Here is a 57,671-nt window from a genome sequence, read left to right as displayed (position 1 = left end):
ACAACTTCGATTTCTATTGTTCTAGCGGCAGTTATCATCCTCCAGCAATCGAAGAATACTTTAATAAAACGGTACAACCCTATGTGGAAAATAAAATCTCTTTCCGATCATGGGCACATGTGGAATGGGCAACCCTGGAAGAGCCGCTGCACATCATAGAAGAATTTGAGAGAACAGTAGATGAAGCTGTAAATCAGCTTTCTTTCCCATTAATTTGTGCGTACAAAAGTGAGAGAATGCCAGACTATCTCAAAACCATATTGTTGGAAACACATCCTTATGTCCTAAAAGACGATGATATCATCATCTGTGAACAATACTTGCCACCTAGTTTGAAATAATAATGAACAACACGCTTAGGAATCCTCCTAAGCGTGTTGTTTTCCGTTACATTATTGAAAATTTTTGGGTTAGTTACTCTTTGAGTTTTGTGCTTTACTTGTGAGTTTCGGCGTTTTACTCGTGAGTTTTGAGCATTTACTCGTGAGTTTCGGCGTTTTACTCGTGAGTTTCCACCATTTACTCGTGAAATTTAACGTTTTACTCGTGAGTACACATTTCACATCACACAAAAAAAGAAGCACCATAATGGCACTTCCTTTTTTTGCAATTAAGGCAATACCGATGCGCCCATCAAGTAGCGGTCCACTTCTCGCGCTACTTCACGGCCTTCATTGATTGCCCAAACGATGAGGCTTTGCCCTCTCCTTGCATCTCCGGCAGCGAAAACTCCTTCGACATTGGTTCTGTAATCGCCATAAACGGCATCAATTTTTTGATTTACTGTCTCTACGCCAAATTGAGCTAATAGCGGCATTTCCGTTCCTTCAAATCCGATTGCGATGAAAACGAATTGTGCAGGCCATACTTTTTCAGTTCCTGGAACTTCCCTGAAAATGTACATTCCGTCATCGCCTTTGATTTTTTCCATTGAGATTGTGTGCAATTCTTTAACGTTGCCATTTTCATCGGCTACAATCTTCTTTGTTTGGATTGAGTATTGACGCGGATCTGCACCGAATTTCGCTTCCGCTTCTTCATATGCATAATCAAGGGAAAACACATTCGGGTAGGCTGGCCACATATTATCAGATGTACGGGCCGTCGGAAGGATTGGATGCTTCCCGAATTGTACGACGCTCTTACATTCCTGACGAAGGGCAGTTGCAACACAGTCAGCTCCTGTATCCCCGCCGCCGATGACGATGACGTCCTTCCCCTTTGTGTCTATGAACTTGCCGTCTTCAAAATTGGAGTCCAACAGGCTTTTAGTCGAAGTCGTCAAGTAATCCATTGCAAGGTGAATGCCTTCTGCCCTGCGGCCTTCAATTACCAGGTCACGCTGCTTTTGGGCACCTGTGCAAAGGATGACTGCATCATATTGATCTTGCAGTTCTTCGGCTGTTATATCTTTGCCCACTTCTGTATTGGTAATGAAATCGATGCCTTCCTGGGTCAATAATTTGATTCGGCGTGCAACGACATCTTTTTCAAGTTTCATGTTCGGGATACCGTATGTCAACAGCCCGCCTGCACGGTCTGAGCGCTCATAAACCGTGACCGAATGACCTGCTTGATTCAACTGGTCTGCACTCGCCAATCCTGCCGGGCCTGAACCGATGATAGCAATTTTCTTGCCGGTCCTGCTTTCAGGGATGCGAGGCGTTATCCAGCCATTTTCAAATCCTTTATCGATGATGGTCCGTTCAATGTTTTTGATGGTAACGGCAGGATCGCTTATCGCCACCGTACAAGACCCTTCACAAGGAGCCGGGCAGACGCGCCCGGTGAATTCAGGGAAATTATTCGTTTTCGATAAACGGTCCAATGCTTCTTTCCATCTGCCGCGGTACACCAAATCATTCCACTCCGGAATCAGATTATGAATCGGACAGCCCGTTGTGACTCGGTTCAATTCCATGCCCATATGGCAGAAAGGGGTGGCGCAGTCCATACACCGCGCTCCCTGTGTACTTAACTTTTCATCAGAGAAAGGAGCTGTATACTCTCTCCAGTCGTTTAAACGAGTGAGAGGATTCCGGTCTTTTGGTTTTTCTCGCGGATAATCCATAAATCCTGTTGCTTTTCCCATCTTTCTCTCCCCTTCCTTACTGCATCACAGCTTGTTTAGTGATTTTTTTATCTTGAACGGCATTTGCTTGAAATGCACTCATGATCGCTTCTTCATCCGTCAGCCCTGCACGCTTCTGCTCATTGATGCTTTTGATCATCCGTTTGTAATCTTTCGGAATGACTTTTACAAATTTCTTAGCGAAATCCTCCCAGTTCTCCAGTACATACGATGCTTTGGCACTTTCTGTATAATGAAGGTGGCTGTAAAGCATTTCTTTTACCTCGTTTGCATCATCCATATTATCAAGCGTCTCGAATTCTATCATTTCACCATTGCATAATGCCTTGAATCCTTCCGCATCATCAGCAAGTACATAAGCGATGCCGCCTGACATGCCTGCCGCAAAGTTTTTGCCGACGTCGCCCAGAATGACCACGCGTCCGCCTGTCATATACTCACAGCCATGGTCTCCAATTCCTTCAACGACGACATTGACTCCACTGTTCCGTACAGCAAATCGTTCTCCCGCACGGCCATTAATGTAGGCCTCACCGCTTGTTGCACCGTATAAGGCGATATTTCCGGCAATTACATTGTCCCCGGCCTCGATTTGATTGTCAGAAGGTGCCGTGACAATGATTTTTCCGCCAGATAAGCCTTTCCCAACATAGTCATTGACATCACCTGTCAAATACATCGACATCCCTTTTGGAATGAACGCACCGAAGCTCTGGCCCGCCGATCCTGTAAAACGAAGTGTGATCGTATCTTCAGGCAACCCTTCTTCACCATAGCGTTTGGATACTTCACTGCCGACAATCGTTCCGACCACACGGTTCACGTTTGTAATCGGGAAGCTGGCATCCACCTGGGTTTGATCATTTAAAGCAGGCTCCACAACAGGTAAAATCTCACAGATATCCAAGGATTCTTCTATTTTATGGTTTTGAGGAAGTTGATACGTACGTATCCCCTCCGGTTGGAAAAGTAGTGTCGTCAAGTCCAGATGTTTCGCTTTCCAATGGTTTTGTGCCCGCTCGCTCACTTGTAAAACGTCAGTGCGGCCGACCATTTCTTCCAGTGTTCTAAAACCAAGCTCAGCCATCGTTTCCCGAACTTCCTCAGCGATGAAGCGCATGAAATTAACGACATGATCCGGATCTCCAGTGAATTTGCTGCGAAGCTCAGGGTTTTGAGTAGCTACCCCGACAGGACATGTATCCAAATGGCAAGCACGCATCATCACACAGCCAAGGACCACAAGCGGTGCTGTAGCAAAGCCGAATTCTTCCGCTCCAAGGATAGCTGCCATGACCACATCGCGTCCCGTCATTAATTTTCCATCCGTTTCAAGGACTACACGGCTGCGCAGGCCATTCAGCATCAATGTTTGGTGTGCTTCGGCAAGTCCCAGCTCCCAAGGAAGACCAGTATGTTTGATACTCGTTTTTGGTGATGCACCCGTACCGCCATCATACCCGCTGATAACGATGACATCTGCGGCTCCTTTGGCCACACCGGCTGCAATCGTGCCTACGCCTGCTTTTGACACAAGCTTGACGCTGATTCTGGCATCACGGTTCGCATTTTTCAAATCATGGATCAGCTGTGCCAGATCTTCAATCGAATAGATATCATGATGCGGAGGCGGTGAAATCAGGCCGACACCCGGTGTGGAACCACGGACCTCTGCGACCCAAGGGTATACTTTGTTTCCAGGCAGCTGGCCGCCTTCACCCGGCTTTGCACCTTGCGCCATTTTGATTTGAAGTTCATCGGCATTAACAAGGTAATGGCTTTTCACTCCAAAACGACCGGACGCAATTTGTTTAATACCGCTGCGGCGGTCATCGCCGTTTTCATCCAGTTGGTAACGGCTAGGGTGTTCCCCGCCTTCACCGCTATTGCTTTTTCCGCCTAAACGGTTCATCGCAATCGCTAATGTTTCATGTGCTTCCTGACTCAAAGAACCGAATGACATCGCACCGGTTTTGAATCGGCTGACGATGGATTCCACGGATTCCACTTCATCTATTGAAATGCTTTGGCGTTTTTGATCGAACGAGAATAAATTCCGTAAAAACCCGAGTCTCTCTTCATTCGCCAAGTTGGAATATTGCTTAAATAAATTATAATCGCCTTTCCGGCAGGCCCATTGCAGTGTATGGATCGTTTTCGGATTGAAAGCATGATGTTCCCCTGTTTTTCTCCATTGAAAATCACTTCCGCTTTCAAGAGTTTGGTCAAGTGAATCGGCAGCAGCTTTTCTATGACGAATCAACGCTTCATCTGCGATTGTTTTCAAATCGATCCCACTAAGCTGCGATGCCGTACCGCTGAAATAGCGTTCAATCACATCAGCACCGATTCCGACCGCTTCGAAAATTTGCGCTCCGCGATAACTTTGAATCGTTGAAATCCCCATTTTCGACATCACTTTTACGATGCCTTCCGTCAACGAGCGTACATATTTCCTCACCGTTTCTTCGTAGCTGATGGGCAAACTGCCTTCCAATACCGCCTGCTTATATGTTTCATAAGCAAGGTACGGGTAAATCGCATCCACTCCATACCCGATCAGGGACGCATAATGATGGACTTCCCTTGCTTCTCCCGATTCAACGATAATGCTCACTTTCGTACGGTTCCCATGACGAATCAGCTCTTGATGAAGGGCGCTCGCAGCCAGCAGGGAAGGAATCGCAGCCTTTTCCTTACTCATATCCTTGTCAGATAAAATCAAAAGGCTGATACCATCAGCGATTGCTTGTTCCGCTTCACGGCAGATGCGATCAAGTTCGCTCTCTAAATCTTCTGAAAATAAAGTGTGAATGACTTTGCTCCTGAATTCAGGATAGGCGTTTTCTTTCAACTGCTGCATTTGACCTGGCGTCAAAACAGGTGAATCCAATTGAATGCGGCGGCTGTTCGTTTCATCCGGTTTCAGCAAATCTCCTTCCGCACCGAGGAATGTCATCGTTGACGTGACGATCTGTTCACGAAGCGAATCGATTGGCGGGTTGGTTACCTGTGCAAAGGATTGCTTGAAATAGTTGAATAGCGATTGCGGGCGATCTGATAAGACCGCTAACGGAATGTCATTCCCCATGCTGCCCAGTGGATCTTTTCCTTCGTTAATGACCGGCAGTAAATACTTTTGGACATCTTCATACGTGTATCCAAACGCTTTTTGCCTGAATAACAAATCACTCAATGGCTCCCCTTCGAGCACAGGTTCTTCGTCACTTAATTGTACAAGCTGTTCGTCCAGCCATTGCTGGTATGGATTTTCCTGAGCCATTTCCGACTTGATCTCTTCATCGGAAACAATACGGCCTTCCTCTAAATCTATTAAAAGCATTCTGCCAGGGCTTAAACGATCTTTATATAATACATTCTCCGGCTCCACATCGATCACGCCGACTTCAGAGGAGAAAATGATGTAATCATCTTTTGTCACATAATACCTTGCCGGCCTTAAACCATTTCGATCCAGGATGGCACCGATTTGCTTGCCATTCGTAAAGGATATGGCCGTCGGACCATCCCATGGCTCCATGAGCATGCTATGATATTCGTAAAATGCCTTCTTTTCTTTCGTCATATGCGGATTTTCCGTCCACGGTTCGGGGATGAGCATCATCGCCGCATGTGCCGGTTTACGCCCGGCAAGCACGAAGAATTCAAGTGCATTATCAAGAATCGAGGAATCACTGCCGTCTATATCCAGAATAGGCAGTACCTTTTGCAGGTCATCCCCGAATGCTTCCGAAACAAACTGCTGCTCACGCGCTTTCATCCAATTCACATTACCTCTAAGCGTATTGATTTCGCCATTATGGATCAGGTAACGGTTTGGATGTGCCCGTTCCCAACTAGGAAAAGTATTCGTGCTGAAGCGGGAATGCACTAAAGCGAAAGCCGAAACGAAGGACTCCTGTTGAAGGTCAAGATAAAAAGCATCCACCTGCTCAGGCGTCAACAATCCTTTGTAAACGATCGTAGCACTTGAAAGGCTGGCAAAATAAAAACGATTGCCGCGTTCACGAGCCCAGTTTTCAGCTTGTTTTCTGATAATGAACAATTTACGCTCAAAAGCTAAATCATCAGTCATCCCTTCGCTTGCCCCGATGAATACTTGGCGAATCGTCGGACATGTCTCCTTGCCGACCTCCCCGATTTTCGTTGCATCAACAGGAACCGTTCTCCAGCCTAATAACGTTTGGCCTTCTTGTTCGATAAATGCATTCAAACGAGCTTCGATTTCATTCCGTTCATCATCATTGTTAGAGAAAAAGAGCATGCCTACACCATAGCGTCCTTTTGCCGGCAAGTTCATTTCCGGGCATGCCAGCCTGAAATATTCATCAGGAATCTGTACCATTAATCCTGCGCCATCTCCTGTAAGGGGATCGCTGCCTTGTCCGCCGCGATGATCTAATTGGCACAGCATATTCAGTCCTTGTTTGACGATGTCATGTGTAGCAAGCCCTTTTAAATGAGCGTATAAACCGATCCCACATGCATCATGTTCAAATTCAGGATGGTAGAGCCCTTGTGCTTTTGGTATTTGATTGTATGTCATATTAATCGCCCCCATCGTATTCTTACACCGTTATGTCACTTACATTTATTCTAGGTTTTCAAATCGATATAAACAATATATAATTCTAGTAGAATCCATCTCAATTTGAGATGAATGGCAGGAGGATGAATAAATGGAACTACGACAATTACGTTATTTTGTTGAAGTCGCCGAGAGAGAACACGTCTCAGAAGCCGCAGAGCACCTGCATATCGCACAATCAGCAATCAGCCGGCAAATATCCAGATTGGAAGATGAACTTGGCGTTCTTTTGTTCGAGAAAATCGGCCGGAATATCCAATTAACTCCAATTGGTAAAATTTTCTTGATTCATGCCAAAACGGCGATACAGGCGATTGAATATGCCAAATATCAAATTGAGGAGTTTTTGGACCCTGAACACGGAAGCATTAAAATCGGGTTCCCGACCAGCCTTTCCACCCATTTACTGCCTACCGTCATTTCCGCTTTTAAAGATGAGCAGCCAAATATCGGCTTCCACTTAAGACAGGGATCTTATTCCTCTTTAAAGGAAGCTGTCAAAAATCGCGAAATCGGATTAGCCTTCCTTGGACCGATTCCGACAAACGATCCAGATATCGAAGGTCATATCCTGTTCACGGAAAACATATCCGCTTTACTGCCAATAACTCACCCATTGGCTGAAAGAAAGAGTCTGCGCCTAAGTGATTTACGAAATGATCCCTTCGTCTTGTTTCCCAAAGGATACATCTTTCACACTATCGCACTCGAAGCGTGCAAAGCAGCCGGTTTCGCACCGAATATCGCCTCGGAAGGTGAAGACATGGATTCCATAAAAGGGCTCGTTTCTGCCGGAATCGGAGTCAGTCTGCTCCCTGACAGTACTTTTTATGAAGTCATTCCAAGACTGACTGTCAAGATCCCGATCGATACACCCGAAGTCAAACGGACTGTCGGCATCATCACTCCTAAAAACAGGGACTTGGCTCCATCAGAAAAACTTTTTTACCAATTTGCCAAAAAGTTCTTCTCTGTTCTCGAGCAATATCAATAAAACATGGCCTTCTAAACTGTTAATGTGAATCGTAGATGGGACAGCTCTTCCCATAAGTATTTCACTAAACAACTTGCCTATAGCCCACTGAACGAATAATGTATCAAGATTATTCGTTCAGGAGGAATTTAAATGCAACCCACCCATTCACATCTTGCTTGGCATGAAACACTCGAGCTTCATGAGTTGGTCGCCGCCCAGTCCAATGCCCTTATGAAATTTAAAAAAGCTTATCCAAAAATAAAAGACCCAATTCTAAAAACGATTTATAAGCAAACGATCCATACCCTTACCCAAAACATTATGGAGCTGCTGCAATTTTACCCATTGACGCCTAAAACGCACCGAGATGACGATGTATCAAGGGATGACGCATCGGCAGCTGCTGCCGGGGAATTGCTGGGCTTTGCCAAATCATCGATCAAAAATTACGCACTGGCGATTACGGAAACAGCCACCCCTTCCCTTCGAAAAGTATTTAAGAAACATTTAAATGGAGCCATAGATACCCATGCCAAGATTTTCAACTACCTTTATGAAAGAAGCCTCTATCCTGCTTACGACTTGAACCAATTGCTGCAAAATGACGTCGATGTTGCCAATAAGGAACTTTCCCAGCCATTCTAAATGCAAAAAAAGGCAAGCATACCGATTGCTTGCCTTTTTGCCTCGTTCCGATTCCGTTTTTTATTATAATGTTATAATATATAAGAATTGGTTTAAATTAGGTGAATATTATTCAAGAGGTGAAATTCATGAAAAAGACCTTTTTATCCATCATCCTTTCCCTGCTCTCATTTTCTTTAGTTGCCTGTAAGGCTGATGATTCAAAATCCGAGAATAACCTTTCAGTTCCTGAGCTGACAGCAAGGGAAAAGGCCATCCTCGAGAATTCAAGTGAACATTCCTTTCTTATCGATTTCAATGTTGATGATACATACAAGGAGATGTCCGTCTGGGTCGAAAAATATAAATTTGGTAAACTTGTCGAATCTGAAATGGGACGCATGACAACTGGGGTTGAAAAGAATGGGACGATCATCTTCACCACATCCAAAACGGATGATGATCAAAAACAATCGATGTTCAACATCAGCATTCAAAACGATAATGGTACGGATACAGTTACTTATCCTGAAACCATTGATGAAATGGATTCCAGCGTATGGGGCAGTGCTGGCAAACTCAAAATAAACAGCACAAACAAGCTTGCATTGGCGAGTATATGTTACTCAAGCGGAAATGAAGGCATACGTTCACTTTCCACTGATTTTTATGGTGATAGTGATGGCCATATGGACGAGTTGAAGGAATACGATGTTGTCTACCTCCTGAGAAGTGAATTCACTAAATGAGCTGACAAATGCAGAGGCAGGTTGAACCGAACTTGCCCCTGCATAGTTTGTTTTAGCACTCCTACAAAATTCTATGATTTCATGAGGCATTTGAAGATTCAAATAAGGGTTGGCGATCAAATTGATGAAGTGAAATTCCCAAGCAATGATTTTCTCATTGGATATATGAGCAAGTCCAAAATATGGGGTATGGAAAGTTTTAATGAAGTAAATTTTTCTACATTTTAAAAAGGGGTTGAAGGAAGAGGTATTTGGGTGTAATCTTTAAAAATAATAAAACGGAAAGAAGATCATTAATTTGAAGAAAATCATCCTCCTCTTTGCAGCAGTAGTCATTGCGAGCTCTCTCGGACATCAAATAACCGGCGGATATATGGACCCTCGAAAATCCCGCCCTCGGTATATACATTTGAAATAAGGAATCAGTTATAAAAGATTGATTCTTATAATGCATAAAACAGTTAATGTTAACATTTATAGCACATAGTAAGAGATTTGGATTTAAGTAGGAAGTTTCCCCAAACGATCATACCCAACCTCAACTGAAAGCGTTCCTAAACCAATTAAGCAAGCTAACATTGCACCTAATGTTATCACTCTTCCTTTTTTCATTTATTTCCTCCTGAATTTAGGTATTACTGCACTTTAACTTTTATTCTCTCTCTTCTCCTTTTCTCTAATAAAGATTTATAGTACAAGAAAAAGGCGAAGGTTTTATTTCAGAATTAAAACGCGAAACTCCATATCTGACATCATGCAATGACAACGCACAGGTGAATACTCTTAAATAAAGCTTGCCAAAAGACATGCTCATAGCAAAAACACCGGGCATCATCGAGCGGTGTTTTCATTCGTTTCCACACAAAAAAAGGCCGTTTAACATGTAGTTAAACGGCCTTCACCTACTATTTATTTAGATTTTTTAACGGTTACTTTTGCTGCTTTTCCTGTATTGCCCGCTTTGTCTTTTGCTGAGACATATAATGCGGACCCTGCTTTTTTCTTGCTGATTTTGATGGAGAAGTTCCCCTTACCATCAGCTTTTGCCGTTCCGATGTTTTTATTGCTGTACTTCACGGTAACGGTTGAACCGATTTCCGCTTTACCTGTTACTTTTGTTGCTTTATCGTTTACTTCATTCACTTTCGGTGCACCTGGAGCCGTTTTATCTTTAACCGTTACTTTTGCTGCTTTTCCTGTATTGCCCGCTTTGTCTTTTGCTGAGACGTATAATGCGGAGCCTGCTTTTTTCTTGCTGATTTTAATGGAGAAGTTCCCCTTACTATCAGCGGTTGCTGTTCCGATGTTTTTATTGCTGTGCTTCACGGTAACGGTTGAACCGATTTCCGCTTTACCAGTTACTGAAGTAGCTTTGTCGCTTACTTCATTCACTTTCGGTGCATCTGGAGCGGTTTTATCGAGAACAGTCACGGTTGCCGCCTTGCTTTCACGTTTTGCTAAGTCTGTAGCTGTGACTGAAAGTTTAGTGCCGGCCTTTTGCTTGCTGATTTTCACTTTGAAATTCCCTTTGCTGTCCGTGTTACCTGAACCAATCACTTTTTTTGCGCTATTTTTGATCGAGATTTTCATGTCTGCTTGCGATTGACCCGTTACATACGTATCTTTGTCACTTAAAGCTTTAACAGTTGGCTTGTTAGGGGTTGCACCCTTATTCACGAATACTTTGATTGAAGATACTGCTAGTTTTGAAGAATCAGAGATATTCACAGTAAGCTGCTGCGCAGCTTTTTGAACCGGAATAGTAACGGTGAACGTTCCGTTAGCTGCCGCCGTTCCTTTACCGAGCGTTTTGTTTCCGCTTTTCACTTCGATTACTGATCCTTTTTTAGCTGAACCAGTAAGTTTTGTTTGCGTATCCATCACAAGATTGACTTTAGCTTGTAAATCCACTGCACTAAGTGCACTGTACGCATTCAATCTTCCGTATCCTGATACTAAATCTTTTCCGACAGGAAGTTCTTCTTCCGGTATGATGATTTCTCCATCCTCCGGTTCATAGTCCTCATAAGGGTCTACATTATCTTCTTCTTCAAAAGTGACATATTCCGATGTCTCATGAAGGATTTCCCTTACTTCATTCACTTTCAACCCAGGGTTTCCGGATAATAATAAAGCTGTAGCTGCCGCAACATGGGGAGCTGCCATTGATGTACCATCCATATAAGTAACATTCCCATTAGGCACAAGGCTCGGGATGGCTGTTCCTGGAGCGACCATGTCTAACTTCGATCCATAATTGGAATAATCGGATACTAAATCAAGGGCATTGGTTGCACCGACTGATATAGCGTATTTTGATGATGCAGGATAAGAAAGACCTTCCATCCCATCATTACCGCTTGCTACGACAACCATTACATTCTTGGCAGCGGCATGTTTCAAGGCATATTCAATCGTCCTGCTATATTCTCCGCCCAAGCTAAGGTTTATGACCTTTGCACCATGATCCACGGCATATTTAATGCCTAGTGCAATCTTCTCATTGTCTCCAAACCCTGAAGAGTCCAAGACCTTCACAGGCATGATTTTAGCTACTGGATTGATTCCTTGCATAGAATAACCATTATCGGCTTTGGCAGCGATGATTCCGGATACATGTGTACCATGGCCATTGTCATCGATTGCTTTTTCTTTCTTATCGATGAAATTCTTACCTGACTCCATTTCAACGACACTCTGTAGATCCGCCAGTGAATCATCGACACCTGTGTCGATAACCGCTACCAACGTATCCTTTAAATTACGTTTCTTAATAAGGTTCTGCAGTTTTTCGTTATCGATGTCCGCTCCCTTAATGCCTTCTTCCCCGCCGGCGTTATCTAAAGACCATTGATACGGAGATTGAATGTCGGCAGAAAGTGCTTTGTACGTTTTTACCGCTTCGATATATTCCACTTCCGGAAGCTTTTCGATACCGGATAGAGCTGCTGTACTCATTTTAGATTGGTTCTTTAACTCTAAAACATACATATCATCATACAGAACCTCTTGTTGCTTAGGTGCTGATAATGTTCCATATCCTTTTCCGCTTATCTTTGATTGGACAGCGCTTAATGACTTCCCAGGTTTAAGTTTGACGATATATTTGTTCTTTACATTTTTCGAAGCAGGAAGTTCGATTCCCGCTTTGCTTGCGATATCGATGATTCTCTCACCTGCAAGCTTATCAAGATTGATTTTCTTTGCAATGGCGTCCATATCCTTTTTCAATCCGGCCGGAGCGACGTCTGCCGACTTATTGAATAAGGCCTTAATCGCCTCTTGCTGCTTGTTGCTAATGACTGCCGTACTGCTTGCTCCATTTTCATTAAGATCCTCAATAAGGGGCTTAATCTCCACTAAGTGATTATAAACGGCTTCCCTTGCCGTTTTATTACCAGCAAGATGAAGAGCCAGGAATGGCGAAGCTTTATAGTATAAAGAGGAAAGGGTGCGTCCCTCAGACGACTTCGTGAGAACTTCATCTCTAAACACGCGGAGTGTTTTCAACATGGATTCTCCCGTTTTCTTATCTTTTACACTCAGTTCAACCGGGCAAGATTCAAGCTCTTCCCCTTCGTCCCCGGCAGATGGCGGCAATGTCACTGAATGAGCATTGATGGAGTATTCAGCTACATTTTCCGCATCCGGGATGGGATTTCCCTCATCATCCGTATCGCCGAAATATTCAACTTTAACATAATATGTTCCTTCCCAAGCATATGGGAAATCGACTACAGCTTTTTCATCAGGATAAGAAGAGACAATATAATTGCTCTCATCCTTTTCTGCTTTTTCTTTATCTTGATATACGGAGATATTCAAGATTTTGTCCGAATTGACTTCGAACTCAATATGGGAGAACTTTTGTACTTCTTCTGTTGTGGGACTGATTTGGTACCATTGGACATCCGGTTTTTCAAACTTTCCGTCCAGAGTGTCCCCATTTTTAATCGTTTTTACATTTTCAATAGGCGTTGCAGCTGCAGCTTGAGAATTTAGCGGAACCATCAAGCTGAATATCAGTGCAAAAATAAGTACACACGCCGTAATTCGACTCACATTCTTAAATTTCACGGTTTTCCCTCCAATAATTGGTTAAAAAATAACAGTACTATACCAAACTATCACACTGTAAAATTTTATCAACCAATTTTTTCCCTTTTTTATGTCAAATGCTTGATTTATTTGGCCATAGAGCTGAAAAAATGATTCTCATGAACCAATTAAGCAAGATATTTGCGTTCCGATGGTCCTCTCATGACGATAGTAGCCTAATTGGTAGATTGATCGCTAATAGATTTAAATCGGTGAGAATCCTAACATGACCTAATCCCTATGTTCTGCCTGCCCACGAAAAAAAAGCTGCCCCAGCAGTAAAAATATGCGGGACAGCTTCCAATCGATTTATTTAGTTTGCGACGATATTGACTAATTTGCCTGGTACGGCAATCACTTTACGAATGGTTTTTCCATCGATTTGTTCTTTGATGGAATCATCACCCATCGCGATTTCTTCCAGTTTTTCTCTCGTAGTGTCAGTCGGCACCATTAATTTCGCTTTGACTTTTCCGTTGATTTGGATGACGATTTCGACTTCGTTATCCACTAACTTAGCTTCGTCGAACGCCGGCCATGTACCGTACGTGATGCTCTCGGAATGGCCCAGTTTAGACCAAAGTTCCTCAGCAATGTGAGGCGCAACTGGTGCAAGCAGCTTTACGAAGCCTTCGATATATACTTTAGGAAGCGAATCCGCTTTATAAGCATCATTAATGAATACCATCAATTGTGATATCGCCGTATTGAATTTCAATTCCTCATAGTTCTCGGTCACTTTTTTAACCGTTTGATGATAGACTTTTTCAAGCTTGCCCGTGTCATCCGTTTCGGTCATCTTATCTGTGATCGTACCGTCATCGCTGACTAATAAACGCCAGATACGGTCAAGGAATCGGCGGGAACCGTCCAATCCGTTTGTGGACCAGGCAATCGAAGCATCCAATGGCCCCATGAACATTTCGTACATACGAAGTGTATCGGCACCATGGCTTTCAACGATATCATCCGGGTTCACGACATTCCCTTTTGATTTACTCATTTTTTCATTATTCTCGCCAAGGATCATTCCTTGGTTAAATAGGTTTTGGAATGGCTCCTTCGTTGGCACGACACCGATATCGTACAGGAATTTATGCCAGAAACGAGCGTAAAGCAAGTGAAGCACCGCATGCTCAGCGCCGCCAATATAAATGTCGACCGGCATCCATTCTTTTAATTTTTCAGGATCTGCAAGTGCTTCCTTGTTGTCCGGATCGATATAACGAAGGAAGTACCAGCTGCTGCCTGCCCATTGTGGCATCGTGTTTGTCTCACGGCGCCCTTTTCTTCCATTTTCATCCGTTACATTCACCCATTCCGATATGTTTGCAAGTGGTGATTCGCCTGTACCTGAAGGCTTGATGTCCGTAGCTTTCGGTAAAATCAATGGAAGATCTTCTTCCTTCACTGCAGACATCGTGCCATCTTCCCAATGAATGATTGGAATCGGTTCACCCCAGTAACGCTGACGGCTGAATAACCAGTCGCGAAGACGGTATGTTATTTTCTTCGTACCGATTTCTTTTTCTTCCAGCCATTTGATCATGGTTGAAATGCCTTCTTCTTTATTCAATCCATCAAGGAATTCCGAATTCACATGAAGACCATCGCCTGTATATGCTTCACTTGTCACATCTCCGCCAGCTACCACTTCCTTGATCGGCAAGTTGAACTTGACTGCAAATTCATAATCACGCTCATCATGGGCAGGAACGGCCATGATCGCACCTGTTCCATAGCTGATCAACACGTAATCGGCAATCCAGATCGGCATTTTTTCGCCATTTACCGGGTTAATGGCATAAGCCCCTGTGAATACGCCTGATTTATCCTTGGCCAAGTCTGTTCTTTCCAAGTCGCTTTTATGTTTCACCTCATCTAAATAGGCTTCAACCGCCGCTCTTTGATCAGTCGACGTAATCTTATCGACAAACTGATGTTCAGGTGCCAATACGGCATATGTTGCACCGAATAACGTATCCGGACGAGTCGTGAACACCGTGAATGTTTCTTCAAAGCCATCGATATTGAATGTAACCTCCGCTCCCTCGGAACGGCCAATCCAGTTACGCTGCATATCCTTGATGTTTTCCGGCCAATCCACATCGTTCAAATCGTCGATCAAGCGGTCTGCATACGCAGTGATACGAAGCATCCACTGTTTCATCGGGCGGCGCTCAACCGGATGGCCCCCACGCTCACTTTTCCCATCGATGACTTCTTCATTAGCCAATACCGTGCCAAGTGCCGGACACCAGTTAACGGCAACTTCATCAATATATGCAAGGCCCTTTTCATATAATTTCAAGAAGATCCACTGCGTCCATTTGTAATAGTCGGGATCTGTCGTGTTTATTTCGCGATCCCAGTCATAAGAAAAACCTAGGGCTTTGATTTGGCGGCGGAACGTGTTGATGTTGTGCTCCGTGAATTCGGCTGGATCATTTCCCGTATCGATCGCATATTGCTCTGCCGGAAGTCCAAAAGCGTCCCAGCCGATCGGATGCAATACATTATACCCCTGCGCCCGTTTCATCCGTGCCAGGATATCGCTTGCCGTATAACCTTCCGGGTGCCCCACATGAAGACCTGCCCCTGAAGGATATGGGAACATATCCAGCGCGTAGAATTTGCGTTTGCCGCTTTCTTCACCCGTCTTGAATGTCTTATTGCCTTCCCAATACTTTTGCCATTTCGTTTCTATGCTCCTATGGTCAAAACTCATATGATTTCCTCCTAATTTCCGTATAAAAAAACAATAAAAAACCCCTCATCCCAAAATAGGGACGAGAGGATTATGTATATCTTCCCGCGGTACCACCCACATTGGCGATAGCTAAAATCCGCCCAGCTTAAAATATCCGTAACATGGATTAAAACGCCAGGCATTACTTTTCACCTTCACACCCGGGACTCCAAGGCGAGTTCACGACCATCCCAGGTTGACTTGCACCACCCGTCAACTCTCTTTACTGGTTTAAACCGCTACTATTCCTCATCATAGTCTTTATGAGAATATTGGATTTTATTACATTCTAGTCAATTTCAACGATAATTGCAATAGCCGTACATAAACATTATCGACAGGTTTTTCATTATATATGCGAATTCAAGAAAAATCGTGCAAAAAAGGGAGCTATTCATTCATAGCTCCCTTGCTTCCATTTAATGTCGCAGTAAAGTCATTTCATTCCTCAATTGATTCAACTGCTGCTTCATCCGCGAAAGCATTTCCCGTTGCTGGTCATTCGAACTGGCATACAATCGTTCCATATCCGTCAAAGCCTCTTCGATATACCTTTGCGAATTTTGAAATTGTTCATCATCATAATGCTCCTGCCGTGAGGCCTCGTTAAATTCAAACTCTGCAAAATGGAGAGCACCTTCACATTGCTCTAAAAAATGATCGACGGATTGTCTGGTTGCCATTCAAACCCTCTCCTTCGCATCTCATTTGGATGATTCGGAATCATCTTGTCTAGTTTGAGCAAATAACGGGTGGATTATCATTTTTTTTGAGCAATCAACCTTTATCCCAAAACTTCTCACCTTGATGGGAAATGAATTGCTCGATCCATTCGGCAAAACCCATGTGGAGTTTCTCGCCTTCTTCAAAATCATCGATATGGCCTTTTACCATTAAATACTCCTTATCACCTTTGGCGACAGCTTCCCCATCGATGACGATATTATCTTGATAAATGCAGGCCACTTTATAGCATCCCTCGTAGGAATTTTCATATGTGTAATTAATAATATCATCCAGGCTGTATAAATCATTTTCCCCGCCCGATTCCACATTATCGAACAGACGGCATCCATTGGTTATTTTTAAAAACTCCTTATAATCCTCGGGCAGAAGCAGTCCGGTTTTCTTTTCAAAGGAATGAATTTGTTCATCCGAAGCAGGTGAATTGAAGGTGCAAGTGGCTTTGTATATGAATCCATCTTCATTTACTTCGATCACCTGATTATTTTCGGCTAATTTCTTTTTCATTTGATTAATCGCTTCTTCAACTTGACCGGTCATGTCCATCAGCTCCCGATTGGATATAGTCATTCAAAGATATACTGGAAATAGCAGCAAAATGTTTAGCCCTCAAGTATACAGTATACGCTTATTTTTCAAAAAAAGACCTAGCTGCGAGAATGTTGTATAATATATGTTGCGATTTAATTTATTTAGGAGGTTGCTGATTTGAATCAGGCAAACCCGTTTATATATGCAACGGATAACAAACGATATCATACATGGAATTACCACCTGAGGGAACATTTTGGACATAAGGTTTTTAAAGTTGCCCTGGATGGCGGTTTTGACTGCCCGAACCGTGATGGCACCGTCGCGCATGGCGGCTGTACCTTCTGCAGTGCCTCAGGCTCTGGTGACTTTGCGGGCAGCAGGGTTGAACCCCTCGACGTTCAGTTTAAGAAAATCAGCGAACGGATGCATCATAAATGGAAAGATGGAAAATATATGGCCTATTTCCAAGCGTTCACGAATACGCATGCCCCAGTGGAAGAACTTCGCGAGAAATATGAAAGTGTATTGACCCAGGAGGGTGTCGTCGGGCTCTCCATTGCGACACGTCCGGATTGCCTTCCAGATGATGTAGTCGAGTATTTAGCGGAATTGAACGAACGGACCTACCTTTGGGTGGAGTTGGGTCTCCAGACGGTTCATGAAAAGACCGCGACGATGATCAACCGTGCCCATGACTTCGATTGCTACAAAGAAGGCGTCGATAAACTGCGGAAACACGGCATCCGCATATGCTCCCATATCATCAATGGCCTTCCTCAGGAAGATTACGGTATGATGCTGGAAACAGCCCGGGAAGTTGCCAAACTCGATGTGCAGGGGATAAAGATCCATTTACTTCATTTATTAAAAGGGACACCGATGGTCAAACAATACGAAAAAGGCCTGCTCGAGTTTCTTGACCGTGACGATTATGTCAGCCTGGTATGTGACCAGCTGGAAATAATCCCTCCAGAAATGATCGTTCACCGCATTACGGGCGACGGTCCCATCGATTTGATGATCGGTCCAATGTGGAGCGTCAATAAATGGGATGTCTTGAATGCCATTGATGCCGAATTGAAACGCCGTAACAGCTGGCAAGGAAAAAATCATCATACAGAGGTACAATCATGAAGCTTGACCGAATTTTGCCATTCGCCAGGATTCTGCTGGAAAAAGCGGTCCATCCCGGGGATATAACCATTGATTGCACGATGGGCAACGGTTTTGATACGGTCTTTCTTGCAGGACTTACAGGTGAAAATGGGCATGTCTATAGTTTTGATATTCAGAAAGAAGCGATCCAAACCACAGCGGCGAAACTAAAGGCCGAGAATTTACAAGAGTGCTGCACCCTTATTCACGATGGGCATCAACATTTGAGCAAATACATCAGGAAAGAGCATTCCGGAAAGGTCACGGGTGCCATATTCAACCTAGGCTACCTTCCTGGCGGTGACAAATCAATTATCACCCAAGCCGATACGACGATATCAGCCATTGAACAGCTATTCGAACTGCTGGCACCTGAAGGCATCATCATCCTCGTCATTTACCATGGTCATCCAGGGGGATCGGCAGAACGGGATGCATTGATGGATTATGTACAGAACTTCCCTCAACAGAAAGCCCATATCCTAAAATACGGGTTCATAAACCAATCAAACAATCCGCCATTCATTGTCGCGATTGAGAAGAGATGATGACTTTTGACACCGTTCGATACGAACGGTGTTTTTTCAATCCCAACTCGCAGAAGCAGAATTACCAATCACAACATTTTGAATTTTTCGTCTATAATGATTATAATGATAGAAAATAGATAAGAGGGTGCAGAAAATGGAACATTTGCCTACTTCATTACTGACGGATATATTGACTGAAAAAATCAAAAGGGATTCAAGTGAACAATACGGGGAGTTTGTCTGCTCGCTTAACTCGTTGACAGAAAACCAAAAAACCATGGAGGACCTCAAACAATTCGATCACCATTTTGATAGGTTCCTGCCACAGCTCGATTTAATGATTTCCACTCAAAACCATGAAGCGATCATGAATATGAAAGCGACGCTTTTGGACCTATTCGCCAATGACTTAACCTTCAAATCCATTTATCTTCTATCCACCGCATTATCCAATAAAAAAGAACTTACACACTTGAACCAATTTATGTACCCGGTTACTTTCTGGGCACCGGTGATCAAGTCAAACAAGTTGCTTAAAAACGCAGGCTGATTCAAATTAAAAAACTGCCGAAGGTCTAACCTCGGCAGTTTTTTATTTATCCTGAAGTATGTACTGATCAAACGACATACCCTAATATTTTTAAACGGTTTTCAACAAAACTCAGCGCATATTGAAATACATCATCACGTTCTGGTTCATTGAAGATTTCATGATATAGCTTCGGCCATTCCTTATATTGCTTTTCACTGGCCAAGTTATAATTAAACCACTCACGAACCGCCTTCTTGTTTACGACTCGGTCATCTCCGCCCTGCATGACCAAAAGCGGCACATCCTGAAATTCAGGAATCTCTTCAAAAGCATCCTTCATAGCCTGTGCAAGCTCGCGATACCAGCGAACCGAAACCTTTGTGATATATAATGTATCGTTTCTATCGGATTCACGGATTTCCGCACTTCTCGTCGCCATTTCAGGTGTCAATCCAGATTCAACCCTGAACTTAGGCATCACGATGTTCAAACCATGCGAGATGGTTGTCAGGAACTTCGGCGGCTTCGTCACGAGGCCCAAGCATGGAGAGGAAAGAATAACCCCTGCAATGTCCCATTCCTCTTCCTGAAGAAGGCGTATCGAAATCAAACCGCCCATGCTGTGTCCAAGTAAAAAGACCGGCAACGAATATTCGTAAGCCTCTTCTATCCAGCTTTTCACTTCGTCCAAATACTCATCAAAGGAATCGATATGTCCCCGGTAGGCGCGAGTTGTCATACCCTGCCCAGGAAGGTCGCCCATGACGACATGGTATCCAGCTGAAAGCCACATTTGTGTTACCCACTTATAACGCCCGTGATGTTCCATTGCCCCATGAATGATGACAATGACGCCCTTTGCGTCTCCTTCTGTCTCCCATTTCCACATTCGAAATCCCCCTTTCACTTTTCACTTGTTGTGTACGATCCATGATAGTTAAAATAATATATATAAATTATAACCATATTTGTGATTTTCGACAAAAAAGAAATCTAACAAGTTGTACATTGCTATTATAAATAGCCAAGTGTATTTGCATACGGTATATTAAAATAATACATAAAAACATTCTCTTCGGAAAGGAAATGATTGAAAATGATTATTTATCCGTATAAAGGCAAAGAACCTGAAATCGCCGAAAGCGCTTATATTGCTGAGAATGCTGTCGTGACAGGTGATGTCAAAATTGGCGACGAAACATCAATTTGGTTCAATTCCGTTATTCGCGGTGATGTATCCCCAACCATCATCGGGAAAAAAGTCAGTATACAAGATAACAGCGTCCTGCACCAAAGCCCAAATAATCCATTGATCATCGAGGATGAAGTAACCATTGGCCATCAGGTCATTTTACATAGCTGTAAAATCCGTAAAGGAGCTCTGATCGGCATGGGATCGATTGTACTTGATGAAGCCGAAATCGGCGAAGGAGCCTTCATCGGTGCCGGCAGTCTCGTTCCCCAAGGTAAAGTCATTCCACCGAACATGCTGGCATTCGGACGCCCAGCTAAAGTCATTCGCGAAATCAACGAAGAAGATCGCCAGGATATGGAACGCATCGTTCGCGAATATGCCGAAAAAGGACAATACTATAAAACGGCGGAACGAATAAAGTGAATTGAATGAAAGTTACGAGTATTGTACTCAAACTCACTAGTATTTGCTACAAATTCACGAGTATTTACTACAAACTCACGAGTAAACACTCTAAATTCACGAGTATTTGTTACAAATTCACGAGTAAACGCTTTAAACTCTCGAGTAAACGCTCTAAATTCACGAGTATTTGCTACAAATTCATGAGTAACCGCTCTAAACTCATGAGTAAAAGCTCTAAACTCATGAGTAAAAGCTCTAAACTCTCGAGTAAACGTTCCAAATTCACGAGTAACGCTTCAACCTCACGAGTTGATGACCCAAACAAACTTGTAAACGACTTTAACTCACGAGTTTTGCACGTATTTTATATTTCTTTGGGATTTCTTGAATTATTCCCGCTGACGGCAAAATTAATTCACAAAAAAAAGGTGCCCCGCAAATTGCGGGACACCTTTTTTATATGATTTACACTTGTGCTTTTAATGTTTCTGCTTTGTCCGTGCGTTCCCATGGAAGATCGACATCTGTACGGCCAAAGTGTCCGTAGGCAGCTGTTTGTTTGTAGATCGGGCGACGAAGGTCAAGCATTTTGATGATGCCCGCTGGACGAAGGTCGAAGTTGGCGCGAACTAGGTCAACAAGGACTTCTTCGCTAACTGTACCAGTTCCGAACGTATCAATTGAAATCGATACAGGCTCTGCCACACCAATTGCATATGCCAATTGAACTTCCGCTTTGTCGGCAAGGCCTGCTGCCACGATGTTTTTCGCAACGTAACGAGCAGCGTATGCAGCAGAACGGTCAACTTTAGTAGCATCCTTACCAGAGAATGCACCGCCGCCATGACGAGCGTATCCGCCGTAAGTATCAACGATGATTTTACGTCCAGTAAGTCCAGCATCCCCTTGAGGTCCGCCAATTACGAAACGGCCAGTAGGGTTGATGAAGTATTTAGTTTGAGCATCGATCAATTCAGCTGGAACGACTGCTTTGATCACATGTTCTTTTAGATCGGCTTGAATTTGTTCAAGTGTAATTTCTGCATCATGCTGTGTAGAGATTACGATCGTATCTACACGTACAGGACGGTTATTCTCATCATATTCCACTGTTACCTGTGTTTTACCATCAGGGCGTAGGTAAGCAAGAGTTTCATCTTTACGAACTTGAGCCAAGCGGAATGAAAGTTTATGCGCCAATGAAATCGGAAGCGGCATAAGCTCTTCTGTTTCATTACAAGCAAATCCGAACATAAGACCTTGGTCCCCTGCACCGATTGCATCGATTTCTTCCTCTGACATGTTTCCTTCACGAGCTTCCAATGCTTTATCGACTCCAGCTGCGATATCGGCAGACTGCTCATCAATGGAACTCAACACGGCACAAGTTTCAGCATCGAAACCGTATTTCGCACGTGTGTAGCCAATTCCTTTAATCGTATCACGAACGATACGCGGAATATCCACGTAAGCGGACGTTGTAATTTCACCAGCAACAAGTACAAGACCTGTTGTTACACTAGTTTCACACGCAACACGTGCATTTGCATCCTTAGCAAGGATAGCATCTAAAATGGAATCTGAAATCTGATCACAAATTTTGTCCGGATGGCCCTCTGTAACAGATTCAGAAGTAAATAGACGTTTCTTTGACATCATATTTCCTCCTTGGAAGTTAGTATGTTGTAGGCATAAGCCTGATTTTTACGGAACTCGTTTCCCTCATTAGTTTCAACTATAGACACAGAATTACTTATGAAAAACACAAAAACCTTCCCTGGCAAATGAGGAAAGGTTTAAAATTCTGTCTTCTATCCTTTCACTCTTATCGTTCAAGGGTTTTTTACCTTGCTCAGGTTAGCACCATCACCACTATTCCTTGAAGACCTTCGCTTTATTTTCGGCGATCGATCTTGGAGTCAAGTTCAATATGGCAGGTTGCTGGGTTTCAAAGGGCCTGTCCCTCCACCAACTCGGGATAAGAGAATCCGTACAATTTAAGATAATATCGTATCTGGTTGGAATTTGTCAATGCTTTTCTAAAAAGAACATTTCCGCCTAGTATGGCATTCCTTTGAAAAAAGTGTTGATACAGCGTCTTAGAAGGGTTTACAATGCAAAATACGAATAGAAATGTTGGAAATTGCCATTAATAATAAGTATTAAGCATACGAAAAACGACTTCACCATTGGAAATATATTGCTTACTTACTTCCTATAAAAATAAAATTTACTTCATTAAAGTATATGTGATAATCCTGACTCGGTTCCTGCCGGAATAAAATGATTAACGCAACCAGCTGAAAATAATCACAAATTAGAAGAAATAGTATAGACTATTTAAATGAATGTGTTATACTAATTGTAATATAAAAACTTAAACAAAGGAAGGTACCTCATATATGAATTCTGTAGATGTTTCTAATGAGTTACACCAGTTATTAACAGGAAACAATGTGCAAACTCAACTTTCAGTTCCTCAATTGGTCGAAAAAGTATTAAGCAGAAATGAAGGCGTTTTAACATCAACCGGCGCAGTAAAAGCTGAAACTGGCAAATATACTGGTCGTTCACCTAAAGATAAATTTATCGTGGAAGAAGCATCCGTTAAAGATAAAATCGATTGGGGTTCAGTGAACCAGCCAATTTCCGAAGATGTGTTCAATAAACTATATAATAAAGTAGTTGACTACCTAAAAGCAAAAGAAGAGATTTTTGTTTTTAAAGGTTTCGCTGGTGCAGACGAATCATCTCGTCTTCCAATCCGTGTTGTTAATGAATATGCGTGGCATAACCTTTTCGCCCATACTTTGTTCATCCGTCCAAATGAAGAGGAACTAAGAGGTCACGAAGCTGAATTCACAATCCTTTCTGCCCCTAACTTCAAAGCAGACCCAGAAGTGGACGGAACCACTTCCGAAACTTTCATCATCGTTTCATTTGAACGCCGTACCATCCTGATCGGCGGAACGGAATATGCTGGAGAAATGAAAAAATCGATCTTCTCGATCATGAACTACTTACTTCCAGAGGCTGGAATCCTTCCAATGCATTGCTCTGCTAACGTAGGACGTGAAGGGGACGTCGCTTTATTCTTCGGACTGTCCGGTACAGGCAAAACAACTTTATCAGCAGACACTAGCCGTAAACTGATTGGCGATGACGAGCACGGCTGGTCTTCTAACGGCGTATTCAACATCGAAGGCGGCTGCTATGCGAAAACGATCAATCTTTCACGTGAAAAAGAACCACAAATTTTCGATGCAATCCGTTTCGGTGCCGTATTAGAAAATGTTGTTGTTGATCCGGATACACGTGAAGCGAACTATGATGACAGTTCATTGACTGAAAACACTCGTGCTGCTTACCAAATGCAAGCGATCGATAACATCGTGAACCCAAGTATTGCAGGACATCCAAATACAATCATTTTCTTAACAGCTGATGCTTCAGGCGTTCTGCCTCCAATCAGCAAGCTTTCCAAAGAACAGGCAATGTTCCACTTCCTAAGCGGATACACTAGTAAATTGGCTGGTACTGAAAGAGGCGTAACTTCACCGGAAGCTACATTCTCCACTTGCTTCGGATCACCATTCTTACCGCTTCCAGCTCAACGCTATGCTGAGATGCTTGGTGATAAAATTGACGAGCACAATGCAAAGGTATACCTTGTCAACACTGGATGGACTGGCGGAGCATACGGAACTGGAAGCCGTATGAAACTTGCTTACACTCGTGCAATGGTACAAGCGGCACTTGAAGGTGAATTAGCGAACATCGAAACGATCAAAGATGATATCTTCGGCTTGGATATCCCGCTTCATGTTCCTGGTGTTCCTGATGAAGTGCTTCAACCAATCAAGACTTGGGCAGATCCTGCCGCTTATAAAGAAGCAGCAACGGACCTTGCCGCACAATTCCGTGCTAACTTCAAGAAATTCGGCAGCGTTCCAAGTGAAATCGAAGAACTTGGCGGACCGACAGCTTAATAAATTGTACACAAAAGGACCAAGCTCTTGCTTGGTCCTTTCAGTTTGTCGACAAGAAATGTCTCATCCCGAACCATGATTTTAAAAAAATTAGGTTATCCTTCATGGTTTACTTTTTGAATGGAATCCTCAGAAATTTGCTACACTCCTGCCACTGGCTATCCAAGACCCCGCTAGATATATAAGCGAGAGTCTTGGCAGACAGTCGGCGGAAATGATGAAGCGGATTTAATGCGTGGACCTTAAAAATAAATACTTCGGAGTCCGAATAGTGAGGTGTAGATCGAATAACGGCGGGGAACGGTCGAATATAGTGCCCTGTACGTCGAATAACTGCGTCTTAGGTCAATATGTGCGGTCTAGGTCGAATAACTGCGACAACGGCCTAATATATGGCTAGCCAAGCCCCCGCCAGATTGTTTTACGGGGACTTGGCAGAAAGGGAGCGGATTTCTGAGACCAACTGAAACGTTTCCACAGTTTCTGAAAGGACCAAGCTCTCGCTTGGTCCTTTTCTTCATTGATTTTCTGCCCTCCGTTCCTCCGCCAGATTATGATATTCAAAAAGGGCACTGTCATAGTCAGCGCCCCCTGAATTCTTATTCCAATATCGATGTTTGTCCAAGTTTTTAGATGATCGCTTTATTCCTGGCTTTTTTCATGGACATCGTTTTGTATTGATATATATTGCCCAGGTTGGCCACCGGGACATCTGTTTTAGTTGCATCAATGCAATTGCGTGTATCCAAAATCAATTTATTTCTCATGAGATTTGATAGATTATCATAATCCATTTGTTTAAATTCATCATGGTCGGTCAGGACAAGTATCAAGTCGGCATCATTTACAGCGTCTTCCACTGATACGACTGGCATCTTTCCAGATTGGACATGCGGGTCATGCAAGGATACATCCATGTTTTCCATCCCCATCAAGATATTGACGACATCAATGGCTGGACTTTCACGAATATCATCTACATTTCCTTTGTATGCAAGACCAAAAACAGCTACTTTTGGCTTCCGGATCCCCTCTAGCATCATCCTTACGGAATTAACGATATAATAAGGCATCGATACGTTGGTATCGCGGGCCAATTTAATGATTCTCGCTTGCTCTGGTGCCTTTGCAACGACAAAATACGGATCGACCGCTAAACAATGGCCGCCAACTCCTGGTCCTGGTTGGTGAATATTTACACGAGGGTGTTTGTTTGCCATCGATATGACATCCAAAACATTGATATCCAGCTCGAAACAGATTTTCGTCAGCTCATTCGCAAGGGCGATATTGACATCCCTGAAGGTGTTTTCCATCAGTTTGGACATTTCAGCCGTTTTCGCATCCGTCTGAATGATCTCTCCTTGAACGAAGGTTTTATAAACAAGACTTCCTTTATATGAGCATGTTTCCGTGATACCCCCGACTATACGGTTATTATGAACCAACTCTTCAAGAATCCTTCCAGGTAAAACACGTTCCGGACAATGAACTAGGAAAATGTCTTTTCCGATGGTAAGGCCCGTCCTCTCGATCATCGGTCTAATATGATCATCCATGCTTCTTGGCGCAATCGTCGATTCAATAATGATGACATTCCCTTTTTTGATAAAAGGAAGAATGTTTGAGGTTGCATCCATGACATGAGTTAAATCACATGATTGATGCATGTCCTTTTTATTTGGAGTAGGAACTGCGATAATGAAAACATCCGCATGTTCCGGGCTTAACGCAGCTCGGAACTTATTGGAAGTAAGCACTTCTTGCAATACCTCCTCCAATCCAGGTTCTTCGATATGGAGCCTGCCGCTATTCAAATTGGAAATAATCTCAGGATGGATATCCACGCCGACAACATCGACACCGTGTTTCGCAAACATTAAAGAAGTCGGAAGTCCTATATAACCAAGTCCGATTGTACAAAGTTTCATATAAACCACTCCTATCTATTTTTCTGCTACACTCAAATTTGTTAGGCTGTTTGATAGATTTCGATAAAGATTTCCTTCTCTTGTTTCCAATTGTATTTTTGCCGCGCCTTCAGGCAGTTATTGCTCATTTCCGCCCTTTTTTCAGGATGTTTCAATAAGTAATTGACGCCTTCGGCAATTGATTTTGGATCATGTGAATCGACACACACACCGATTTTTTCCGTATCAACAACCTTTTGAATTTCAGGAAAGCTGCAGGCAACCACAGGCACACCGCTCATCATGTATTCAAACAATTTATTTGAAGAAGCGGAGTAGTGATTAAAGCAGACATTATTCAATATCTGAAAACCTAAATACGCATTTTTTGTATAATGAAGCAGCTCGTCGACCGGAACCTTCGGCAGGAACTTCACACGATGCTCCAGATTCATGTCGCTTACTTTTTTCATTAAATCATCTTTGATTCTTCCATCTCCGATAAAAACTACCGTCCCGCCCTCGATCATCGGTACAGCATCAACCAATTGCTCTAACCCTCTTCCCATTTGAACGCCGCCTTGGTATAACAAAATCGGTTCATTCTCTGGCAAATCGAGCAGCTCATGCAAATTCACGGCCGTACTTTCCTCCGGATTGGTTGGAATCGGGTAGTTATGGACCACCTTGGGATACAGACCATATAAGTCTTCGTTATACTTAGCTCTCGTATGGTTTTCGGCAATCATTTCATCCACGAACATTAATAGGAATTTCTCCATCACCCCATAAATTCGGCTATTATATCCCGTTCTGCTCGTTTGTACTTCATGCGAGTCATAAATTAGCTTTTTCCTTCTCAACCATTTACTGCTGATTGCTCCCTGCAAGAGCGTATTCAAGTCATTTGAATGATAAAAATCATATTTCCTTTTCCGGCCATGATAGATCATTTGACCAAAAATGTAGCTCCTCGTTAATAGTGTCGGCAGCTTCGATTTAGTGATCATCAGGGTACCCATCGCAAGGAGTGCAAATGTACCGAACAGTATTCCCGATCCCAACCAGCCGTTGATCAAGTTCAAGTTCCACAACGTATTCCAGACCAATAAGGCCAGTAGAACGATTTCAAACTTCTTTTTCTTCAATTTGCCTACGATCCTGAGAATCCTATGAAGCGCCTCCCAGCGGTTATTCACCCTGGTGACAGAAAAACCATTTTGGTGTTTCTCCTTTTTGGGCAAACCCTCGATTTTCCAGTTATGAATGGCAATTAAATCGACTTCATAACCCGCTTCAGTAAGTGCTGTGCATTCTCTTAGAACCCTTGCATCGTTTGTAAAGTGATTCCACACGAACATACATACTTTCTTTGCCATGTTGTCCTCCACTTCCGGATTTTTCAGCCTGACGCTTCCATCACATTGATGAGACCTTTAATATTTTTAGACCATTGAAAATGTTGTTTAGCATACCGATGACCGTTTTCCCCCAGTTCTTCACGAAGGGCTGGATCTGAGGCCATGGTCAAGATATGCTGACAGATTTCATCAACATTTCTGCTCTCTGCCACCAACCCGCATTTCGCCTCTGATAGCATCTTCTTGGCCCTGCCGTCCACATCACCGACAATGGGTATTCCGACACACATATAATCGATGATCTTACCAGGCAGCACCTTATTGAAGACTTCTTTTTCAACCAAGCTCACATAGGCAATATGGGACGTTGAAACTTCATGAAGAGTCACTCTTCGATTCATCGCATTAATCATCTTAATATTGGTCAGCCCTCTTGAGCTTATCTCCTTCTCCACTTCGGATATCCGATATCCATATCCAATCATCGAGAACTCGATTTGTTTATGTTCCCTTAGCTTTTCAGCTACGGCTATCAGTTTTTTCAAGTCCTGGGCCAGTCCGATATTCCCCGCATAAACGACTCTGATTACCTTTTCCGATACGGGTGTAAGCAAATTCTTTAACGTCAGCTCATCCGCAGTAAGCGAATTAGGAATGTATTGGATGGCCTCTTCCTTGACTCCTTTTGCAACGATATAATCCCTGAAACCAGGACTATTGATGATAATGAAATCTGAATGCCGATATAGCTTCCTTTCCAGGAAGAAAGCGATTTTCAAAACCCACTTATTATTAAATACTCCTACTCCTATCAACGATTCCGGCCATAAATCCCTGACATCCGTAATGAGTTTCGCCTTCATCTTTTTCTTGGCGATCAACGCCGCCAATGTCGGGAAGATCGGCGGAGTCGTGGCAAACACGTAATCATATTTTTTTTCGAGACGGATGATTGTATAAATGAAAAGCCACATCGCTTCAAGATAATGAAGCAACCGCTTCCCCATATTGCTTGTATACCTCTTCACTTTGTCCGGTTTAATCCTGATGACATCTTCTTCAATGCTTTCTTCATCCCAAAACTTTATATCTTGATATAAACTTTGATTAGGATAACTCGGCTTCAATGTGATGACCGTTACCTCAAATCCGTTTCTTTTCAAATGGAGATATATATTTTTCATTCTATTTCCCGCACTTCCGATTTCCGGATAAAAGTTTTGCACGATCATCAGGACGCTTTTCATATTCGCCTATCACCTCTATTCTGCTTTGCTTACTTCCTGCTTTATATTGTAAATGCCAGATATTAACTGGAGGTTAAAGAAATATAAAGTCCCTATTAACATTGTAAAAATTCTGTTAATTATTGTTTCATTTTTATATTTCCCATGAACTTCCCGTTATAATGGGGGAGACATTCAGAAGGGGAGGAAATGAGCATGCCTAAACAACGTATTAAGGTCATGACCGTATTTGGTACAAGACCAGAGGCTATCAAAATGGCACCAGTCGTTTTGGAACTGAAAAAGCATCCAGAAGAAATAGAAACCATCGTGGTGGTCACCGCCCAGCATAGGGAAATGCTCGACCAAGTCTTGCAATGTTTTAAAATAAAGCCAGATCACGATTTGGATATGATGAAGGATAGACAAACATTAGAAGAGATTACAACTCGAGGGCTTGAAAAATTGAGTTCGCTCATGAAAGATATAAAACCGGATATCGTCCTCGTACATGGGGATACAACGACAACTTTCATCGCAAGCTTGGCAGCTTTCTATAATAAGATACAGATTGGTCACGTTGAAGCTGGTCTCCGGACTGGTAATAAGTATTCTCCATATCCTGAAGAAATGAATAGGCAGCTGACAGGCGTCCTGGCTGATTTGCACTTTGCTCCTACAAATCAGGCGGCAGAGAATCTAATTTTGGAAAATAAAAAAAGTGATTGTATCCATATTACTGGCAATACGGCAATCGATGCGTTGAAAACAACAGTACGGAAAGATTATAAACATCCGATTCTATCTGGTTTGAATGGAGATCGTATGTTATTGATGACAGCGCACAGACGAGAAAATATCGGAAAACCAATGGAAGAAATATTCCGTTCCGTCAAACGGCTGCTTGAAGAGCACAAGGATATCCAAGTTGTTTTCCCGCTTCATAAAAACCCAGTAGTCCGTGAAATTGCTTACCGGATATTTGGTGAAACGGAAAGACTTCACTTAATAGAGCCGCTTGAGGTGCTTGATTTTCATAATTTTGCGGCGCACGCCCATCTAATATTGACAGATTCCGGAGGCGTGCAAGAAGAAGCTCCCTCACTTGGTGTTCCTGTCCTTGTGTTACGCGATACAACAGAACGTCCGGAAGGAATCGATGCTGGTACCCTTTTATTGGCTGGAATTGAGGAAGAACGAATTTATCAATTAGCCACAAACTTACTTACAAATGAAGAAACCTATAAAAAAATGGCGACAGCCTCCAACCCATATGGAGATGGATTCGCTTCACAACGCATAGTTGAAATCCTATTGAAGCATTGCGGAATGAAATCCCCCCTTCCATTATGAAATAAAAATATAATAATGAAAAAAGCCTGTCACGTAAGCGGCAGGCTTTTTTCATTAAAAGGTGAATTCGCGCCAGATTTAAGCAAAGAGTACCTAACTAATACTAATTTGAATTTGAAAATGTTAAATACATATGTGATAGCTTGGGTAGATCAAAGTTTCATTGAAGTCAATCACATTAGATTGGAAACTTTACATTGCTTGGAGGTGTTTAAATGTTCGGGAAAGAAATTAAGGGGGACGAAGTCGTTCTTGTGAAAATACGTTATCCGAAGCGTAAAGGGATGACTGAAATAAAAGCATATTTAAAAAATGAAGGAAGTTTCATCTGCGAAGCTTGTTTTCATAAGAAAATTTGATTTTAATTTTTTGGATGGGGAAATGAACATGATTCACAATCGAAAATGCAGCTAAGCCCTCATGAATATAAAGGAGGATAAGATCTCCCTGTCGAATTGATAGCCATGACACGAAACAGGAGGATTAGTATGAAGAATCAAGTTACCCCCTATTTAATCTTCGATGGCCAAGCAAAAGACGCATTAGCCTTTTATGCAGAGGTATTTCAAGCAGAGATTACCGATATGCAAACCTACGGGGAAGCTGATTTCCCAACACCTGAAGAAGCGAATGAACTTGTTCTGCATGCCAAAATCAAAAAAGGCGATATGTTGATTATGGTATCCGATACGTTTCCAGGCAATCCCTTTGAAGCCGGGAATAATGTGGCGTTGGTCCTCGAATGTGAAAGCGACTCGGAAATCAAGCATTTATATGAGGTTATGTGTGAACAAGGATTATCCTTAATGGAACTGCAAGATACCTTTTGGGGAGCTAAGTATGGTAAGGTCAAGGATAAATTTGGCATTCACTGGGACTTGAATTTCACAAAATGAATGTAAAAATGGCCGAAAATACGATTTGTATCCCCGGCCATTTTTAATAGGAAACCACCCATCAAAACACATGAAAATAATTAAGGATATTTTTAATAGGAAACCACCCATCAAAACACATGAAAATAATTAAGGATATTTTTCCCAATCAATAAAATCGTGACGCAAATGAATAATATACGTACATAGGAAGCACCTTTTTTAATTGCGAAGTTCGTTCCTACCAGTGCTCCTGCGACCATTGCAAGACCCATCGGAATTCCATAGGTAAAATTAACGGTCCCCATAGATAAGAAAATGATAAGTGCGGCAATATTGCTTCCAAAATTCAATATTCTTGCATTCCCGGCAGCCTGGACAAAATCAAACCCAATGATCAAAAATGAAAATAATAAAAATGAACCTGTGCCTGGTCCAAGAAAACCATCATAAAAACCAATCGCAAATATTATGACTATCAAAAGAATCATTTTCTTCCTTGTCAGCCCTTTATACTTTGCATCTTTACCCCAATCCTTTTTTACCAACGTATAAATCGCGACAACGACCAACAAAATCAAAATGAGGGGCTTCAGTATCTCTGCGGAAACGAAATGTACAACGTATGCTCCTAACGCCGCTCCAATCACGGTAATCGGAAACAGCTTGATGACGAATTTGAAATCCACCTTTCCAGCGCGAATGAATGAAATCGTACTAGTTAAAGATCCCATAGTACCCGCCAGCTTGTTAGTCGCAAGTGCCGCTGAAGGCGAAATCCCCGTGAACAATAAAGCCGGAATGGAAATTAAACCGCCCCCGCCCACGACGGAATCAATGAATGCGGCAATAAAACCCGCAAGTACTAAAAATAGCAATGTATAGAGATTGATATCCTCCATGTATTCCCCTTCTTTCAAAAGCACCATCTAAAATGCCATTACTCATTTTTCATATAACCCTTCCTCTGAAATGACAGTGAATCCATGCCGCCTAAGCAAAGCCGCGGTCACTCCATTCCCGACCTTTTTCTCCCCCTTGAATTTCCCATTATAAATCGTGGCACTTCCACAGGATGGACTATTTTCTTTTAAAACGACTAACGTCGCCCCTACCTCCTGGGCTTTCAATAACGTAAGATTGGCTCCCTTTATGTACAATTCCGTTACATCCCTGCCGACTTTTCAATGATCTTCGCTTTTCCATCAAGGACATCCCCACCTTCACCGCCAACTATCTCAGCAGGCTCCCTCGGTGTTGAAAAACCGCCAAGCAACTCTGGACAAACCGCTATAGCCTTTTTCTCCCTCATTAATTCCATAATTCCATCATCCAGGCTATGTGTACCATTGTATCTTACCTCAAGACCCGCTAAACAAGCACTCACCAAAATCATCAAATCCCCCCACCTCATGCGCTTTCCACCATTTTACCACGTAGGTTGGATTATTGGTGCAGAGGTCGAATTATGGATGTGTACGGTCGAATTATGAGCGTTTACGGTCGAATTTGTTGATGCGTGGGTCGAATTATAAGCGTTTACGGTTGAATTGTTGGTGCGTGGGTTGAATTATGGGCGTTTACGGTCGAATTTGTTAGTGCGGAGTCGAATTATGGGCTTTTACGGTCGAATTGTTGGTGTACAGCCCTAATTTTTCGCACATCTGGTCGAATTCTGCCACACAATCAAAAAAAGCGCTTGCAGCGAAGACGATTCCCGGCAAGCGCTTGTCTATTTAGTTAGTTGAGTTCAGTGATAGTAGTTGGTACGTAATGATGGTCTTTTCACTGGTCCATTCAATTTTTTGGATAACGGCTGTTCCGCTTGAGTCAGATTGAATGGTTTTGCGGACATCGATTGGAATATCGATAGGGTATAACCTGTATCCAGCTTTCGACAGCCGAAAAATGTTTTCTTCTTCACGGGTTTCGTTCCCTTTTGTAACGATCATGGTATTTAGCTCCATAGGCATGCCCATGTGTATCTCCTCCTTGCCACTATACTTAGTATATACTTCATTCTATCATTATTCGGTTTTACTTTTCATCCAAGATGTTAAATCTTCGACTACTTTTCTGTTCACGGCCGGTGGGAAGTAATGTGTGAATTGAGGGAAATACCAGCTTTCGACCTCTTTGTCATGCATTTTCAACCTTTTTTCCAACCGGTACGCGTGTTCAATGGCGACATTGTCATCTTTTTCACCATGAATGATCAGTACGGGTACATTCAAATCTTCAATCGCAAACAATGGCGTACGGTATTCATATTGATCGGGGCATTTTTTAGGTGTACCGCCGATGACCCGCTTCATCATCCGCCGCATATCGACACGTTCGACATATGTTAAAAACATATCCGACACTCCACCCCATGTGACGATCGACGCTGCATTCCTGCAGTAAATCCCCGTCCAAAGCGCCATGATGCCCCCACGGGAAAATCCAAGGATATGAATGTGATCCTTATTCACTCGGGGATGCTGTTCAAGAAGATTGAATCCTGATATCGCATCGAATCTATCTTCGCCTCCAAAATCCTCATCTCCCTCTCCGCCTTGATTCCCACGGTAAAAAGGGGCAAAAACGATGAAACCTTCTACGGCATATTGCACGATCCTAGCGGGCCTCACCTTGCCGACATTTTTAATACCGCCGCGTAAATATAAGAAGGCATCATGTATTTCGCCATCAACAGGTTCAGCCAGCAAACCCTTTACCTTCAGGCCTTGTGATATGTACGTAACTGAATAAAGATGGATTCGTGGATGCGGTGATGGAAACCGCCGTTTTGAAATAATCGTTCCGTTCTCCAATTTCCACTCTCCTTTCTCTTTAATCTTATTGTAAAACATCCGCTTGTTTTTATCCCCTGCGAGGCATTCACATTTTTTTCTTCCGTTCATACGATAATGTAGGCAAAATACCTATATATCAAGGAGGAAGGAATTTTGAAAAAATGGTGTAAAGCAGGTGTCGTATTTTTACTTCTGTGCATGCTGGTGATCCCGCTTGGAGCATGCGGCAACAAGGAACAGGAAACAACGAAGGTCAGGGTTGCCGAAGTAACCCGCTCCCTTTTCTATACACCTCAATATGTAGCGATTGAAAAAGGATTTTTTAAAGATGAGGGTCTCAGCATTGATTTGAAAACGACGGCAGGCGGCGACAAGACGATGACCACGCTTCTGTCCGATGGGGCGGATATTGCTCTCGTTGGCTCTGAAACATCGATTTACGTTCAGGCACAAGGTTCGAACGACCCCGTCATTAACTTCGCTCAATTAACACAGACGGATGGAACGTTTCTTGTTTCACGTGAAAAAATTGACAACTTCAATTGGGATATGCTGAAAAACTCTACATTCCTAGGCCAGCGAAAAGGCGGGATGCCGCAAATGGCCGGCGAGTTCGTATTGAAAAAACATAACATAGATCCGAAAAAAGATTTGAACCTCATCCAGAACATTGATTTTGCGAATGTCGCAACTGCCTTCGCTTCCGGAACCGGCGATTTTGTTCAACTGTTCGAACCAACGGCCAGTGTGTTTGAAAAAGAAGGAAAAGGCTATATCGTCGCTTCTTTCGGCACCGAGTCCGGGCATCTTCCCTATACAGTTTATATGGCTAAGGAAAGCTATTTGAAAGAAGACAAAGAGACTGTCGAAAAATTCACGAGGGCATTGAAAAAAGCACAGGATTGGGTTCAGGAAAATGATGCTGCCGAAATTGCCGAAGTCATTCAGCCGTATTTTGAAGATACCAATATCGAAACGATGGAAACAGTTATCAACCGCTACAAAGAACAAGGTTCCTTTGCCACCGACCCCATTCTTGATGAAGAAGAATGGAACAATCTGCAAAACATCATGGATGAAGCAGGCGAGCTGCCTTCACGTATAAGCCATGAAGAGCTGGTCAATACAGATTTTGCTGAAGAAGTCACAAAATAGCATAGCAAAAGGTAAGGAGGATGTCCGATGAGCTTTTTAAAAATCCAAGACATTCACCATACTTATTTTTCAAATCAGACGGCAGCGACCGCACTAGCGGACATTTCCCTCGACATTGAAAAAGGTGAATTCGTCTCTTTTCTAGGTCCGAGCGGCTGCGGAAAAACCACCCTGCTTTCCATCATCGCCGGGCTATTTCCGCCCACTGCAGGAAAGATCCTGCTCGAAAACAAACCGCTGAAAGCCAACAGTGACCTTTCAATCGGCTATATGCTGCAGCAGGATTATCTATTTCCATGGAAGACGATTGAAGAAAATATTTTATTAGGATTGAAACTGATTAAAAAAGATGAAGGCCTTGAGAGAATAAAAACGCTGAAACTTTTAAGTGACGTTGGATTGGGAGGCACCGGAAAATTATATCCGCGCGAACTCTCGGGAGGCATGAGGCAAAGGGCTGCACTGGCACGGACACTGGCGGTCGACCCAAAAATCCTTTTGCTTGATGAACCGTTTTCGGCTCTTGATTACCAAACGAAGTTGAAGCTGGAAGACCTTGTTTTTGAAACCCTGAAATCCTTCGGAAAGACAGCTGTGCTCGTCACCCATGATATCGGTGAAGCAATTGCTATGAGTGACCGCATCTATCTGTTTTCCGCGAACCCGGGAAGCGTGCACAAAACCTTCAAGGTGCCCGATGAACTGCGGGAACTCACGCCTTTCCATGCACGCAACCATCCACAGTATCCGACGCTATTCCAAACGATCTGGAAGGAGCTTGAGAGCCTTGAATATTGAACAGCTTCATAACCAATATAAAACCTCATTAAAAAAAGAAAACAGGCTCATTCGCTTTTATCAGATCCTGATTTTCATCGTTTTTTTCAGCAGTTGGGAACTTTTATCCAGAATGGAAGTGATCGATCCGCTCATCTTCAGCTCCCCAACTAAAGTGTGGCATCTTTTCATACAGAAATTGGGTGATGGAACACTTCTATCCCATTCCGGAGTGACCCTATTCGAGACCGTTCTCGGCTTTATCATAGGGACACTGCTTGGAACAATCCTGGCATCCCTGCTATGGTGGTCGCCAAGATTATCCAAAACACTTGACCCCTATCTCGTCATTTTAAATGCCATGCCGAAAGTGGCACTCGGCCCCATCATCATCGTAGCATTCGGCCCTGGCTTTCCATCCATCATCTCGATGGGGGCGATCATCTCCATCATCATCACCACCATCGTCGTCTACACCGCATTTCGCGAAGTGGACCCGAACTACCTGAAGGTGCTCCAAACTTTTGGCGCCACAAGAACACAAGCTTTTCGGGAAGCCATATTACCCGCCTCCTTCCCAACGATCATCTCAACATTGAAAGTGAATGTCGGCCTCTCCTGGGTCGGCGTCATCGTAGGGGAATTCCTTGTTTCAGCCAAAGGACTCGGCTACCTAATCATTTATGGCTTTCAAGTCTTCAACTTCACCCTCGTAATGCTTGCCTTAATGATCATTGCCGTATTTGCCACAATCATGTATCAACTAGTAGAACTGCTCGAGAGAAAATTAATCAAAGACTAACCAAAACTGCCGATAAACCTCGGCAGTTTTTCATTCATGCTTGAGGTGAAAAATGAATTTAGTTGAGTTTCGGATGTTTACTTGTGAGATTCGCGTTTTACTCGTGAATTTCGGCCATTACTCGTGAATACCGGCAGTTTACTCGTGAGTTTCACCCATTTACTCGTGAATTTCGGCCATTTACTCGTGAGTTTCAGTGTTTTACTCGTGAATTCTGGCCATTTACTCGTGAGTTTCAGTGTTTTACTCGTGAGTTCCGGGGATTCAATCGTTTCTCAGCAAAGTGCCTTCATCCAATCTTGATAAGCTCAACGGTACAATTTCATCTTTCATGATGAAGCTAAACTCCTCACCGAGTACATCCGGCAATGCTTCCAAAAAGACCGGGCCATCCGTTTCCAGGTAATTTTGTTTCTTTTCTACCCCACGCAATGCAGCATAGTATATCGATTTAACAAATGGCTTGACTGGATGATGTACCTTATATTGTCCCAAAAATTGCAGCTGGCCCACCAAGCCTCCTGTTTCTTCATACACTTCACGTATGGCTGTTTCTTCAATCGATTCACCTGCTTCCCGTTTACCACCAGGGAACTCCAATCCCCGTTCTCTGTGTTTGGTCAATACCCACCTGCCCTTATATCTGCTAAGCACAAAAACATGCCAAGACTCTCCAAAGACAGGATTCTCGGAGAATTCGACCTTATATCCGTTCTTATCAAGAAAACGTTTCATTTTTCCCCTTCTCTCCGTATAAGAAATAATGCAATGCCCCTTCATTCATTATATGGGTAAAAAAAAACACTATCCAGCAAGAATCCATCAAAAAAACGATGGATCCTCATTATTCGAGGCCATCGTCTGTTGGTTTTGCCTGTAAAATCCCCATGCTTTCTATATGCCGTCTTCCTTCTTCAGTACCCAGGGCATAAATCATCTCGTAAATTTTTTGGAGAGTGATATCCTGTTTATCATTTTCACGGTCAAAATGATATTGAAGGTATGGGACATGTGCCCGGTAAAAATTTTCTTCCCCTACTGAATAATTATAATCAAATAATTCACGTAATTGGATGATTTCATTATCTGTCGCCTCGATCTCGAAATTCCATGGAGAACTTTCCCTATCTTGTGTTATCTGCCCATTTGGAATCCAAATGTAATATTTTTTCCTGTTTTCAGACACATCCATCCACCCTTTCCATATATCCTACGCTTATTTTTCACGTATTTCCCTACTTCATACAATGGAAAATTTTGTTTACAGAAGAACAAAGATGTTAAATAATAGATTAAAGTATCTTTCAAAGGGTAAAACATATAATAAGCCCAAGCATCCCTTAAGATTTTTATATGCACCCAGAGGTTTTTTTGATAACCTACATATAAAGAGATAACGGATTTCTAATAAATGTGAGGTGAAAGTTTTGAAGTTAATTGAAGAATTATACAATATGTACCGTGATAAGATGACTGGTGATGAAGAAGATATTGATATGCTTACTTTTGCGGTTTTGGAACAGCTTGACCGCAAGGAAATTTTCGAATTGCTTCAAGAGATGGATGATCAAGAACTAACCAATTTAATGGGCCTTTACATTATTGAAACGTTAAAAGGGAAGTTCGCTCAAAATAGTATGAACGACACGAAACCTACACATTTTCCGCCTAGGAATATTCATTAATACATACCTTGTCAGGTGTCCCTCTTTTGATGGATGCCTTTTTTATTGTTTTACCCATAAAAAAAAGCCCTACCGAAGCAGGGCTTTTCCTATATCTTAATGTCCTAAATAGGCACGCAGCATCCAAGCATGTTTGTTTAAGCTTTTCTTCATGCCTGTCAGCATATCAGCCGTAACCGGATCTTCTTCTTCGGCAACTTCGATGATTTCCAGGAACTCTTCGGAAAGCTTCTCAAAATCACTGATGACGCTTTGAACCATATCTTCTGTATTTTCATTACCTGTCGCTTCTTCGATCGTCGTTAATTCCAGGTACTCTTTAAGGGTAGCAACCGGCTTTTCACCAATGGCCAATAGTCTTTCAGCCAATTCGTCATAGTTGGATGTCACTTCTTTATATAATTCTTCCAGCTTTTGGTGAAGTTCAAAGAAGTGCGGTCCATTCACGAACCAGTGGTAATTATGAATTTTCGTATAAAGAACACTGAAGTTTGCAATTTCCTTATTCACTAAAGTTCCTAATTTTTTCTGAGCCATAAATATCTACCTCCGTAAGTTGGTTATACCTTTATAATTCCCTCTATTCGAAAATTGAAACATTATCTGACTCTGTTCTTATGCTAAAATGAATCTAAATTGTGAACGTTAGGAGCTGTAAAGTATGATTACGGTTTTAGTTATCTCAATTATTGTGATTCTGATTGTATTGGCATTATCGGTCCTAACAATCGGAAAAGGTTACAGCTACAAGCATACAGTGGATCCCGTCGAACCTTTGCCCGAGGATGAGGAAAAAAAAGAAGAACCCGAAAAATAAAAAAAGTTCCTGTCACAAATAGACAGGAACTTTTTTTATTAACCAAAAACTTTATGAAGATCTTCTTTATCTTGTGCAAGCCAGAAATTCATCAATTTCTTAGCTCCTTCAAGATCATGCAATTTTGCTTGGCCGCATTGTTTTTCGTTTGCAGCAGGAATTTCGGTAATTGTAACGGCATCCTTGAATGTATCTTCAAGAACATCGATGATTTCGGTCACTGTCGGCTCGCCGCTTACCACAAGGTAATATCCTGTTTGACATCCCATTGGAGAAATGTCGATGATATCAAAGTGATCGTAGCACTCGGAATGCTTACGGATATTGAATGCAAGCAAGTGTTCCAGGGTATGGATCGTATCCGGCTTCATCGCTTGTTTATTCGGCTGGCAAAAACGGATATCAAATTTATTAACAACACCGTCTGTTCCTACCTTATGGACACCGCAATGTCTAACATATGGGGCTTTAACAGCGTTATGATCTAATTCAAAGCTTTCAACTGAAGGCATTTAATTCACTCCTTAATTGTATGTCATCTCTATTTTACCTTGAATAACAATATATTTCATCCTTTAAAATTAATTCTCATTATATCAATCGGATTACCAATATGCTTATTCCTTTTTTACCCTTATTGGAAATTTAGAAAATATGCTATAATTGAGGATAGTCAAATTACTCGAAAAGAGATGAAAGCATCGTGTTGAAAAAAATATTAATGGGAATCATCCGTTTTTACCAAGTTGCTCTTTCCCCATTAAAACCGCCCACCTGCCGTTTTTATCCAACTTGTTCCCATTATGGTTTGGAAGCGATCAATCGTTTCGGACCGATAAAAGGAAGCTGGCTTGCACTCATCCGGATTCTTAAATGTCATCCATTTCATCCAGGAGGCATTGATCTAGTTCCTGAAATAAAGAAAAAAAGTGAGGACCATTAGAAAAAACCCTTGCTTTCTTTTGCAATCTTTTGTATCATACAGAAGTCAAATCGTAATCATTTCGTTTTTACCCATAAAATTCAAATCGTAATCAATACGAATTATAAAGGAGCATTTCATATGAAAATTCGAGCATTGCTCTCGCTTTTCCTTGTTACTGCGGTATTTCTGTCAGCCTGCGGCAACTCGAAGGGAGAATCGAGTAAAGAAGAAACCAAGGATGCCTTGGATATATATACGACGGTTTACCCTTTACAATACTTCACTGAGGCCATTGGCGGGGAGTACGTAAACGTCGAGACGGTTTATCCTCCCGGAACGGATGAACACTCATTCGAACCCTCTCAAAAAGATATTGTAAAAATGGCTGAGTCAGACCTGTTTTTCTATATTGGCTATAATCTTGAAGGCTTTGTAACCAAGGCTGAACCAATTCTAAGCAAAGAAGGCGTCAGAACAATGGCGGTGGGCGAAACGGTTCACCTTGATGAAGATGAAGATGAGCATGCACACGAAGAGGAACATGCTCATGAAGATGAAGACGAACATGCTCATGAAGAAGACGGTCATGACCATGGGGGCGTTAATCCGCATTTGTGGTTAGATCCCATCTATTCCATTGACATGGCTAAAACCATCAAGGATGAATTAACGAAAAAAATGCCGGAACAGGAAGAATATTTCAACCGCCAATTCAATGAGCTTTCCGAAAAGCTTGAGGCACTTGATGAAAAATTTGCGACGACGATCGAATCGGGCCGTACCAATAAGGTCATCGTTTCCCATTCTGCATATGGTTATTGGGAGGAACGCTACGGATTGGAACAAATTGGCGTCACAGGACTAACGTCATCAAACGAACCTTCTCAAAAGGAACTGGGGAAAATCGTAACCATGGCTGAAGAAGAAGACTTGAACTACGTCATCTTTGAACAGAATATCAGTTCTAAACTAACTGAGATCATCCAAAAGGAAATGGGAGCGAAATCACTTGAGCTCCATAACCTTTCAGTGTTGACGGATAAAGATATCGAAGCCAGCGAAGATTACTTCAGTTTAATGGAAAAGAACATCAAGACACTGCAAACTGCATTGCAATAGAAAAAAGGAGCAGGCCCTTTGGGTCCGCTCCTTTTTTGTCCCCATCATTTAGTTATTCCTTTAAATGCTTCTCACGGATCTTTTCCATTTTCGTCATCAATTCGGTTCCAATCGTTGGTTCGAATTCCGGATAGATGACAGTCATCTCATCCATCCATTCTTTCTTTTCTTCATCTGACAGTGTATAGATGTCGATATTCGATTTTTGCTGGATTTCCCGAAGCTGTTCCTGATTCAATTCATTTGATTTGATCCATAGCCATTTCGTTGTATCATCCATTGCCCTTTGGATTTGCTGCTGAATATCCAACGGGAGTTTGTTCCAAAACTGCTTGTTTATCATGACGACATACCCTAAATAGCCATGATCACTGATCGTTAAATAATTTTGCACCTCATATATTTTCTTGGAATAAATATTCGAAATCGTATTTTCCTGGCTGTCCGTTTCTTTAATTTCAAGGCTTTTATATGTTTCATTAAACTGAAGCTCAGCAGTTGTCGCCCCAAAATGCTTGAATTGAGTTTCCAGTACTGCACTTGGCATGATTCTAAAATTCTTTCCTGCAAAATCACTTGGATGCCGTATCGGTTTACTGCTTGTAATCTGTTTATAGTTATTCGACCAAAATGCGAGTCCCTCGATATCGATGGTATTCAGCTGCTTTAGCAGCTCTTCCCCCACTTCCCCATTCAACGCTTCCTGCAAGGCAGCGTCCGTCGGAAAGACGTAAGGGAGGTCCAATAGCATCCATTTCTTTGATATGCTCGTAATTTTAGATGTAGTCGGTGCAATCATCTGTACCTTGTTTTCTTGTAATGCTTCGATTTCTTCATGATCACTATATAATGATTGATTAGGATAAACTTCAATTTTGACACGATGATCAGTATATTCATCGACAAGTTGGGCAAATCGGTTAGCAGCAAGACCTTTAGGTGTATTTTCGGCAACGACATGACTGAACTTAATCACGATTTGATCCTTCATCCCGACCTGCTCCTCATCCTTCGGCAAATTGAAACCAAAGCTTGTAAAGAACGATTGAAACGATATATATACGGCTATCAACAGCCCCAAGCCAATTAATAAGAAGTACCCCCATAATGCACGCATTCCGACAACTCCTCACCGCTCACTTCCCATTATCACTATTCTATCACAGCTTTTTGCTGTCGTAATACAATGCGCGAAAAATAGCGAAAAGTGATAGAAATTCTGTTACTATAAAGTATAGAAGTAATGGAGGAAAAACAATGGATAAATCCTTTCATATGCCCATTCAAATTAAAATCACCCTGCTATCATTCGTAATCGTCGCTTTTTCGATACTAATTGGCGGGATTTTTATATTCGGAAATATCGTTTCAGTCAGGGAAGATGAAATCGGCAAACGATCCATGATCACTGCCCATACCATTGCCGAACTCCCTGAAGTACAAAATTTGGTCCGTGAGCCCGAAGGATGGACACAGCTCAATCCGATTATTGAAAACTTAAGGAAAATCCATCAAGCAGATTATATAGTTGTGCTCAACAATCAGCATATACGTTATTCCCATCCGGTGTTCAGCCAATTGGGGACCCCTTCGGAAAGCAGTGATGAAAGCGCTGCTTTCGCTGAGCACGAGTATCTTTCAAAGGCGGCTGGTGAACTTGGCATTTCGGTCCGCGCCTTTGTCCCGATCCTTGATAAAGATAGAGAGCAAATCGGCGTCGTACTGGTTGGGAATATCTTGCCTACCATACCGGAATTAATCAAGGACCTGAAAGGCGAAATCGCGATTATCCTGGTCCTTACACTTCTATTCGGGGTATGCGGCTCATGGCTCATGGCAAAAAGGATAAAAAAAGAGACCTTCCAACTTGAACCCCATGAAATTTCACGGATGTTGGTTGAAAGGACAGCTGCTTTCAATGCCATGCATGAAGGGGTCATCGCCATAGATAATAATCAGACTATCACGATTTTCAATGAAAAGGCTAAGCGAATTTTCAATATCAACGGTGCGGTCATAGGCAAGAATATCAATGATATTATACACGATACCCGTCTCCCGGAAGTGCTTGACCGGACATCTCCCATCTTTAATCAGGAAATCTCCGTTCAAAACAGGAATATTGTAAGCAACCGGGTACCGATAAAGATTGCGGATAAAACGATCGGTGCCGTCGCCATTTTCCAGGATCGCACCGATGTGACGAAGCTAGCTGAAGAGTTGACTAGTGTCAAAGCATTCGTTGAAGCCCTGCGCGTTCAAAACCATGAACATATGAACAAACTTCATACGATAGCAGGATTGATCCAGCTAGGCAATCTTGACGAAGCGCTGCATTACATTTTTCAGATTACGGAAGAACAAGAGGAATTGACCAGGTTTTTAACGAAGCACATTCACGATGATAATTTAGTGGGGCTGATATTAAGTAAGATCTCCTTGGGTAGGGAACTCGGAATCGAGCTCATCATGGACAAGCACACGAAATTGAACCGCTTCCCCGCTGATTTGGATCATCACGATTTTGTTTTGATAATCGGAAACCTGATCGAAAACTCATTTGCAGCGCTAAAGCATTGTTCAGAGGAAACAAAACAGGTTTATCTATCCATCTACCAGGATGAAAGTCATTGTCAAATTGTGCTTGAGGATAATGGACCCGGCATTCCAGAGGACATTCATAAAGATATATTCGAGTATGGTTTTACAACAAAAGGTGCTGAAGGATCAGGAATTGGTCTTTATCTAATAGACCAAATTGTAAAAAAAGCGAACGGCGAAATGAAATTCACGACACGCCCTGACGAAGGAACAAGCTTTTTTCTTTCTTTTCCGATGCACGATATAGAGGAGAACCAAAATGACTAACGAAATTCGTGTACTTTTAATTGAAGATGACCCAATGGTCCAAGAGGTAAACAAACAGTTCATCGAGCGCCTGCCTGCCTTTAAAGTCGTTGATACAGCTTCAAATGGGCTTGAAGGTCTGGAAAAAATCAGGCAGTCTAAACCCGACCTTGTCATTTTGGACATCTTCATGCCATCTTTAAACGGGGTTGATACACTTTATCAAATCAGAAAAGAGCAAATGGATGTGGATGTCATCATCATTTCAGCGGCAAATGATCAGAAAACGATTCGAAAAATGATACAGAACGGGGCTTTTGACTATTTAATCAAGCCATTTAAATTCGATAGGCTCAAACATACGCTGGAGCAATACTTTGCTTTTCGGATGGAGGTTGAACCTGACCATCAAATTTCTCAAAATCAGCTCGACCGAATCCTCTTTCAAAATAAAACACATTCTGTAGCGAGTCCGAAATATGATGTTCCCAAAGGATTGAATGGCGCGACTCTTGAGCAAGTGACGAAGTTCATAAAGACCCAGCCTGGGTCACTATCTGCAGAAGAAGTGGCTGATGGGATTGGAATCGCCAGAGTTACAGCAAGGCGCTATCTTGAATACTTGCATGGCGAAGAAGTCCTTCAGCTTGACGTACAATATGGCAGCATAGGCCGTCCAGTCAATAGGTACCGGCTTAAAAAACCTTAAAACGCATGGGGACCGGCGTGAAATGGTTCCCTTTTTACTTTTATTCTTTACGCACCTGTCTTCCGGTCATATAGGCCCCACTTTCTCTTCAAAAGAAACAGCTCGCACTCCTCCAAAGCCGTCACTTCTTTTATGACATAGTCCGGCATGCCCCTTCTTAGTAGAATCTCCGCAATAAGGTACGGTTTTTTCTTCATACACTCTCCCCTCCCTTTCCCTTGGTTGCTATTCTTTTAATTTCATTATACAAAATAATCCAATAAAGAAAAAATAGACAAAGCCCCATTTTCCGAAAAAAATTATGATCTTTCCGGCCAGTTAAAAAAGTTCCTGGTTGATTTCAGTCATTCGTTCCCTTTCCGCCGACTGTCCGCCAAGCCTATCAAATCAAGCATCTAGCGTCATCTTGGCTAGCCAGTTATTCGGCAGAATTATCGCAAATTTCTGAAATTTAGTAAGAGTTTTAACAGGAAAAACAATGAACTGATTTGTTAGTATCCTATTAAAATCATTTTCAAAAAGGGTGGGGTTTCCGTCCAAGAAAATACTAATTGGGCGAGGTACATAGGCAGGGGGAGTGAGAGGAGTTAAAGGATTATCAATATTTGATCAAAAGAGGTGGGCAATGCACCTCCTTTGATGTTTTCACTTGTACAACTTACTATATGTAGTCAATTCCTTTAGCCGCTTTTCATTGATGGCAAAACCGATTCCAGCTTTATCGGGAACTTGGATCATGCCGTTTTCGACAAGTACTTCAGGATATATTATATCTTCATCCCAATAACGGGATGAAGATGATATATCCCCGGGAATCGTGAATCCTTTTAATGTGGCAAGAGCGATATTATGTGCACGTGAAATGCCAAATTCAATCATACCGCCGCACCAAACTGGCACATCATTTCCCAGGCATAGATCATGGATTCTTACAGCTTCCATCCAGCCGCCGACTTTAGCCATCTTAATGGTGATCACCCCACAGCTCTGGAGCGACAGCGCACTTTTGGCATCATGAAATGAATTTATACTTTCATCAAGGCAAATGGGTGTCTGCAGCTGTTTCTGCAAAAATGAATGTTCCACAATGTCGTCATGTCCCAGCGGCTGTTCAATCATCATCAGCTTAAACACATCAAGCTTCTGAAGGTGTGTGATGTCATCAAGAGTGTACGCTGAATTGGCATCTGCCATGAGCGGGATATGAGGATAGGCCCGACGGATTTCCGCTAAAAACTCCAGATCATTTTGAGGATTGATTTTTATTTTATAACGCTGATAACCAGATTCGGAAAAATCCTCGATCTGGCGCATCGCATCTTCAATATCATTGGATGCAACGACTACACCAGCGGCCACTTCACTTCGTTCGCCGCCAAACAGCCGTCCGAGGTAGACTCCTTTCTGCTTTGCATATAAATCGAGGATTGCCTGCTCTAAAGCTGACTTCGCCATCGCATTCCGCCGGATTCCGCTCCATAAGTTCGGCAGCTCATCAGGATGCTTGATCTGACTGGCCAATGTCAACGGGATTAAGAAGTCATCCAAAATATGAAAGCATGTTTTGATCGTTTCCTCGGTATACCAAGGACTTGTAAAAGGGACAGCTTCACCGTATCCAATCAACCCATCCTTATCCATGGCTTCGACAATTATCACTTCCCGATCGCTTACCGTTTCGAGATGCGTCTTGAATGGCCGTTTTAAAGGGGCCTTAATGATCTTTAGGGAAATGGAGGATAACTTCATTGCCCTTCCCCCATTTCCTTCTTCAGTTCCCGTCTCAGAAGCTTGCTTGCGCCATTACGGGGAAGCTCCTTACAAAAAATCACGTTCCGGGGAATCTTATAGGATGCTAAATATCCCCTGCAATATTCCAGCAGTTCGCTCTCATCAAGCTCTGCACCTTGATGCAAGACGACAAAAGCAAGTGGGACCTGTCCCCACTTTTCATCGTCAGTCCCCGTCACTCCCGCTTCGAAAACATCAGGATGCATACTGAGGACGTTTTCAATCTCGGCCGGATAGACATTTTCACCGCCGGAGATGATTAAATCCGAACGTCGGTCAAGCACATATAAAAAGCCTTCCTCATCAAGATAACCAAGATCCCCGGTATAAAGCCATCCATCGGTAATCGCCTGCTGTGTAGCGTCCATCCGATTAAAATAACCTTTCGTGACATTCGGACCTGAAACCACGATTTCACCCACTGCACCCAGTTCACACATAGTGCCGTCTTTCTCTATCCGTAACTGCGAAGGAAACAAAGGCTTCCCAGCTGATCCGATTTTTGACATGCTATATTCCGGTGCCAGCGTCACAATCTGTGAAGACGTTTCGGTCATCCCATATGATTGATAGACGGGAATCCCTTTCTCCTTACAGGCTTCAAGTAAATGGACGGGTGCAGGGCCGCCGCCCAACAGGAAACAGCGAAAGGTTTTTGGATAGCTTGTTCCCTTCAAATCCTGAACCATCCTATTCAGCATCGCCGTCACGACCGAAATGATCGTCACGCCATTTTCCTGAATGCTCCGGTTCGCTTCCCGTTCATCGAATCGTTCCGCCAAAACGACTTTCATGCCATAAATCACATTTTTCATCAGAATGGATAAACCGCTAATATGAAAGATCGGAACCGCACAATACCAAGAATCCTCCTCATGCAATCCAAGGTTCAGAACCGACCCTACTGCACTCCACCAATGGTTGCCGAATGTTTGGATCACACCCTTTGGATTTCCTGTCGTACCTGATGTATACATGATCGTAGCGGTATCCTCAAGGTAAAACTCTTGAAGTATCTCTGCCGTGCCTTCATCCGGCAATTCTTCCATTAAATGAAGGTTCAATTCCGGGAGAATCTCACCAATATCAGAAAGTTTGTCGGAGAAGGCACCTTCTGAAACCAAATAGGCAGTCCCACTATCCTCAATCTGCCAGGACAGCTCTTTTGCCGTTAACTTATTATTCAGCATCACAATCTTCACACCGAGATAAAATAGTGCATGGATTACGACAACACCATCAATATGATTACGGAGCAAAACCGCGCATGAATCGCCAGCGCCCAGACCAATGCTTGCAAGCTTACCAGCCATCTTCTCCGATAATGTATGCAGTTCAAGAAAGCTATACGTATTACCTTCAAACTCTATTGCCGGGCGATCTGGTGAAAGATGCGCCCGATTTTTCAGCCAGTTTGGCAACTTTTCTTCTGCCATTGCTGCTTACCCTCTTCCATTTTGATATAGAAAACAGCCCGGCGGTTATCCGCCAAGCTGTCAGTCTCATCGATTCACGCGTTTCATTAAGGGAAACGAGGGAATTGCCCAAAGTCCGGAGTGCGCTTTTCTTTGAATGCATCGCGGCCTTCTTTTGCTTCTTCTGTTGTATAGTATAAAAGTGTAGCGTCACCAGCCAATTGTTGAAGACCTGCAAGGCCATCCGTATCAGCGTTCATTGCCGCTTTCAAGAAACGAAGTGCAGTAGGGCTCTTCTCAAGCATTTCTTCACACCATTTAACCGTTTCCGCTTCTAATTGGTCTAATGGTACGACTGTGTTGACCAATCCCATATCCAATGCTTCCTGTGCATTGTATTGACGGCATAGGTACCAGATTTCACGCGCCTTTTTATGACCCACGATACGTGCAAGGTAGCCAGAACCATAACCAGCATCAAAGCTTCCTACATTCGGTCCAGTTTGTCCGAAAATTGCATTGTCAGCAGCAATCGTCAAGTCACATACCACGTTCAAGACATTACCGCCACCAATTGCATATCCTGCAACCATGGCTACGACTGGTTTTGGAATTACGCGAATCAAACGTTGCAAATCAAGAACATTTAGACGCGGAATGTTATCTTCACCCACATATCCGCCATTTCCGCGTACTTTTTGGTCTCCGCCTGAACAGAATGCTTTGCCGCCTACACCTGTTAAAATAATGACACCAATGCTGGAATCATCACGCGCCCTTGCGAATGCATCAATCATTTCAGCAGTCGTTTTTGGCGTGAATGCATTATGTACATGTGGTCGATTGATGGACACTTTCGCAATCCCGTTATATTTTTCATACAAAATTTCATCATACTCACGTATTGTTTCCCATTGAATCGTCACCTTAATTCCTCCTTTTATTTCGCTTTAAAAACTCACTTATTATTTTACCAAACTTTTCTCCAACTTCCACATGAATCGCATGACCCGCATCATTTATTATTTTCCATTCGGCCCGCTTCAGCTTTTTTTTCATCGAGTCCGCAATTCGACAAAACTTCCGGTCAAGCTCACCGGTTACAAGGAGCACAGGGAAATCAAGGGTTTGCAGTTGTTCCCAGTATGAAGCCTGATTGCCGGTCCCCATACCAAGAAGGCTATTGGAAAGGCCGGCAGGATCATTTGCCAACCGCTGCTCCCGAATGGCTGACCTGGTTTTGGCCGACAACCGTTTTTGACTTTCAAACAGAGGGATGTTTTCCCATTGATCCACAAACGCTTCCATGCCATTTTCAAGAATCCTTTCGGCAAGCTTCCGATCATTTTCCCTTCGGATTTCACGTTCCCCTTCTGTTAAAAGGCCCGGTGAAGCGCTCTCCAATATCAATGTATCAACATACTCAGGAAACAAACAGGCAAATCCCAATCCGAGCCTTCCACCCATCGAGTATCCAAGGATATGGGCTTTCGGGAAATGCAACACATCCAAAATATACTTGATATCCTCAGCGACACGCTCGATTTTATACCTTCGATGATCGGCTGGTGACGTAGACATGCCATGACCGATGATGTCGACCATGATTAACATATACCTGTCACTCAGTAGCGGAATGAGGAATTTCCATGTATCCCGATTTCCCGTAAATCCATGTAAAAGTACAAGAGGATCTCCATTTCCCGTTATTTCAACAGCATAATTGACATCCTTGCTGACAATATTCATGATATTTCCCTGTCTAACACCATTTTTATTTCCTGGGAAACAAAGCTCCACAAATTTCGATGCTTTTGTAAATTGGACTCTCTTTCTGTCGGAACTTCAATGATTTTGAGTCCTTGAATTTCGAATGACTCTGTAAATACCTTCTCTAACTCATCCCAATTTTGCACCTTGTTGTATTTACCGCCATAAAGCTCGGCAGTATGGGAAAAATCAAGCCCATGAGGCGTTCCGAATAGCGTTTCGAAATGTTCCCTCTCATTCGCCTGCGGCAAGAAGGAGAAAATGCCGCCGCCATCATTATTAACCAGCAATATCGTGATATTTTGTTTTTGAAGTTTTGCTGCAAGCAAGCCATTCATATCATGGAAAAAGCTTAAATCCCCGATTGCCAGCACTGTATTATTTGATACCGTGCTTACGCCAAGCGCAGTGGAAACGACACCATCGATGCCATTCGCCCCGCGATTTGCAATGGTTTTGATTCCTTTTCCATTATTCAAAAAGAAAGTATCCAAATCACGTATGGGCATACTATTCCCGACAAACAACGTCGATTCCAATGGCATCATATCAGCAAGCAGGGCGAACAGCTTGCCTTCGCTTAACTCCGCTTCATCCCTGACGGAGGCTAAGGCATCCTTCGTCGCTCCGTTGACGGTTTGCCATAAGCGAAGCCATTCATCATCAGGGGAGGAAGAAATACTTTCAGCAATTCGCAGACAAAAATCTTTCTCTTCGCTGTAAATCATATTCGTTGCCAATCCGGCTGGTTCGCGCCAGCCTGCTCCGCCATCGACGACCAAAGTTATTGCCTGTTTTTGTTTTTTCATGAATAACAATAACGGTTTAGAAACAGGCATTGCCCCGAATCGCAAGATCACTTCCGGCCTGAAAGCCGCTTTTGCCGTTTCATCGCGTAGAAACGTATCGTAAGAATCAATAATTACGGCTTTGTCATGACTTCCGCTCCTTAACTGTGAAAGGGGATCAGCCAGTACTGGAAAAGCAAGTTTTTCCGCTAATGCGACGATGGCTTCCTTCATCTCTGGATGAGGTAATTCGCCACATACAATCATACCTTGCTTAGCTTGTGACAATGTAGTTGCAACAGCTCCTATTTGTGATGATGACAGTGACAGTTCTCCACTGTCAATCAACACTGCAGGCGTCATTTTATTTTGCCTGCACTCCTTTGCGTGCTCCAGGTCCGGAATCAATGGTTCTCGAAGCGGGAAATTCAAATGTACAGGCCCTGCAGGCTCAGCTGCAGCTGTTGCCACTGCCCTTGCACCGACCGTTCTGGCATACCGCATCATCCCATCCGTGCTTTCAGGAAGTGCCATTTCGACAAACCATTTTACATGTCTCCCGTAAAGGTGTATCTGATCGATCGCCTGCGGGGCTCCGACATCACGCAATTCATGCGGGCGGTCAGCGGTAAGTACAATAAGCGGCACTCTTGAATAGAAAGCCTCAATGACGGCTGGGTAATAGTTTGCAGCGGCTGTACCTGACGTACAAAGAAGTCCGACAGGTTCTTTTAGGGCCTTAGCCAAACCAAGGGCAAAAAAAGCAGCCGAACGCTCATCCACATTAATATGAATTTCGATATCAGGATGTTCCACCAGCAACAAAGCAAGGGGTGTGGATCGTGAACCAGGGCTCACCACCACATGCTTCACCTCATTTTGTGCCAGCTCATCGACAAATGAAGCAGCATACGCTGTCAATGCATCTCGGTCATTCATTAAGATTTCCTCCTAAAGCACTTAACATCGGATTGAATTTAATCCCCGTTTCCCGGTATTCACTTTCGGGAGTCGAATCTTCCACTACTCCGCATCCGGCAAAGAGTGATGCCTCATTGTTCTGTATTAGTGCAGAACGTATCCCTACAGCGAATTCCCCGTTTCCATACGTATCCACCCAGCCTAAAGGACCCGCATAAAAGCCACGTTCCAGACCTTCCATTTCCCGAATTCGGACAACCGCCTTTTCTTTGGGAAGTCCGCCCATAGCAGGTGTTGGGTGGAGATTCTCGACAAATTCAAAAATCGTGACACCTTCCTTTGATATACCGCGGACCGGTGTGTACAAATGCTGGATATGACGGTTTTTCATAAGTGTCGGTCCGGCCGGGACCATCACCTTTTCGCATACTGAATCAAAGGCATTGGATATCATCGACACGACATATTGATGCTCTTGTAAATTCTTTTGGTCATGAAGCAATTCTTCACCAAGACAAACATCTTCCTGCTCATCTTTCCCTCGTCCCATCGATCCAGCAAGACAGGTAGAAAAAACTTCATTTCCCTGTTTCTTAATCAAACGTTCAGGGGTGGCACCGACAAAACAGTCTCCACCAGCTTCCAAACTGAAAATATAACTCAATGGCTGCTCAGCAATCAATTGTTCAAGTACTTTCCCTGAATCGATGGAACGTTCAAAACCAAGTCGAAGCTCCCTTGCCAAAACGATTTTGTCGAGATCTGTCGTCTTGATTTCCTGAACAGCCTCTGCGACCGTCCGCTTCCATTCCTCAGGTTCGACTTCCCTCTGCATAACCAGGGAATTTGCACCCAATCCATTGCCATCCAAGCTTTCGAAAAGGAAAGCTTCCCGTTCATTTATCATATCTATGAAGAGTTTTTCTGAATCATCAGGCGAACAAAGTAAGTTTGTCGTTAAGTAAGCTTGTTTCCCCACTATTGACAGCATGAAGGCAGGTATATAAAAAAGGTTGTCCCCGAACTGATTCCAAAGGAGCGTACTGTCAGTTTCATAATCAAAAGAAAAGCCCCCAAACAGTAAAGGACCTGTCGCTTCTATATCGGTCACTCCTGTTTTGACAGCATTATTCTGCAGTTTGATCCAGCTCTTTTCGACTTCTCTATAACGTTCGGCATTCGATGCCGCTTTGAGTTTCTTAACATTGCCTAAACCGGTGATGGTTATTTCCTTTGCAGGGTCCTCCCAGAAAAAGCGTTCACCCGCGTACCGTTCTCTTCCAGCTTGATAAAATGAAAGGGGGTTGTTGCATTTAATCTTCTTAATATGACTGAATAGAACTTGATCATTCAAGTCCTTCGCCTTTTGTATAGCTGAAGCCAGTCCCTGAAACTGTTCAGTTTCCTCTGAGATAGCCAAAAAAATCCCCCCAAATGTACATTTTAAAAGCTTTTTAACCTATTTAAAGATACACCTCCCTTGAACCTCATGTCAATAAAACGCCCCTTTACCGAACGATTCTTTCCTGTTCTTTTCCTTATTATATGAATCTTAGCGAATGTAGAGAAATACCCTGGATTTTGGAAATGGATCATCCAGGAATTCCAATTATCACCCTTACCCACTTTTCCTGCATTTATTAGGATAACCTTTTGTGCAACATTTCAATATTTGTTATAATTTCGAGAGAACCAATAATGATTTTGAGGAGAGAAATAATGCAAACAGAATACGACGGACTTCCCCTTAAACGGACCTGGAAGATTTGGTGGGAGTTAATTCGTCCACATACACTAACCGCAGCTTTTGTCCCAGTCTTACTTGGAACTGTGATTGCACTTTTGGAAGATGGAGTGAATTGGTTACTATTCGCTGCCATGATGATTGCCAGTATCCTGATTCAAGCTGCTACCAATTTATTCAATGAATACTATGATTTCAAGAGAGGCTTGGATACGGAGGAATCCGTAGGCATCGGCGGCGGGATCGTCCGTCATGGGATGACCCCCAAACTAATCATGAGCTTGGCCCTTGGCATGTATGCCATCGCCTTGATAATTGGGATCTATATCTGTGCCGCATCATCTTGGTGGCTTGCTGCAGTAGGACTGGTTTGCATGCTTGTCGGCTATCTTTATACAGGCGGTCCCCTTCCCATTTCATATACACCATTCGGGGAACTTTTTTCTGGATTGTTCATGGGCTTTTTGATAATCCTGATCGCCTTTTTCATTCAAACCGGTGATGTTTCTTCAACAGCCATCTTAATAGCCATTCCAAGCGGGATTTTGGTCGGGCTGATCAACTTATCCAATAACCTACGTGACCATGATGGAGATAAGGCTCATGGGCGCAAAACGATGCCTGTAGTGATGGGCAGGAAAAACGCCCTGACATTCATGGCAATCATGTTCGCCTTCTCTTATTTATGGCTTGTTGGGCTAGTCCTTACCGGAAGCGTAACGGCGTGGATTCTCCTTGCCTTCCTTAGCATACCGAAGGCCATGGCCGCAATCAAAGGTTTCGTAGGCAAAACGCATCCGATCACGATGGTCCCGGCAATGAAAGCCACGGCCCAAACGAACACCTTCTTTGGCTTACTCATGGCCATTGGATTATTCATCAGCTATCTTATCTAATCTCCGAGGACTGAGCTCATCCGCTCAGTCCTTTTTTCTATCTTCCGTTCCATATTGTTTTCCTATACTCCGATTCGGGTAATAGATAATACAACCATCTTACCAATATAAAATGATATTTGGACTTTAGAAGGAGTGAATAGGAGATGGCAACGAAACAGCAAACGCAAAAATTAAAAAAGGAACTGCTTCAAGAAAAAAATGAGTTAAGTAGTAGAATTCAAAATGATGAACAATCCGTTCTGGATAAAAGCCAGACGGAATCCGTAGGGGAATTATCATCCTATGATAATCATCCTGCTGACCTAGGAACCGAATTATACGAGATGGAACGGAATCAAGCACTCGATGAGCATGCACAATCAGAAATGGAGAAAATCGACGAAGCATTGAAAGCAATGGAAGAAGGTTCGTATGGCCATTGTAAAACCTGCAATAGGGAAATCCCCATCGAGAGGCTTGAAGCGATCCCAAGCACCCTCTACTGTGTCGAACATGCCCCGGAACGGTCACTTTCACAAGACCGGCCAGTGGAGGAGGAAATACTGATTCCATCCAAGGGTGATCATTTTGAAAATCGTCATGGAATCGAAATGGTGGATAAAGAAGATAGCTTTGGTGAAGTTGCGAAATTCGGTACATCCGAAACGCCATCTGATTACACCGGCGATCATGACAATTATAATGATCTATATAAAACCGAGGATGAAACGAATGGTTTTCCTGAAGACTATGAAGGATTTGCCGCAAATGATATCGAAGGGAAAAATAGAGTGGATATACCAAACAAAAAGCAAAAGGAATATGAAGATACACTGGAAGAAGCAAATATCGAATCCAATCTAGGAGACATTCCCTTTAAACAAAAAAATAGCTATATCAATGAAAAGAAATGAAAAAAAGAAGCATACATGAATGTATGCTTCCTTTTTTGTTATGACCCGTACGGGATTCGAACCCGTGTTACCGCCGTGAAAGGGCGGTGTCTTAACCGCTTGACCAACGGGCCAACTGGCGGAGAAGGAGGGATTTGAACCCTCGCGCCGCTCGCGCGACCTACACCCTTAGCAGGGGCGCCTCTTCAGCCTCTTGAGTACTTCCCCATGGCTCCGCAGGTAGGACTCGAACCTACGACCGTTCGGTTAACAGCCGAATGCTCTACCACTGAGCTACTGCGGAACAATATGAATATGGTGGGCCTAAATGGACTCGAACCATCGACCTCACGCTTATCAGGCGTGCGCTCTAACCAGCTGAGCTATAGGCCCATATTTGGAGCGGGTGAAGGGAATCGAACCCTCATCATCAGCTTGGAAGGCTGAGGTTTTACCACTAAACTACACCCGCGAAATGGGGCGACTGATGGGAATCGAACCCACGAATGCCTGAACCACAATCAGGTGCGTTAACCACTTCGCCACAACCGCCGTAATATGAAAGATATGGTGGCTCAGGACGGAATCGAACCGCCGACACAAGGATTTTCAGTCCTTTGCTCTACCGACTGAGCTACTGAGCCACATTTGTATTAAATTTTAAAAATGGCGGTCCCGACGGGAATCGAACCCGCGATCTCCTGCGTGACAGGCAGGCATGTTAACCGCTACACCACGGGACCTAATAATTGCGGGGACAGGATTTGAACCTGCGACCTTCGGGTTATGAGCCCGACGAGCTACCGGACTGCTCCACCCCGCGACGGTAATAATGAAACGATTTGCATCAAGTTTTCGTGTATATTGTTCCATCCGCATCCTTTATGTAAGGCTGTTTCAAAACAACTTGCTGCTTTTTGAAAAAATGGAGGAGGTAGAGGGATTCGAACCCCCGCGGGATTTGACTCCCCTGTCGGTTTTCAAGACCGATCCCTTCAGCCGAACTTGGGTATACCTCCACGGCTTTAAAAAAATGAATATGGTGGACCTTGTAGGACTCGAACCTACGACCGGACGGTTATGAGCCGTCTGCTCTAACCAGCTGAGCTAAAGGTCCTTATATTTATTGGTAGCGGCGGAGGGGATCGAACCCCCGACCTCACGGGTATGAACCGTACGCTCTAGCCAGCTGAGCTACACCGCCAATATAATATAAGTATCTGATTGAAAAATGGTGGAGCCTAGCGGGATCGAACCGCTGACCTCCTGCGTGCAAGGCAGGCGCTCTCCCAGCTGAGCTAAGGCCCCATTCATTAAAAATCACGTGGTCGGGAAGACAGGATTCGAACCTGCGACCCCTTGGTCCCAAACCAAGTGCTCTACCAAGCTGAGCTACTTCCCGCAATAAAAACATGGTGCGCCCGGCGGGAGTCGAACCTACAACCTTCTGATTCGTAGTCAGATGCTCTATCCAATTGAGCTACGGGCGCATATTATGATGGTGCCGAGGACCGGAATCGAACCGGTACGGTAGTCACCTACCGCAGGATTTTAAGTCCTGTGCGTCTGCCAGTTCCGCCACCCCGGCACATACGAAAAGTGGAGCGGAAGACGGGATTCGAACCCGCGACCCCAACCTTGGCAAGGTTGTATTCTACCACTGAACTACTTCCGCATGAAAGATGCGGGTGAAGGGACTTGAACCCCCACGCCTTGCGGCGCCAGATCCTAAGTCTGGTGCGTCTGCCAATTCCGCCACACCCGCATATAAAATGGTGAGCCATGAAGGATTCGAACCTTCGACCCTCTGATTAAAAGTCAGATGCTCTACCAACTGAGCTAATGGCTCGTGCTTGTACTATCTTAAAATGGTGCCGGCAAGAGGACTTGAACCCCCAACCTACTGATTACAAGTCAGTTGCTCTACCAGTTGAGCTACACCGGCAGGTGTAAAATGGTGGAGGATGACGGGATCGAACCGCCGACCCTCTGCTTGTAAGGCAGATGCTCTCCCAGCTGAGCTAATCCTCCATATAAAACCTGCTTGGCGACGTCCTACTCTCACAGGGGGAAACCCCCAACTACCATCGGCGCTGAAGAGCTTAACTGCCGTGTTCGGAATGGGAACGGG

51 protein-coding genes, 21 tRNA genes, 1 rRNA gene, 1 pseudogene, 1 riboswitch and 1 other annotated feature (1 of these 76 running past the window's edge) are annotated in these 57,671 nt (G+C 43.2%); of the genes and pseudogenes, 24 read left to right on the top strand and 50 right to left on the bottom strand.

The features are described from left to right. Positions 1 to 341: the 3' portion of an MEDS domain-containing protein gene (locus V3595_RS19540; protein WP_485908867.1), read on the top strand. The gene continues 217 nt to the left of window position 1, outside the view; only the last 341 of its 558 coding nucleotides appear in the window; the start codon falls outside the window, past its left edge; its stop codon occupies positions 339 to 341. A 269-nt stretch (positions 342 to 610) separates the two neighbouring features. On the opposite strand, the gene gltD is transcribed toward V3595_RS19540, so the two are convergent. Both gltD and gltB read right to left on the bottom strand, forming a co-directional pair. Continuing rightward, on the bottom strand, positions 611 to 2,092 hold the full coding sequence (gene gltD, locus V3595_RS19535; RefSeq protein ID WP_485908865.1) for a glutamate synthase small subunit: 1,482 nt from the start codon (positions 2,090 to 2,092) through the stop codon (positions 611 to 613). A gap of 16 nt (positions 2,093 to 2,108) precedes the next feature. Continuing rightward, on the bottom strand, positions 2,109 to 6,659 hold the full coding sequence (gene gltB / locus V3595_RS19530) for a glutamate synthase large subunit (protein ID WP_485908863.1): 4,551 nt from the start codon (positions 6,657 to 6,659) through the stop codon (positions 2,109 to 2,111). Positions 6,660 to 6,792: 133 nt separating this feature from the next. Between gltB and gltC the strand changes: the two genes are divergently transcribed. The 3 genes from gltC (at position 6,793) to V3595_RS19515 (ending at position 9,050) form a co-directional block, all read left to right on the top strand. Continuing rightward, positions 6,793 to 7,695: a glutamate biosynthesis transcriptional regulator GltC gene (gene gltC, locus V3595_RS19525; protein ID WP_076370054.1), complete on the top strand. Its 903-nt coding sequence runs from the start codon at positions 6,793 to 6,795 to the stop codon at positions 7,693 to 7,695. 132 nt (positions 7,696 to 7,827) lie between these two features. Next, the gene (locus tag V3595_RS19520; protein WP_485908861.1) at positions 7,828 to 8,322 is read left to right on the top strand and encodes a spore coat protein; all 495 of its coding nucleotides are present in this window, start codon (positions 7,828 to 7,830) and stop codon (positions 8,320 to 8,322) included. Positions 8,323 to 8,450: 128 nt separating this feature from the next. Next, positions 8,451 to 9,050 carry a hypothetical protein gene (locus tag V3595_RS19515; RefSeq protein WP_485908859.1) on the top strand — a complete coding sequence of 200 codons (600 nt, stop codon included), beginning with the start codon at positions 8,451 to 8,453 and terminating at the stop codon, positions 9,048 to 9,050. Between the two features lie 909 nt (positions 9,051 to 9,959). On the opposite strand, the gene V3595_RS19510 is transcribed toward V3595_RS19515, so the two are convergent. The 4 genes from V3595_RS19510 to V3595_RS19495 form a co-directional block, all read right to left on the bottom strand. Beyond that, on the bottom strand, positions 9,960 to 13,127 hold the full coding sequence (locus V3595_RS19510; RefSeq protein ID WP_485908857.1) for an Ig-like domain-containing protein: 3,168 nt from the start codon (positions 13,125 to 13,127) through the stop codon (positions 9,960 to 9,962). Positions 13,128 to 13,461: 334 nt separating this feature from the next. Next, the gene (leuS, locus tag V3595_RS19505) at positions 13,462 to 15,876 is read right to left on the bottom strand and encodes a leucine--tRNA ligase (RefSeq protein ID WP_485908855.1); all 2,415 of its coding nucleotides are present in this window, start codon (positions 15,874 to 15,876) and stop codon (positions 13,462 to 13,464) included. A gap of 54 nt (positions 15,877 to 15,930) precedes the next feature. Further along, positions 15,931 to 16,162, bottom strand: a binding site (T-box leader). A 154-nt stretch (positions 16,163 to 16,316) separates the two neighbouring features. Further along, positions 16,317 to 16,580, bottom strand: a complete 264-nt coding sequence (locus V3595_RS19500) for a DUF2524 family protein (protein WP_101225556.1) — start codon at positions 16,578 to 16,580, stop codon at positions 16,317 to 16,319. A 94-nt stretch (positions 16,581 to 16,674) separates the two neighbouring features. Then, positions 16,675 to 17,181, bottom strand: coding sequence for an SMI1/KNR4 family protein (locus V3595_RS19495; RefSeq protein ID WP_063234889.1), 507 nt, complete (start codon positions 17,179 to 17,181; stop codon positions 16,675 to 16,677). Positions 17,182 to 17,349: 168 nt separating this feature from the next. Between V3595_RS19495 and mnmL the strand changes: the two genes are divergently transcribed. The 3 genes from mnmL (at position 17,350) to V3595_RS19480 (ending at position 19,410) form a co-directional block, all read left to right on the top strand. Next, positions 17,350 to 18,309 carry a tRNA modification radical SAM protein MnmL/YtqA gene (gene mnmL, locus V3595_RS19490; protein WP_485908852.1) on the top strand — a complete coding sequence of 320 codons (960 nt, stop codon included), beginning with the start codon at positions 17,350 to 17,352 and terminating at the stop codon, positions 18,307 to 18,309. Further along, a complete protein-coding gene (gene mnmM, locus V3595_RS19485) occupies positions 18,306 to 18,878 on the top strand; it encodes a tRNA 5-(aminomethyl)-2-thiouridylate-methyltransferase MnmM (RefSeq protein WP_260359137.1) in 573 nt (190 codons plus the stop codon). The genes mnmL and mnmM overlap by 4 nt, the downstream gene beginning before the upstream one ends. Positions 18,879 to 19,014: 136 nt before the next feature. Beyond that, the gene (locus tag V3595_RS19480; protein WP_485908850.1) at positions 19,015 to 19,410 is read left to right on the top strand and encodes a hypothetical protein; all 396 of its coding nucleotides are present in this window, start codon (positions 19,015 to 19,017) and stop codon (positions 19,408 to 19,410) included. Between the two features lie 67 nt (positions 19,411 to 19,477). Here the strand turns inward: V3595_RS19480 and V3595_RS19475 are convergent, their stop codons facing one another. Continuing rightward, the gene (locus V3595_RS19475) at positions 19,478 to 20,281 is read right to left on the bottom strand and encodes an alpha/beta hydrolase (protein ID WP_137015704.1); all 804 of its coding nucleotides are present in this window, start codon (positions 20,279 to 20,281) and stop codon (positions 19,478 to 19,480) included. A gap of 210 nt (positions 20,282 to 20,491) precedes the next feature. On the opposite strand from V3595_RS19475, the gene V3595_RS19470 reads away from it, so the two are divergent. Next, the gene (locus V3595_RS19470) at positions 20,492 to 21,010 is read left to right on the top strand and encodes a gamma carbonic anhydrase (protein WP_063234974.1); all 519 of its coding nucleotides are present in this window, start codon (positions 20,492 to 20,494) and stop codon (positions 21,008 to 21,010) included. 447 nt (positions 21,011 to 21,457) lie between these two features. Here the strand turns inward: V3595_RS19470 and metK are convergent, their stop codons facing one another. Then, positions 21,458 to 22,651 carry a methionine adenosyltransferase gene (gene metK / locus V3595_RS19465; RefSeq protein ID WP_485908847.1) on the bottom strand — a complete coding sequence of 398 codons (1,194 nt, stop codon included), beginning with the start codon at positions 22,649 to 22,651 and terminating at the stop codon, positions 21,458 to 21,460. Positions 22,652 to 22,814: 163 nt separating this feature from the next. After that, positions 22,815 to 22,977: riboswitch (SAM riboswitch) on the bottom strand. 417 nt (positions 22,978 to 23,394) lie between these two features. On the opposite strand from metK, the gene pckA reads away from it, so the two are divergent. Beyond that, positions 23,395 to 24,981 (top strand): phosphoenolpyruvate carboxykinase (ATP), encoded by a 1,587-nt coding sequence (gene pckA, locus V3595_RS19460; RefSeq protein WP_101225563.1) that lies wholly within the window; start codon positions 23,395 to 23,397, stop codon positions 24,979 to 24,981. Positions 24,982 to 25,377: 396 nt separating this feature from the next. On the opposite strand, the gene V3595_RS19455 is transcribed toward pckA, so the two are convergent. From V3595_RS19455 to V3595_RS19440, 4 genes are read right to left on the bottom strand one after another with little or no spacing between them, the layout of a single operon-like run. Further along, on the bottom strand, positions 25,378 to 25,560 hold the full coding sequence (locus tag V3595_RS19455) for a hypothetical protein (RefSeq protein WP_485908845.1): 183 nt from the start codon (positions 25,558 to 25,560) through the stop codon (positions 25,378 to 25,380). Positions 25,561 to 25,610: 50 nt separating this feature from the next. Further along, positions 25,611 to 26,912, bottom strand: coding sequence for a nucleotide sugar dehydrogenase (locus V3595_RS19450; protein WP_485908843.1), 1,302 nt, complete (start codon positions 26,910 to 26,912; stop codon positions 25,611 to 25,613). Positions 26,913 to 26,953: 41 nt separating this feature from the next. Beyond that, complete coding sequence (locus V3595_RS19445) at positions 26,954 to 28,270, bottom strand: glycosyltransferase (RefSeq protein WP_485908841.1); 1,317 nt, start codon at positions 28,268 to 28,270, stop codon at positions 26,954 to 26,956. A 23-nt stretch (positions 28,271 to 28,293) separates the two neighbouring features. Further along, positions 28,294 to 29,499 carry a glycosyltransferase family 4 protein gene (locus V3595_RS19440; RefSeq protein ID WP_485908839.1) on the bottom strand — a complete coding sequence of 402 codons (1,206 nt, stop codon included), beginning with the start codon at positions 29,497 to 29,499 and terminating at the stop codon, positions 28,294 to 28,296. Between the two features lie 195 nt (positions 29,500 to 29,694). On the opposite strand from V3595_RS19440, the gene wecB reads away from it, so the two are divergent. The 3 genes from wecB to V3595_RS19425 all read left to right on the top strand — a co-directional run bounded on the left by wecB (position 29,695) and on the right by V3595_RS19425 (position 31,727). Further along, a complete protein-coding gene (gene wecB / locus V3595_RS19435) occupies positions 29,695 to 30,831 on the top strand; it encodes a non-hydrolyzing UDP-N-acetylglucosamine 2-epimerase (RefSeq protein WP_485908837.1) in 1,137 nt (378 codons plus the stop codon). Between the two features lie 215 nt (positions 30,832 to 31,046). After that, a complete protein-coding gene (locus V3595_RS19430) occupies positions 31,047 to 31,190 on the top strand; it encodes a Fe3+ hydroxamate ABC transporter substrate-binding protein (RefSeq protein WP_485908835.1) in 144 nt (47 codons plus the stop codon). Positions 31,191 to 31,319: 129 nt separating this feature from the next. Beyond that, positions 31,320 to 31,727: a VOC family protein gene (locus tag V3595_RS19425; RefSeq protein ID WP_402906577.1), complete on the top strand. Its 408-nt coding sequence runs from the start codon at positions 31,320 to 31,322 to the stop codon at positions 31,725 to 31,727. A gap of 110 nt (positions 31,728 to 31,837) precedes the next feature. On the opposite strand, the gene V3595_RS19420 is transcribed toward V3595_RS19425, so the two are convergent. From V3595_RS19420 to V3595_RS19405, 4 genes and pseudogenes are all read right to left on the bottom strand, one after another. After that, complete coding sequence (locus tag V3595_RS19420) at positions 31,838 to 32,608, bottom strand: sulfite exporter TauE/SafE family protein (RefSeq protein WP_485908833.1); 771 nt, start codon at positions 32,606 to 32,608, stop codon at positions 31,838 to 31,840. Positions 32,609 to 32,650: 42 nt separating this feature from the next. After that, positions 32,651 to 33,102: pseudogene (locus V3595_RS19415) on the bottom strand (2-thiouracil desulfurase family protein). A gap of 340 nt (positions 33,103 to 33,442) precedes the next feature. Then, on the bottom strand, positions 33,443 to 33,685 hold the full coding sequence (locus V3595_RS19410; RefSeq protein WP_101225571.1) for a DUF2584 domain-containing protein: 243 nt from the start codon (positions 33,683 to 33,685) through the stop codon (positions 33,443 to 33,445). Positions 33,686 to 33,733: 48 nt separating this feature from the next. Further along, entirely contained in the window at positions 33,734 to 34,561 is an 828-nt protein-coding gene (locus V3595_RS19405; RefSeq protein WP_413243402.1) for an alpha/beta hydrolase family protein, read from the bottom strand. A 96-nt stretch (positions 34,562 to 34,657) separates the two neighbouring features. On the opposite strand from V3595_RS19405, the gene V3595_RS19400 reads away from it, so the two are divergent. The 4 genes from V3595_RS19400 (at position 34,658) to V3595_RS19385 (ending at position 37,541) form a co-directional block, all read left to right on the top strand. Continuing rightward, positions 34,658 to 35,659, top strand: a complete 1,002-nt coding sequence (locus V3595_RS19400; protein WP_402906582.1) for an ABC transporter substrate-binding protein — start codon at positions 34,658 to 34,660, stop codon at positions 35,657 to 35,659. A 27-nt stretch (positions 35,660 to 35,686) separates the two neighbouring features. Then, on the top strand, positions 35,687 to 36,457 hold the full coding sequence (locus V3595_RS19395) for an ABC transporter ATP-binding protein (protein ID WP_137019594.1): 771 nt from the start codon (positions 35,687 to 35,689) through the stop codon (positions 36,455 to 36,457). Beyond that, positions 36,447 to 37,238, top strand: a complete 792-nt coding sequence (locus V3595_RS19390; protein ID WP_230160637.1) for an ABC transporter permease — start codon at positions 36,447 to 36,449, stop codon at positions 37,236 to 37,238. Before V3595_RS19395 ends, V3595_RS19390 begins: the two co-directional genes overlap by 11 nt. A gap of 123 nt (positions 37,239 to 37,361) precedes the next feature. After that, positions 37,362 to 37,541 (top strand): hypothetical protein, encoded by a 180-nt coding sequence (locus V3595_RS19385; RefSeq protein WP_485908831.1) that lies wholly within the window; start codon positions 37,362 to 37,364, stop codon positions 37,539 to 37,541. Here the strand turns inward: V3595_RS19385 and ytkD are convergent. Both ytkD and V3595_RS19375 read right to left on the bottom strand, forming a co-directional pair. Further along, positions 37,503 to 37,973 carry an RNA deprotection pyrophosphohydrolase gene (gene ytkD / locus V3595_RS19380; protein ID WP_485908829.1) on the bottom strand — a complete coding sequence of 157 codons (471 nt, stop codon included), beginning with the start codon at positions 37,971 to 37,973 and terminating at the stop codon, positions 37,503 to 37,505. The genes V3595_RS19385 and ytkD overlap by 39 nt on opposite strands. Before the next feature lie 109 nt (positions 37,974 to 38,082). After that, positions 38,083 to 38,424, bottom strand: coding sequence for a hydrolase (locus tag V3595_RS19375; protein WP_485908827.1), 342 nt, complete (start codon positions 38,422 to 38,424; stop codon positions 38,083 to 38,085). Between the two features lie 232 nt (positions 38,425 to 38,656). Here V3595_RS19375 and V3595_RS19370 point away from each other — a divergent pair, with 232 nt between their 5' ends. Beyond that, complete coding sequence (locus V3595_RS19370) at positions 38,657 to 38,923, top strand: DUF6154 family protein (protein WP_402906592.1); 267 nt, start codon at positions 38,657 to 38,659, stop codon at positions 38,921 to 38,923. Between the two features lie 96 nt (positions 38,924 to 39,019). Here V3595_RS19370 and V3595_RS19365 read toward each other — a convergent pair whose 3' ends face one another. After that, on the bottom strand, positions 39,020 to 39,460 hold the full coding sequence (locus V3595_RS19365; RefSeq protein WP_352926065.1) for a Dps family protein: 441 nt from the start codon (positions 39,458 to 39,460) through the stop codon (positions 39,020 to 39,022). 124 nt (positions 39,461 to 39,584) lie between these two features. On the opposite strand from V3595_RS19365, the gene ytzI reads away from it, so the two are divergent. Continuing rightward, complete coding sequence (gene ytzI / locus V3595_RS19360) at positions 39,585 to 39,740, top strand: YtzI protein (protein ID WP_485908824.1); 156 nt, start codon at positions 39,585 to 39,587, stop codon at positions 39,738 to 39,740. 38 nt (positions 39,741 to 39,778) lie between these two features. On the opposite strand, the gene V3595_RS19355 is transcribed toward ytzI, so the two are convergent. Then, positions 39,779 to 40,252, bottom strand: coding sequence for an S-ribosylhomocysteine lyase (locus V3595_RS19355; RefSeq protein ID WP_485908822.1), 474 nt, complete (start codon positions 40,250 to 40,252; stop codon positions 39,779 to 39,781). A gap of 209 nt (positions 40,253 to 40,461) precedes the next feature. Here V3595_RS19355 and yidD point away from each other — a divergent pair, with 209 nt between their 5' ends. Together yidD and V3595_RS19345 are read left to right on the top strand one after the other, a co-directional pair. Continuing rightward, a complete protein-coding gene (gene yidD / locus V3595_RS19350) occupies positions 40,462 to 40,683 on the top strand; it encodes a membrane protein insertion efficiency factor YidD (RefSeq protein WP_485909014.1) in 222 nt (73 codons plus the stop codon). Positions 40,684 to 40,803: 120 nt separating this feature from the next. Further along, positions 40,804 to 41,784 carry a metal ABC transporter solute-binding protein, Zn/Mn family gene (locus V3595_RS19345; protein WP_485908820.1) on the top strand — a complete coding sequence of 327 codons (981 nt, stop codon included), beginning with the start codon at positions 40,804 to 40,806 and terminating at the stop codon, positions 41,782 to 41,784. A gap of 52 nt (positions 41,785 to 41,836) precedes the next feature. On the opposite strand, the gene V3595_RS19340 is transcribed toward V3595_RS19345, so the two are convergent. Next, complete coding sequence (locus tag V3595_RS19340) at positions 41,837 to 42,901, bottom strand: DctP family TRAP transporter solute-binding subunit (protein ID WP_485908818.1); 1,065 nt, start codon at positions 42,899 to 42,901, stop codon at positions 41,837 to 41,839. Positions 42,902 to 43,041: 140 nt separating this feature from the next. On the opposite strand from V3595_RS19340, the gene V3595_RS19335 reads away from it, so the two are divergent. Together V3595_RS19335 and V3595_RS19330 are read left to right on the top strand one after the other, a co-directional pair. Then, positions 43,042 to 44,652, top strand: a complete 1,611-nt coding sequence (locus V3595_RS19335) for an ATP-binding protein (protein WP_485908816.1) — start codon at positions 43,042 to 43,044, stop codon at positions 44,650 to 44,652. Beyond that, positions 44,645 to 45,340, top strand: coding sequence for a response regulator (locus V3595_RS19330; RefSeq protein WP_137019604.1), 696 nt, complete (start codon positions 44,645 to 44,647; stop codon positions 45,338 to 45,340). Before V3595_RS19335 ends, V3595_RS19330 begins: the two co-directional genes overlap by 8 nt. Positions 45,341 to 45,387: 47 nt before the next feature. Here the strand turns inward: V3595_RS19330 and V3595_RS19325 are convergent, their stop codons facing one another. The 7 genes from V3595_RS19325 to V3595_RS19295 form a co-directional block, all read right to left on the bottom strand. Then, positions 45,388 to 45,537: a hypothetical protein gene (locus V3595_RS19325; protein ID WP_185151124.1), complete on the bottom strand. Its 150-nt coding sequence runs from the start codon at positions 45,535 to 45,537 to the stop codon at positions 45,388 to 45,390. Between the two features lie 448 nt (positions 45,538 to 45,985). After that, a complete protein-coding gene (menC, locus tag V3595_RS19320) occupies positions 45,986 to 47,089 on the bottom strand; it encodes an o-succinylbenzoate synthase (RefSeq protein WP_485908814.1) in 1,104 nt (367 codons plus the stop codon). Beyond that, the gene (locus V3595_RS19315; protein WP_485908812.1) at positions 47,086 to 48,567 is read right to left on the bottom strand and encodes an o-succinylbenzoate--CoA ligase; all 1,482 of its coding nucleotides are present in this window, start codon (positions 48,565 to 48,567) and stop codon (positions 47,086 to 47,088) included. The genes menC and V3595_RS19315 overlap by 4 nt, the downstream gene beginning before the upstream one ends. An 86-nt stretch (positions 48,568 to 48,653) precedes the next feature. Next, on the bottom strand, positions 48,654 to 49,466 hold the full coding sequence (menB, locus tag V3595_RS19310) for a 1,4-dihydroxy-2-naphthoyl-CoA synthase (protein WP_370029151.1): 813 nt from the start codon (positions 49,464 to 49,466) through the stop codon (positions 48,654 to 48,656). Positions 49,467 to 49,473: 7 nt separating this feature from the next. Beyond that, a complete protein-coding gene (menH, locus tag V3595_RS19305) occupies positions 49,474 to 50,295 on the bottom strand; it encodes a 2-succinyl-6-hydroxy-2,4-cyclohexadiene-1-carboxylate synthase (protein WP_485908810.1) in 822 nt (273 codons plus the stop codon). After that, entirely contained in the window at positions 50,292 to 52,043 is a 1,752-nt protein-coding gene (menD, locus tag V3595_RS19300; protein WP_485908808.1) for a 2-succinyl-5-enolpyruvyl-6-hydroxy-3-cyclohexene-1-carboxylic-acid synthase, read from the bottom strand. The genes menH and menD overlap by 4 nt, the downstream gene beginning before the upstream one ends. Then, positions 52,036 to 53,445 (bottom strand): isochorismate synthase, encoded by a 1,410-nt coding sequence (locus tag V3595_RS19295; RefSeq protein ID WP_485908806.1) that lies wholly within the window; start codon positions 53,443 to 53,445, stop codon positions 52,036 to 52,038. The genes menD and V3595_RS19295 overlap by 8 nt, the downstream gene beginning before the upstream one ends. Before the next feature lie 299 nt (positions 53,446 to 53,744). Between V3595_RS19295 and V3595_RS19290 the strand changes: the two genes are divergently transcribed. Further along, positions 53,745 to 54,665 (top strand): 1,4-dihydroxy-2-naphthoate polyprenyltransferase, encoded by a 921-nt coding sequence (locus V3595_RS19290; protein ID WP_485908804.1) that lies wholly within the window; start codon positions 53,745 to 53,747, stop codon positions 54,663 to 54,665. A 146-nt stretch (positions 54,666 to 54,811) separates the two neighbouring features. Then, positions 54,812 to 55,561, top strand: a complete 750-nt coding sequence (locus tag V3595_RS19285) for a TraR/DksA C4-type zinc finger protein (protein ID WP_485908802.1) — start codon at positions 54,812 to 54,814, stop codon at positions 55,559 to 55,561. 41 nt (positions 55,562 to 55,602) lie between these two features. Here V3595_RS19285 and V3595_RS19280 read toward each other — a convergent pair. The 22 genes from V3595_RS19280 to rrf all read right to left on the bottom strand — a co-directional run. Next, positions 55,603 to 55,674, bottom strand: a tRNA-Glu gene (locus V3595_RS19280). A gap of 3 nt (positions 55,675 to 55,677) precedes the next feature. Beyond that, positions 55,678 to 55,768 (bottom strand) — tRNA-Ser (locus V3595_RS19275). Position 55,769: 1 nt separating this feature from the next. Further along, positions 55,770 to 55,844 (bottom strand) — tRNA-Asn (locus V3595_RS19270). 12 nt (positions 55,845 to 55,856) lie between these two features. Further along, positions 55,857 to 55,933, bottom strand: a tRNA-Ile gene (locus V3595_RS19265). Between the two features lie 5 nt (positions 55,934 to 55,938). Beyond that, a tRNA-Gly gene (locus tag V3595_RS19260) sits at positions 55,939 to 56,012 on the bottom strand. Positions 56,013 to 56,016: 4 nt separating this feature from the next. Continuing rightward, a tRNA-His gene (locus tag V3595_RS19255) sits at positions 56,017 to 56,092 on the bottom strand. Positions 56,093 to 56,108: 16 nt separating this feature from the next. Next, a tRNA-Phe gene (locus tag V3595_RS19250) sits at positions 56,109 to 56,184 on the bottom strand. Between the two features lie 23 nt (positions 56,185 to 56,207). After that, a tRNA-Asp gene (locus V3595_RS19245) sits at positions 56,208 to 56,283 on the bottom strand. 6 nt (positions 56,284 to 56,289) lie between these two features. Beyond that, positions 56,290 to 56,363 (bottom strand) — tRNA-Met (locus V3595_RS19240). Positions 56,364 to 56,466: 103 nt separating this feature from the next. Further along, positions 56,467 to 56,559, bottom strand: a tRNA-Ser gene (locus V3595_RS19235). A 21-nt stretch (positions 56,560 to 56,580) separates the two neighbouring features. After that, a tRNA-Ile gene (locus tag V3595_RS19230) sits at positions 56,581 to 56,657 on the bottom strand. A 10-nt stretch (positions 56,658 to 56,667) separates the two neighbouring features. Continuing rightward, positions 56,668 to 56,744 (bottom strand) — tRNA-Met (locus tag V3595_RS19225). Between the two features lie 28 nt (positions 56,745 to 56,772). Next, positions 56,773 to 56,848: transfer RNA gene (locus tag V3595_RS19220), tRNA-Ala, on the bottom strand. Positions 56,849 to 56,865: 17 nt separating this feature from the next. Continuing rightward, a tRNA-Pro gene (locus tag V3595_RS19215) sits at positions 56,866 to 56,942 on the bottom strand. An 11-nt stretch (positions 56,943 to 56,953) separates the two neighbouring features. Beyond that, positions 56,954 to 57,030, bottom strand: a tRNA-Arg gene (locus tag V3595_RS19210). A 9-nt stretch (positions 57,031 to 57,039) separates the two neighbouring features. Next, positions 57,040 to 57,128, bottom strand: a tRNA-Leu gene (locus V3595_RS19205). 12 nt (positions 57,129 to 57,140) lie between these two features. Beyond that, positions 57,141 to 57,215, bottom strand: a tRNA-Gly gene (locus tag V3595_RS19200). An 8-nt stretch (positions 57,216 to 57,223) separates the two neighbouring features. Beyond that, positions 57,224 to 57,305 (bottom strand) — tRNA-Leu (locus tag V3595_RS19195). An 8-nt stretch (positions 57,306 to 57,313) separates the two neighbouring features. Then, positions 57,314 to 57,389, bottom strand: a tRNA-Lys gene (locus V3595_RS19190). A gap of 20 nt (positions 57,390 to 57,409) precedes the next feature. Further along, positions 57,410 to 57,485: transfer RNA gene (locus V3595_RS19185), tRNA-Thr, on the bottom strand. Positions 57,486 to 57,495: 10 nt separating this feature from the next. Continuing rightward, positions 57,496 to 57,571, bottom strand: a tRNA-Val gene (locus tag V3595_RS19180). A gap of 11 nt (positions 57,572 to 57,582) precedes the next feature. After that, positions 57,583 to 57,671: ribosomal RNA gene (gene rrf / locus V3595_RS19175) — 5S ribosomal RNA — on the bottom strand; the annotation flags it as partial.

The organism is Bacillus sp. CFBP9009 (genome assembly GCF_036541465.1).
Classification (GTDB): domain Bacteria; phylum Bacillota; class Bacilli; order Bacillales; family DSM-1321; genus Peribacillus.
Note: the sequence above shows the minus strand (reverse complement) of the source record. Positions and strands in the feature narration are given on the sequence as shown.

What these genes read in the sequence shown, in the direction of transcription:
- gltD (WP_485908865.1), bottom strand. Translation starts at nt 2,092, where the DNA reads ATGGGAAAAGCAACAGGATTTATGGATTATCCGCGAGAAAAACCAAAA.
- gltB (WP_485908863.1), bottom strand. Translation starts at nt 6,659, where the DNA reads ATGACATACAATCAAATACCAAAAGCACAAGGGCTCTACCATCCTGAA.
- gltC (WP_076370054.1), top strand. Translation starts at nt 6,793, where the DNA reads ATGGAACTACGACAATTACGTTATTTTGTTGAAGTCGCCGAGAGAGAA.
- V3595_RS19520 (WP_485908861.1), top strand. Translation starts at nt 7,828, where the DNA reads ATGCAACCCACCCATTCACATCTTGCTTGGCATGAAACACTCGAGCTT.
- V3595_RS19515 (WP_485908859.1), top strand. Translation starts at nt 8,451, where the DNA reads ATGAAAAAGACCTTTTTATCCATCATCCTTTCCCTGCTCTCATTTTCT.
- leuS (WP_485908855.1), bottom strand. Translation starts at nt 15,876, where the DNA reads ATGAGTTTTGACCATAGGAGCATAGAAACGAAATGGCAAAAGTATTGG.
- V3595_RS19500 (WP_101225556.1), bottom strand. Translation starts at nt 16,580, where the DNA reads ATGGCAACCAGACAATCCGTCGATCATTTTTTAGAGCAATGTGAAGGT.
- V3595_RS19495 (WP_063234889.1), bottom strand. Translation starts at nt 17,181, where the DNA reads ATGACCGGTCAAGTTGAAGAAGCGATTAATCAAATGAAAAAGAAATTA.
- mnmM (WP_260359137.1), top strand. Translation starts at nt 18,306, where the DNA reads ATGAAGCTTGACCGAATTTTGCCATTCGCCAGGATTCTGCTGGAAAAA.
- V3595_RS19480 (WP_485908850.1), top strand. Translation starts at nt 19,015, where the DNA reads ATGGAACATTTGCCTACTTCATTACTGACGGATATATTGACTGAAAAA.
- V3595_RS19475 (WP_137015704.1), bottom strand. Translation starts at nt 20,281, where the DNA reads ATGTGGAAATGGGAGACAGAAGGAGACGCAAAGGGCGTCATTGTCATC.
- metK (WP_485908847.1), bottom strand. Translation starts at nt 22,651, where the DNA reads ATGATGTCAAAGAAACGTCTATTTACTTCTGAATCTGTTACAGAGGGC.
- pckA (WP_101225563.1), top strand. Translation starts at nt 23,395, where the DNA reads ATGAATTCTGTAGATGTTTCTAATGAGTTACACCAGTTATTAACAGGA.
- V3595_RS19455 (WP_485908845.1), bottom strand. Translation starts at nt 25,560, where the DNA reads ATGACAGTGCCCTTTTTGAATATCATAATCTGGCGGAGGAACGGAGGG.
- V3595_RS19450 (WP_485908843.1), bottom strand. Translation starts at nt 26,912, where the DNA reads ATGAAACTTTGTACAATCGGACTTGGTTATATAGGACTTCCGACTTCT.
- V3595_RS19445 (WP_485908841.1), bottom strand. Translation starts at nt 28,270, where the DNA reads ATGGCAAAGAAAGTATGTATGTTCGTGTGGAATCACTTTACAAACGAT.
- V3595_RS19440 (WP_485908839.1), bottom strand. Translation starts at nt 29,499, where the DNA reads ATGAAAAGCGTCCTGATGATCGTGCAAAACTTTTATCCGGAAATCGGA.
- wecB (WP_485908837.1), top strand. Translation starts at nt 29,695, where the DNA reads ATGCCTAAACAACGTATTAAGGTCATGACCGTATTTGGTACAAGACCA.
- V3595_RS19430 (WP_485908835.1), top strand. Translation starts at nt 31,047, where the DNA reads ATGTTCGGGAAAGAAATTAAGGGGGACGAAGTCGTTCTTGTGAAAATA.
- V3595_RS19425 (WP_402906577.1), top strand. Translation starts at nt 31,320, where the DNA reads ATGAAGAATCAAGTTACCCCCTATTTAATCTTCGATGGCCAAGCAAAA.
- V3595_RS19420 (WP_485908833.1), bottom strand. Translation starts at nt 32,608, where the DNA reads ATGGAGGATATCAATCTCTATACATTGCTATTTTTAGTACTTGCGGGT.
- V3595_RS19410 (WP_101225571.1), bottom strand. Translation starts at nt 33,685, where the DNA reads ATGGGCATGCCTATGGAGCTAAATACCATGATCGTTACAAAAGGGAAC.
- V3595_RS19405 (WP_413243402.1), bottom strand. Translation starts at nt 34,561, where the DNA reads ATGTTTTACAATAAGATTAAAGAGAAAGGAGAGTGGAAATTGGAGAAC.
- V3595_RS19395 (WP_137019594.1), top strand. Translation starts at nt 35,687, where the DNA reads ATGAGCTTTTTAAAAATCCAAGACATTCACCATACTTATTTTTCAAAT.
- ytkD (WP_485908829.1), bottom strand. Translation starts at nt 37,973, where the DNA reads ATGAAACGTTTTCTTGATAAGAACGGATATAAGGTCGAATTCTCCGAG.
- V3595_RS19365 (WP_352926065.1), bottom strand. Translation starts at nt 39,460, where the DNA reads ATGGCTCAGAAAAAATTAGGAACTTTAGTGAATAAGGAAATTGCAAAC.
- ytzI (WP_485908824.1), top strand. Translation starts at nt 39,585, where the DNA reads ATGATTACGGTTTTAGTTATCTCAATTATTGTGATTCTGATTGTATTG.
- V3595_RS19355 (WP_485908822.1), bottom strand. Translation starts at nt 40,252, where the DNA reads ATGCCTTCAGTTGAAAGCTTTGAATTAGATCATAACGCTGTTAAAGCC.
- yidD (WP_485909014.1), top strand. Translation starts at nt 40,462, where the DNA reads ATGGGAATCATCCGTTTTTACCAAGTTGCTCTTTCCCCATTAAAACCG.
- V3595_RS19345 (WP_485908820.1), top strand. Translation starts at nt 40,804, where the DNA reads ATGAAAATTCGAGCATTGCTCTCGCTTTTCCTTGTTACTGCGGTATTT.
- V3595_RS19340 (WP_485908818.1), bottom strand. Translation starts at nt 42,901, where the DNA reads ATGCGTGCATTATGGGGGTACTTCTTATTAATTGGCTTGGGGCTGTTG.
- V3595_RS19335 (WP_485908816.1), top strand. Translation starts at nt 43,042, where the DNA reads ATGGATAAATCCTTTCATATGCCCATTCAAATTAAAATCACCCTGCTA.
- V3595_RS19330 (WP_137019604.1), top strand. Translation starts at nt 44,645, where the DNA reads ATGACTAACGAAATTCGTGTACTTTTAATTGAAGATGACCCAATGGTC.
- V3595_RS19325 (WP_185151124.1), bottom strand. Translation starts at nt 45,537, where the DNA reads ATGAAGAAAAAACCGTACCTTATTGCGGAGATTCTACTAAGAAGGGGC.
- menC (WP_485908814.1), bottom strand. Translation starts at nt 47,089, where the DNA reads ATGAAGTTATCCTCCATTTCCCTAAAGATCATTAAGGCCCCTTTAAAA.
- V3595_RS19315 (WP_485908812.1), bottom strand. Translation starts at nt 48,567, where the DNA reads ATGGCAGAAGAAAAGTTGCCAAACTGGCTGAAAAATCGGGCGCATCTT.
- menH (WP_485908810.1), bottom strand. Translation starts at nt 50,295, where the DNA reads ATGAATATTGTCAGCAAGGATGTCAATTATGCTGTTGAAATAACGGGA.
- menD (WP_485908808.1), bottom strand. Translation starts at nt 52,043, where the DNA reads ATGAATGACCGAGATGCATTGACAGCGTATGCTGCTTCATTTGTCGAT.
- V3595_RS19290 (WP_485908804.1), top strand. Translation starts at nt 53,745, where the DNA reads ATGCAAACAGAATACGACGGACTTCCCCTTAAACGGACCTGGAAGATT.
- V3595_RS19285 (WP_485908802.1), top strand. Translation starts at nt 54,812, where the DNA reads ATGGCAACGAAACAGCAAACGCAAAAATTAAAAAAGGAACTGCTTCAA.